Origin of the sequence: Paenibacillus sp. PAMC21692 (assembly GCF_014303795.1) — a bacterium.
Classification (GTDB): Bacteria; Bacillota; Bacilli; order Paenibacillales; family Paenibacillaceae; genus Pristimantibacillus; species Pristimantibacillus agaridevorans.
Map to the genome: position 1 here is coordinate 5,694,932 of NZ_CP060293.1, position 57,671 is coordinate 5,752,602.

51 protein-coding genes and 1 other annotated feature (2 of these 52 running past the window's edge) are annotated in these 57,671 nt (G+C 54.5%); of the genes, 7 read left to right on the plus strand and 44 right to left on the minus strand.

Annotated elements, in window-relative coordinates; translation table 11 throughout:
• The 3 genes in view from addA to H7F31_RS23340 are tightly spaced (at most 33 nt apart) and all read right to left on the minus strand, a layout consistent with a single transcriptional unit that may run on beyond the window.
• On the minus strand, positions 1-2,128 hold the 5' portion of the coding sequence (gene addA, locus H7F31_RS23330; protein WP_187100731.1) for a helicase-exonuclease AddAB subunit AddA. 1,907 nt of this gene lie to the left of the window's left edge; only the first 2,128 of its 4,035 coding nucleotides appear in the window; its start codon is at positions 2,126-2,128; its stop codon lies off the left edge, out of view.
• Between the two features lie 4 nt (positions 2,129-2,132).
• On the minus strand, positions 2,133-5,627 hold the full coding sequence (gene addB, locus H7F31_RS23335; RefSeq protein WP_187100732.1) for a helicase-exonuclease AddAB subunit AddB: 3,495 nt from the start codon (positions 5,625-5,627) through the stop codon (positions 2,133-2,135).
• A gap of 33 nt (positions 5,628-5,660) precedes the next feature.
• The gene (locus H7F31_RS23340) at positions 5,661-7,019 is read right to left on the minus strand and encodes a class I SAM-dependent rRNA methyltransferase (protein ID WP_187100733.1); all 1,359 of its coding nucleotides are present in this window, start codon (positions 7,017-7,019) and stop codon (positions 5,661-5,663) included.
• Positions 7,020-7,330: 311 nt separating this feature from the next.
• Between H7F31_RS23340 and H7F31_RS23345 the strand changes: the two genes are divergently transcribed.
• Positions 7,331-8,311, plus strand: coding sequence for a Na/Pi cotransporter family protein (locus H7F31_RS23345; RefSeq protein ID WP_187100734.1), 981 nt, complete (start codon positions 7,331-7,333; stop codon positions 8,309-8,311).
• Between the two features lie 10 nt (positions 8,312-8,321).
• On the opposite strand, the gene H7F31_RS23350 is transcribed toward H7F31_RS23345, so the two are convergent.
• The 21 genes from H7F31_RS23350 to gpr all read right to left on the minus strand — a co-directional run bounded on the left by H7F31_RS23350 (position 8,322) and on the right by gpr (position 29,595).
• Positions 8,322-8,753: an NUDIX hydrolase gene (locus H7F31_RS23350; RefSeq protein ID WP_087567157.1), complete on the minus strand. Its 432-nt coding sequence runs from the start codon at positions 8,751-8,753 to the stop codon at positions 8,322-8,324.
• A gap of 137 nt (positions 8,754-8,890) precedes the next feature.
• A complete protein-coding gene (mtaB, locus tag H7F31_RS23355) occupies positions 8,891-10,294 on the minus strand; it encodes a tRNA (N(6)-L-threonylcarbamoyladenosine(37)-C(2))-methylthiotransferase MtaB (protein WP_187100735.1) in 1,404 nt (467 codons plus the stop codon).
• 2 nt (positions 10,295-10,296) lie between these two features.
• A complete protein-coding gene (locus tag H7F31_RS23360; protein ID WP_187100736.1) occupies positions 10,297-11,085 on the minus strand; it encodes an RsmE family RNA methyltransferase in 789 nt (262 codons plus the stop codon).
• Between the two features lie 86 nt (positions 11,086-11,171).
• Positions 11,172-11,861, minus strand: coding sequence for a site-2 protease family protein (locus tag H7F31_RS23365; protein WP_187100737.1), 690 nt, complete (start codon positions 11,859-11,861; stop codon positions 11,172-11,174).
• A complete protein-coding gene (gene prmA, locus H7F31_RS23370; RefSeq protein WP_187100738.1) occupies positions 11,861-12,850 on the minus strand; it encodes a 50S ribosomal protein L11 methyltransferase in 990 nt (329 codons plus the stop codon). Before prmA ends, H7F31_RS23365 begins: the two co-directional genes overlap by 1 nt.
• A gap of 133 nt (positions 12,851-12,983) precedes the next feature.
• The gene (locus tag H7F31_RS23375) at positions 12,984-13,196 is read right to left on the minus strand and encodes a hypothetical protein (protein ID WP_187100739.1); all 213 of its coding nucleotides are present in this window, start codon (positions 13,194-13,196) and stop codon (positions 12,984-12,986) included.
• Between the two features lie 3 nt (positions 13,197-13,199).
• Complete coding sequence (locus tag H7F31_RS23380) at positions 13,200-13,385, minus strand: YfhD family protein (RefSeq protein ID WP_187100740.1); 186 nt, start codon at positions 13,383-13,385, stop codon at positions 13,200-13,202.
• A gap of 100 nt (positions 13,386-13,485) precedes the next feature.
• A complete protein-coding gene (gene dnaJ, locus H7F31_RS23385) occupies positions 13,486-14,616 on the minus strand; it encodes a molecular chaperone DnaJ (protein ID WP_087567164.1) in 1,131 nt (376 codons plus the stop codon).
• A gap of 173 nt (positions 14,617-14,789) precedes the next feature.
• Complete coding sequence (dnaK, locus tag H7F31_RS23390) at positions 14,790-16,634, minus strand: molecular chaperone DnaK (RefSeq protein WP_187100741.1); 1,845 nt, start codon at positions 16,632-16,634, stop codon at positions 14,790-14,792.
• A gap of 84 nt (positions 16,635-16,718) precedes the next feature.
• A complete protein-coding gene (gene grpE, locus H7F31_RS23395; RefSeq protein ID WP_187100742.1) occupies positions 16,719-17,294 on the minus strand; it encodes a nucleotide exchange factor GrpE in 576 nt (191 codons plus the stop codon).
• A gap of 59 nt (positions 17,295-17,353) precedes the next feature.
• Positions 17,354-18,379 (minus strand): heat-inducible transcriptional repressor HrcA, encoded by a 1,026-nt coding sequence (hrcA, locus tag H7F31_RS23400; RefSeq protein WP_087567167.1) that lies wholly within the window; start codon positions 18,377-18,379, stop codon positions 17,354-17,356.
• A 116-nt stretch (positions 18,380-18,495) separates the two neighbouring features.
• The gene (locus tag H7F31_RS23405; protein WP_261800108.1) at positions 18,496-19,605 is read right to left on the minus strand and encodes a GerAB/ArcD/ProY family transporter; all 1,110 of its coding nucleotides are present in this window, start codon (positions 19,603-19,605) and stop codon (positions 18,496-18,498) included.
• A 22-nt stretch (positions 19,606-19,627) separates the two neighbouring features.
• Positions 19,628-19,849 (minus strand): hypothetical protein, encoded by a 222-nt coding sequence (locus H7F31_RS23410; protein ID WP_187100744.1) that lies wholly within the window; start codon positions 19,847-19,849, stop codon positions 19,628-19,630.
• Complete coding sequence (locus tag H7F31_RS23415) at positions 19,846-21,063, minus strand: Ger(x)C family spore germination protein (protein WP_187100745.1); 1,218 nt, start codon at positions 21,061-21,063, stop codon at positions 19,846-19,848. Before H7F31_RS23415 ends, H7F31_RS23410 begins: the two co-directional genes overlap by 4 nt.
• A complete protein-coding gene (locus tag H7F31_RS23420; protein WP_187100746.1) occupies positions 21,060-22,577 on the minus strand; it encodes a spore germination protein in 1,518 nt (505 codons plus the stop codon). The genes H7F31_RS23415 and H7F31_RS23420 overlap by 4 nt, the downstream gene beginning before the upstream one ends.
• A 258-nt stretch (positions 22,578-22,835) precedes the next feature.
• Positions 22,836-23,306: an N-acetyltransferase gene (locus H7F31_RS23425; RefSeq protein ID WP_087567171.1), complete on the minus strand. Its 471-nt coding sequence runs from the start codon at positions 23,304-23,306 to the stop codon at positions 22,836-22,838.
• A gap of 146 nt (positions 23,307-23,452) precedes the next feature.
• Positions 23,453-24,628, minus strand: coding sequence for a radical SAM family heme chaperone HemW (hemW, locus tag H7F31_RS23430; RefSeq protein WP_187100747.1), 1,176 nt, complete (start codon positions 24,626-24,628; stop codon positions 23,453-23,455).
• Between the two features lie 148 nt (positions 24,629-24,776).
• A complete protein-coding gene (gene lepA / locus H7F31_RS23435) occupies positions 24,777-26,594 on the minus strand; it encodes a translation elongation factor 4 (RefSeq protein ID WP_087567172.1) in 1,818 nt (605 codons plus the stop codon).
• Between the two features lie 76 nt (positions 26,595-26,670).
• Complete coding sequence (locus tag H7F31_RS23440) at positions 26,671-27,060, minus strand: hypothetical protein (protein ID WP_187100748.1); 390 nt, start codon at positions 27,058-27,060, stop codon at positions 26,671-26,673.
• Positions 27,057-28,325, minus strand: a complete 1,269-nt coding sequence (locus H7F31_RS23445) for a stage II sporulation protein P (protein ID WP_187100749.1) — start codon at positions 28,323-28,325, stop codon at positions 27,057-27,059. The genes H7F31_RS23440 and H7F31_RS23445 overlap by 4 nt, the downstream gene beginning before the upstream one ends.
• Positions 28,326-28,575: 250 nt before the next feature.
• Entirely contained in the window at positions 28,576-29,595 is a 1,020-nt protein-coding gene (gene gpr / locus H7F31_RS23450) for a GPR endopeptidase (RefSeq protein WP_258235314.1), read from the minus strand.
• Positions 29,596-29,793: 198 nt separating this feature from the next.
• Between gpr and rpsT the strand changes: the two genes are divergently transcribed.
• On the plus strand, positions 29,794-30,066 hold the full coding sequence (rpsT, locus tag H7F31_RS23455; RefSeq protein ID WP_087567176.1) for a 30S ribosomal protein S20: 273 nt from the start codon (positions 29,794-29,796) through the stop codon (positions 30,064-30,066).
• 172 nt (positions 30,067-30,238) lie between these two features.
• Here rpsT and holA read toward each other — a convergent pair whose 3' ends face one another.
• From holA to H7F31_RS23490, 7 genes are all read right to left on the minus strand, one after another.
• Entirely contained in the window at positions 30,239-31,273 is a 1,035-nt protein-coding gene (holA, locus tag H7F31_RS23460) for a DNA polymerase III subunit delta (RefSeq protein WP_187100750.1), read from the minus strand.
• A 306-nt stretch (positions 31,274-31,579) separates the two neighbouring features.
• Positions 31,580-32,572 (minus strand): anti-sigma factor family protein, encoded by a 993-nt coding sequence (locus tag H7F31_RS23465; protein WP_187100751.1) that lies wholly within the window; start codon positions 32,570-32,572, stop codon positions 31,580-31,582.
• Positions 32,569-33,117, minus strand: coding sequence for an RNA polymerase sigma factor (locus H7F31_RS23470; RefSeq protein ID WP_087567179.1), 549 nt, complete (start codon positions 33,115-33,117; stop codon positions 32,569-32,571). Before H7F31_RS23470 ends, H7F31_RS23465 begins: the two co-directional genes overlap by 4 nt.
• Positions 33,118-33,304: 187 nt before the next feature.
• Positions 33,305-35,968, minus strand: a complete 2,664-nt coding sequence (locus tag H7F31_RS23475; RefSeq protein ID WP_187100752.1) for a ComEC/Rec2 family competence protein — start codon at positions 35,966-35,968, stop codon at positions 33,305-33,307.
• Between the two features lie 199 nt (positions 35,969-36,167).
• Entirely contained in the window at positions 36,168-36,704 is a 537-nt protein-coding gene (locus H7F31_RS23480; RefSeq protein WP_087567181.1) for a deoxycytidylate deaminase, read from the minus strand.
• A gap of 264 nt (positions 36,705-36,968) precedes the next feature.
• Positions 36,969-38,261 carry a homocysteine synthase gene (locus H7F31_RS23485; RefSeq protein ID WP_087567182.1) on the minus strand — a complete coding sequence of 431 codons (1,293 nt, stop codon included), beginning with the start codon at positions 38,259-38,261 and terminating at the stop codon, positions 36,969-36,971.
• 57 nt (positions 38,262-38,318) lie between these two features.
• Positions 38,319-38,957, minus strand: a complete 639-nt coding sequence (locus H7F31_RS23490; RefSeq protein WP_222622720.1) for a ComEA family DNA-binding protein — start codon at positions 38,955-38,957, stop codon at positions 38,319-38,321.
• Between the two features lie 143 nt (positions 38,958-39,100).
• Here H7F31_RS23490 and comER point away from each other — a divergent pair, with 143 nt between their 5' ends.
• Positions 39,101-39,940, plus strand: a complete 840-nt coding sequence (gene comER / locus H7F31_RS23495) for a late competence protein ComER (protein ID WP_187100753.1) — start codon at positions 39,101-39,103, stop codon at positions 39,938-39,940.
• A 276-nt stretch (positions 39,941-40,216) separates the two neighbouring features.
• Here comER and leuS read toward each other — a convergent pair whose 3' ends face one another.
• The 4 genes from leuS to H7F31_RS23515 form a co-directional block, all read right to left on the minus strand.
• The gene (gene leuS / locus H7F31_RS23500; RefSeq protein WP_187100754.1) at positions 40,217-42,658 is read right to left on the minus strand and encodes a leucine--tRNA ligase; all 2,442 of its coding nucleotides are present in this window, start codon (positions 42,656-42,658) and stop codon (positions 40,217-40,219) included.
• 61 nt (positions 42,659-42,719) lie between these two features.
• Positions 42,720-42,944, minus strand: a binding site (T-box leader).
• Positions 42,945-43,002: 58 nt separating this feature from the next.
• Positions 43,003-43,767, minus strand: coding sequence for a GNAT family N-acetyltransferase (locus H7F31_RS23505; RefSeq protein WP_187100755.1), 765 nt, complete (start codon positions 43,765-43,767; stop codon positions 43,003-43,005).
• Positions 43,755-44,084 carry a hypothetical protein gene (locus tag H7F31_RS23510; protein ID WP_187100756.1) on the minus strand — a complete coding sequence of 110 codons (330 nt, stop codon included), beginning with the start codon at positions 44,082-44,084 and terminating at the stop codon, positions 43,755-43,757. The genes H7F31_RS23505 and H7F31_RS23510 overlap by 13 nt, the downstream gene beginning before the upstream one ends.
• A 31-nt stretch (positions 44,085-44,115) precedes the next feature.
• Positions 44,116-44,316, minus strand: coding sequence for a YwbE family protein (locus tag H7F31_RS23515; RefSeq protein WP_087567187.1), 201 nt, complete (start codon positions 44,314-44,316; stop codon positions 44,116-44,118).
• Positions 44,317-44,629: 313 nt separating this feature from the next.
• On the opposite strand from H7F31_RS23515, the gene H7F31_RS23520 reads away from it, so the two are divergent.
• Together H7F31_RS23520 and H7F31_RS23525 are read left to right on the plus strand one after the other, a co-directional pair.
• Positions 44,630-46,375: a DEAD/DEAH box helicase gene (locus H7F31_RS23520; protein WP_187100757.1), complete on the plus strand. Its 1,746-nt coding sequence runs from the start codon at positions 44,630-44,632 to the stop codon at positions 46,373-46,375.
• A 244-nt stretch (positions 46,376-46,619) separates the two neighbouring features.
• On the plus strand, positions 46,620-46,712 hold the full coding sequence (locus tag H7F31_RS23525) for a sporulation protein YjcZ (RefSeq protein WP_087567189.1): 93 nt from the start codon (positions 46,620-46,622) through the stop codon (positions 46,710-46,712).
• 141 nt (positions 46,713-46,853) lie between these two features.
• On the opposite strand, the gene H7F31_RS23530 is transcribed toward H7F31_RS23525, so the two are convergent.
• The 5 genes from H7F31_RS23530 to H7F31_RS23550 form a co-directional block, all read right to left on the minus strand.
• Positions 46,854-47,660: a Cof-type HAD-IIB family hydrolase gene (locus H7F31_RS23530; protein ID WP_187100758.1), complete on the minus strand. Its 807-nt coding sequence runs from the start codon at positions 47,658-47,660 to the stop codon at positions 46,854-46,856.
• A gap of 35 nt (positions 47,661-47,695) precedes the next feature.
• Positions 47,696-48,487 (minus strand): pseudouridine synthase, encoded by a 792-nt coding sequence (locus H7F31_RS23535; protein ID WP_187100759.1) that lies wholly within the window; start codon positions 48,485-48,487, stop codon positions 47,696-47,698.
• Positions 48,488-50,047 carry an RsmB/NOP family class I SAM-dependent RNA methyltransferase gene (locus H7F31_RS23540; RefSeq protein ID WP_187100760.1) on the minus strand — a complete coding sequence of 520 codons (1,560 nt, stop codon included), beginning with the start codon at positions 50,045-50,047 and terminating at the stop codon, positions 48,488-48,490.
• A 112-nt stretch (positions 50,048-50,159) separates the two neighbouring features.
• Entirely contained in the window at positions 50,160-50,963 is an 804-nt protein-coding gene (locus H7F31_RS23545) for a GTP diphosphokinase (RefSeq protein ID WP_187100761.1), read from the minus strand.
• Between the two features lie 17 nt (positions 50,964-50,980).
• On the minus strand, positions 50,981-52,078 hold the full coding sequence (locus tag H7F31_RS23550; protein ID WP_187100762.1) for a quinone-dependent dihydroorotate dehydrogenase: 1,098 nt from the start codon (positions 52,076-52,078) through the stop codon (positions 50,981-50,983).
• A 364-nt stretch (positions 52,079-52,442) separates the two neighbouring features.
• On the opposite strand from H7F31_RS23550, the gene H7F31_RS23555 reads away from it, so the two are divergent.
• Complete coding sequence (locus tag H7F31_RS23555; protein ID WP_179215439.1) at positions 52,443-52,583, plus strand: hypothetical protein; 141 nt, start codon at positions 52,443-52,445, stop codon at positions 52,581-52,583.
• Positions 52,584-52,599: 16 nt separating this feature from the next.
• Here the strand turns inward: H7F31_RS23555 and H7F31_RS23560 are convergent, their stop codons facing one another.
• The 3 genes from H7F31_RS23560 to H7F31_RS23570 all read right to left on the minus strand — a co-directional run bounded on the left by H7F31_RS23560 (position 52,600) and on the right by H7F31_RS23570 (position 55,740).
• On the minus strand, positions 52,600-54,006 hold the full coding sequence (locus H7F31_RS23560; protein ID WP_187100763.1) for a L,D-transpeptidase: 1,407 nt from the start codon (positions 54,004-54,006) through the stop codon (positions 52,600-52,602).
• Positions 54,007-54,130: 124 nt separating this feature from the next.
• Positions 54,131-54,373: a ferredoxin gene (locus H7F31_RS23565; protein WP_087567195.1), complete on the minus strand. Its 243-nt coding sequence runs from the start codon at positions 54,371-54,373 to the stop codon at positions 54,131-54,133.
• Positions 54,374-54,453: 80 nt separating this feature from the next.
• Entirely contained in the window at positions 54,454-55,740 is a 1,287-nt protein-coding gene (locus H7F31_RS23570) for a DNA polymerase IV (RefSeq protein WP_187100764.1), read from the minus strand.
• A 236-nt stretch (positions 55,741-55,976) separates the two neighbouring features.
• Here H7F31_RS23570 and cimA point away from each other — a divergent pair, with 236 nt between their 5' ends.
• Positions 55,977-57,596, plus strand: a complete 1,620-nt coding sequence (gene cimA, locus H7F31_RS23575) for a citramalate synthase (protein WP_187100765.1) — start codon at positions 55,977-55,979, stop codon at positions 57,594-57,596.
• A gap of 69 nt (positions 57,597-57,665) precedes the next feature.
• On the opposite strand, the gene H7F31_RS23580 is transcribed toward cimA, so the two are convergent.
• Positions 57,666-57,671, minus strand: partial view of a TlpA family protein disulfide reductase gene (locus H7F31_RS23580; RefSeq protein ID WP_261800109.1) — the final stretch only. 552 nt of this gene lie beyond the right edge of the window; 6 of the gene's 558 nt are visible here — the last part of the coding sequence; its start codon lies off the right edge, out of view; its stop codon occupies positions 57,666-57,668.

Genomic DNA, 57,671 nt, shown 5'->3' on the forward strand with positions numbered 1-57,671 from the left:
CCGCATTGAGTCCGAATAAAGGAGACCGCAAAACGGCCGCAAGCGGAATATCCTGATAGGGATTGTCCACGACCCTTAGCAGGGACAGCATGGTCTCGACCTCTGTAGCTTCGAAGTATCCCGTACTCAGTTCCGCATAAGCGGGTACGCCCATGCTCTGAAGCTCTTCGATGATGATCGGAGACCAAGCCTGCGTCGCGCGCAACAAAATGACGACGTCCCTCCACTGCAGACTTCGATACTGCTTGCGCTTGCCGTCGTAGACCTGAAAGCCGCGATCCATCAGCTCTCGCAGCTGGCCGCCGATCCAGCGGGCCTCCAACTGAGCTACCTTCAGCTCAGCCGTATCATCTTGAGCTCGCGGACCTTCGGCTCCATCCGCCCCTTCGTCATCTTCGGCGAGACTGCCGTAAACTTCGCCTTCGTCGGAGTCAGCAACCGCACGATCCAGCACCGCGAACTGCACGCGGCAGCTGCCGGGCTCAAGCGGCTCCGGGTAAGCCGCTCCGCATACCAGCTCCGCCCGGCGGTCGTAATCCATCTCCGCAACGGTTTCGCGCATCATCGCCCGAAAGACCGCGTTGACGCCGTCCACCACCTCGGCACGGCTGCGAAAGTTGCGTGCCAGGTCAATGCGCAGGCCGCCCGAGCCGTCCCCCTCTTCGCCGCTCGGGCCGTTCTCCGAGTTTTGCTCGCCTGCATTTCCGGTGTCATAGGACTTGTATTTGGTCAAAAACAAATTCGGTTCGGCGAGACGAAAGCGATAGATGCTTTGTTTGACATCGCCTACCATAAACAGATTGCCTCGCCCTTCCCTCGCGATCAACGTGACGATCGCTTCCTGCACCATGTTCGTATCCTGGTATTCGTCCAGCAAAATCTCGTCGAACTGTACGCGGTATTCCTCTGCGGCACTTGAAGGCACTAGATGTCCCGGCTCGGAGCTCTCGTCGCGCAAAATGCGAAGGCAATAATGTTCGAGATCCCCGAAATCGAGCAGTCCTTTGTCCCGCTTCGCGGCTTCGTAGCGCTGTCCGAACGACACCGCCAGTTCGGCCAGCGCCCCCATAAGCGGCGCCAGCTCCCGCAGCTCCTCCACGAACTGCTCCGACGTACGGCCGAACAGCTCTTCGGCGATGGAGCCGATCAACTTCTTGACATCCTCCCGCAGCGACTTCGCCTCTTCCTGCAGAGATTTGTCATAGCCGTCGCCGCGAAGCGCCTTGAGCTTGCCGAACGCCGCACTGCGGAACGCATCGCCCAGGCTGCTCCAGGAACCGCTCTCCGCCGCTTGCCGAATATGGCGAACGACGGACAGATCTTCATCGAAGGTCTCTGCATAAGGCGCTGGCCCCCCGGCAAGCCGCGTGATGCCCAGCGCTTCCTCCAATTGCGACTCCGCTCCGCTCAGCGCCAGCAGAACGTCCCGGTGCATGCTCTGTACCCAGGGAGAAGCCTCCAGCTCCCCGGCGTTGCCTATCACGAAGGCAGCTGCCGTTTGACGGAGCCAGTAGGCTGGCCACGGATGGCTTTGGGCGAATTCATGAAGCTGGCCTACAAGCCGATAGAGCGGTTCGTCGCCCCGCTCGCCGCCGTAACGCTCCGCCAGCTCCAGAAATGCCGCGGCGCCCTCGCCTTCTCCGCTGTACATATATTCGAACAGCTCGTCCATGACGTCGAGCTTAAGCAGCTCGCTCTCCGTCTCGTTCGCGATGCGGAAGCCCGGATCGAGACCGATGAGCGGGTAGTGTCTGCGAATGACGTCCATGCAGAAGGAATGCAGCGTCGTAATGGACGCCCTTCCCATCAGCGCCAGCTGCCGCCTTAAGTGATCGGAGTCCGGCTGGGCTTCCAGCTCCTTCTCGAGCGCCAGCGTAATCCTCTCTTTCATCTCCGCCGCCGCCGCTTTGGTAAAGGTGGCGACTAGCAGCTTGTCCACGTCTGTATCGGACGATATTTTGCGAATGATGCGTTCGACGAGGACCGCTGTTTTGCCGGAGCCGGCCGCGGCCGCTACCAGCACGTTTCGCCCTCCCGTCACGACAGCCTTCCATTGATCGTCGGTCCAGGTGCTGTTCTCCGGCTTGGGCGGAAGCGTCGCGACAACCTCATTAAACTCGTTACTCATAGAGCTACACCTCCTCCAGCAAACGCCAGACATCTTCCTTGGACGTCTTCGTCAGCTTGCGATATTCGTTCCCCTCGACAAGCGGGTCGAACTGGCATACCGGCTTGTAATCGCAAAATTGGCACGGCGTCTTGTCTCCGAGTCGATAGGGCTCTATGGAAACATTTCCTTGCTGAATGGAATGGCCGATCCCCGTAATCGTCCGTCTGACCGAACGGCGCAATGTCGACCATTGCTCATTCGTCACGACCGAGGAGCTGCTGTAAAAGCTGCCGTCCTTTTTGAGCGCGACTGGCAGCACCTCCGAATAACCTTGCTCCAGGTCGCCATCCATCAGACGCACCACCTCCGCATCGGCCGTCAGCAGACCCTTCATTTTGTAGCGCTTCAGCAGCATGCCGTCCGCTTCTTCTTCCGATGTCCGGTTGGAGAGCGCCATTACGGGATTGTGAACATGGAAGTAGAGCACGCCGGCCGGAGAAGCCGGCTGACCCAGCCATTCGTTCGCATGCGTGACGAGCACATCGAGATACGTCAGCATTTGGAGCGACAGGCCGTATACGACCTCTTCGAGCCTAAGCGAGGTTGAGCTGGACTTATAGTCCATGACGCGCAGCAGCAAGCCGTCTTCCGTCTCCGCTGCATCGACGCGGTCGATCCGGCCGATCACTTCCATCTGCGCTCCGCTTGGAAGCTGCAGCACCATAGGCGGCAGCTTGCCGCCAGGGCCGAAGTCGATCTCCAATCCGACAGGATGGAAATCCGCTCTCCTGGCGTGCTCGCCAAGCATGACCGCGGCTTGGGCGACGATGGCTTTGAGCTTGCGGGCAACGAAGCCGAACCGGCCGCTGCTGAGCAGAATTTGCGATTGAAGTTTAGGCGCCAGCTCATCCACGGTGCGCGCTGCGGCTTCCTTGATTTCCGCCCGCGGCGCGCTGCCCCAGCCTCCGCCAAGCTTGCCGGCCAGCGCGCTGAGAGCGGCATGGAACAACTGGCCGATATCCGGCGCAGCCAGACGGTAAAGCTTTCGCTCCCGCAGTTTGAGGCCGTGTATGGCAAAGTGCTGGAACGGGCAGGAGACGAATCGTTCCATCCGCGAGACGCTGACCTGCATTCGAGAGCCGTATAGTTCCCTCGCGAGCACCTCCGGCAGATCTTTCTCCATATTGCGGAAGTCCAAGGAGGAAAGAAGCACGCCGAGCCTGTCCTGCCATTCGGGACGAGCGGCGTACCAGTTGTACGCATCCCACCAGAAAGATTCCAATTCCTCTCCCTTTACCCTCGACTGACGCAATGCGCCGATCAAACGGGATAAAGTTCTGCGCGGATGTACGAGAAATTCCTTTTGATGAACCGCCGGCATCGCGAGATTTGGTTCTGCGGCGATTTCCTTTACGGCCAGTCCCGGGAACATGCCTTGCACCTGACGAATCAACTCCGAGGGAAGCAGACTTTTACCCTCCTCGTCCGCCATCGTCCAGCTGATCCAGAGATGACGGCTAGGCGTCGTCAAAGCGTTATATACCATAAACCGCTCGTCAAGAAGACGACGCTTCGCGCTAGGAGCCATGGAGAGCCCTGCTTCTGCCAACAGCTCCCGCTCTGCTTCCGACAGCAGTCCGTCCTCCTTGCCGCGCATGGGAATGACCCCGTCGTTGGCGCCTAACACGTAACTGACGGCGATTCCGCGCGAGCGGGTACGATCCATGCTTCCCACCAGCACCTGATCCAGCGCGGGGGGGACCGCGGCGAGCGTCAGGCTGTCAAGCCCCGACTCTACCATGCCCGCAAACAGCTCCGGCGGCATCTTCTCGTCGCCAGCAAGCTCGACAAGCTGATCCAGCAGCGCCAGGACGCCGTCCCAGAGCTGGCGATGCGATCTTGCCCGCAGGGGCAACCCCGCAGCCATCTCTTCCCCGCTCCAGATCTCCAGCCGATCTGCCGCATCCGTATCCGCGAGCAATTGGTACATGGCCTCCGCCATATCGCGAACGGTGCCGGCGGAGCGCAGCTTCTCGCCGAAGCGGCGAAGCGGCGGCACTATGACCTCGCGCGCCGCCATAACGAGTTCGAATTCCCGCTGGGCGCTGGCGCTCACTGTCGCCATGGCCTCGTCCTCTTCCAGCGATACCGGCGCTTGCGGTCTCCAACTGCCGTTGTCGAGCCACTTCCAGCCGTCGATGCCGGCAGCGAGCACGAAATTTTCAAGACGGTCGAACCATTCGCGTGGCATGCTTCGATCTACAGGGAACAACATCTCCGTCTTGATGCAGCGGAATACGGCGTCGTAACGCCAACCGAACAGGACCGACTCCAGCGAAGAGCGGATAAATTCCACGAGCGGATGATGCAGCGCCTTCTCCTTCCGGTCGACGAAATACGGAATTTCGTAATCGGAGAATACCAGGGAAACGTAATCGGCGTAGTCCTCCGCATTGCGAACCATAATCGCCATATCCCGCCAGCGAAGCCCTTCTTCCCTTGTCCTGCGCAGCATATCGCGGGCTACAGCCTCGACCTCGGCACGTCTGCCTGCCGCAGCTTGAAGCGACAAGCCTCGTTCGCCGTCCGGCAGGGGCATCGGGTTTCTTTTACCGCCATAATTTCGTTCCAGATGCCCCAGCATCGGATTATCCCTGAACCTGGCCGATGCGACGCTGCCATTATTCAAGTTGATGGGAGGTAGCACATCAATGCCCCTCTCTTCGGCAAGACCGAGCAGCGTGGCGTACGTCTCGGCGGTCGGATGAAACAGATCAAGCTCGTGCGGCGCTTCGCCGAGCTCATAGGGCCTGTCCAGCGTAAGAGCAACCGTAATATGAGCCGACGAGGCCATCAGCGCGGCCAATGCCCGATATTCCATTGGCGTGAAGCCGTAGAATCCGTCGATCCATATCCGGGCGCCGTTCATGGCGGAAGCTCCAGGCCACCCTTCTTCCAGTTGACGCAAATAATCCTCGGCATCCATATAGCGGCCTGCAAGCTCCGTCTCCATCCGATCGTAGATCAATCCGACATCATGCAGCTTCCGGTCCAGCATCGCGGAGCGAACGATATCCCCCGAAGCTGCCGCTTCTTCTACTTCCGAGGCAGATATGCCGTATCGCTTCCATTCCGTCAATAGCTCGGCCAGCCGATCGATGAAGCCCGGTTGTCCGGCGCCGCTGCCGAACAACTTTAGCTTTTCGGCTTCGCGGTGCACGATTTTGTAGAGCAGCATATGTTTGCCCGTATCCCCAATAGGGACAAGCGCCGTACCGCCCGTCTCTTGCATGACGCGGAACGCAAGGCGTCTAAAGCTGAGCGCCTGCGCGCGCATCGTGCCTTGAAGCCCGCTGCCTCGCAGCATGGCATATTCCGTCTGGAACGTAGCCTGCTCGGGAACAAGCATAATAAGCGGCGGTCCGTCAGGATTCTCAAGAAGACAATTCCGAATCTGCTCCAGACAATATCCCGTCTTCCCCGAGCCGGAACGGCCGATTACGAATTGCAAAGGCATAATGGCTTCCTCCCCTCTCCCGGAAGCGGCGCGTTATTTGCTCCGCACCTCGAATATGGCGAATTTCAAGTAATGGCCTTCCTTGACGCCGAGCATCTGCGGATGATCCTTGCCCGCCGCCCGCCATTCGATGAGTCTGAGCACTTTTCCGGCATCGACAGCCGCCTCGGCAATCGTCTCCAGGAACAAGTCCGGCGCCATATGGTAAGAGCAGCTTGCCGTAACAAGATAGCCGCCTTCATTGACAAGCTTCAATCCTTGCAGATTGATATCCTTGTAGCCCCTGCAAGCTCCTGCCACAGCGCCCTTCGTCTTGGCGAAAGCCGGCGGATCAAGAATAACGACATCCCAGGTCCGCCCCGCATCGGTCAGCTTCTTAGACGTATCCGCTCCGCCTGACGCTCTCAACTTACGTTCATCCAGCCCCTTCGCCTGCGACCGCAAATAATCGAAGGCATCCGCGACAACGAATTCGACGCGCTCCGAGAAACCGTTGCGCTCCACGTTCCTTCTCGCCGTCTCGATCGCATGGTCGGATACGTCCAGACATGTCACCTTCTTGGCGCCGTACTTGCAGGCATGCAGGGTGAAGCTCCCCGTATGGGCAAAACATTCCAACACCGTGGCGCCGTCCCAATAAGGGAAGGTCACGACCTTCCCGTTGGCATTTAGCGGCACAAGGTCGCCGGAACCGCCTTCGGGATCGGGACCCAACGCAATCCCGGAACGGCCGCCCCAGCCGGTCATGAGCGGCGCAGTGGCAGCGCGATTTTCGCGCTGATCGAAGAAGTAGCCCGTTTTTTGCCCTTCCACGATATCCACTTCCATCTTCAAGCCGTTTTCTTCGATTTCGACGATTCTCGGGCATTGGCCGTATAGCTCTCCCTTGCGCTCCTCCAGTCCTTCCAGCGCTCTTACGCCAACATCGCTCCGCTCATAGATGCCCGCAGGCTGGAACACCCGAACCAGCGCCTTTACGATGCTGTCGCGTCTGGCGTCCATGCCCAGCGTCAACAGCTGAACGACGAGAACGCCGCCGAATCTGTCGACGACGAGTCCAGGCAAGAAGTCCGCTTCCCCGTACACGAGCCTGCAGTCGGAGTCGTTTACAAATCGCGTACGATGTGCTGCACACTCACGGAAGCGCATGACGAAAAAACTTTCGTCCATCTCGATTTCAGGCTTGTAAGAGACGATGCGCACCGTAATTTGAGACTTGGGATTCCAATAACCCGTGCCCAAATATTTTCCTTGCGCCGTCGTCACATTTACGAGATCGCCTCCCGCGGCTTCACCCTCCATCCGGTCGATTTCGCTTGCGAAAACCCAGGGATGTCCTTGTTCCGTTCTTTTCTTGCGCGCCTTTTGCAATATTATCGTCGCCCTGCTCACGTCTCAACTTCCTCTCTCGCACTCTTATTCTTATAGAGGTTGTTCAAAAAGTCCGCTTCCCATTACGAAGTAATCCAAGAAGCATACTCGACGTCGAATATTGAATTCAGCCGAACCTTCCGGTGCTCACGTAGCCTCCACTACGCTCCGCTCCTCAGGTTCTAGCTGCATCCAATCTTCTCGGTACTGATAACCGAACTTTTTGAACTCGCACTTATAGACGGGCTTGTCATGCTTGTCTTCTCGTTCGCATACATATAGCTACGAATAGCTACGTGCTGAAAACCGATCTTTAAGATAAGGAGAAACCCATGATCCAGAACCTTCTATTGCCGGTATTCATCGGATTCAGTGTCTTTCTAAGCGGCATGAAGCTGATGGAGCTTGCCCTCCACCGAATGGCAGGACCCCACTTGACCGCCATGCTGCAGAGATCAACGGCCACTCCGCTTCGCGGAATGGCCGTCGGCGCGGCAACGACCGCCGTACTCCAGAGCAGTACCGCCGTAACCGTCATTTCGATTGGGTTCGTTAATGCCGGCCTGCTGTCGTTCCCTCGCACGCTAGGCATCATACTGGGCACCAACATCGGCACATGCCTGACTACCGAGCTCATAGGTCTAAATATTGGCCAAGCAGCGATTCCAATGCTCGTCTCATCCATTTTGGCATGGCTGCTCACCGCCCTGTTGGGCGAGATTAAGATATGGCCTGGACTGGATCGTCTTCGCTGGCTTATGCCGCTCCGCTCCGCTTCCGTCGCCGTATGCGGCTTCGGTCTCGTGCTTGCCGGCCTAAACATGATGCAGTCTATCGGCCCCTACCTGCAGGAGAGCGGCATGTTCGACTGGTTCCTTGGACATGCCAGCGACTCGTTATGGTGGGGAATGGCTGCCGGCGCCGCCATTACCGCCGCCGTTCATAGCGGCGCGGCGGTCATCGGCATGGTCATGGGATTTGTCGCGATGAACGGCATGCCGGCCGAGATCGGGGTTGCCATTGTCGTCGGCGCCAACGTAGGCACTTGCGTAACCGCGCTCTTAGCCTCGCTCGGCGGTTCGCGAGGAGGCAAGTTCGTTGCGCTCTCCCATATCGTCTTGAATGTGGGCGGGGCTCTCCTCTTTCAGCCGTTTATCGGCGAATTAACGGCTGTGTCCGGCGCGATTGCGCATTCTCCATCCTCCCAGATCGCGCATGCGCAGACCATCTTCAACATCGTTTGCTCGCTGATCGCCCTTCCTATCTGCTACGCCAAGTTCTGGCGGAGGCTGGACAATCGCGAGTCGAGTTGATTGAGTTTGGCTAATTCACGTTAAGTCCAAGCAATTGCAAAGCTCCGGCGACGATACGATGATTGTTGTCGTAGCCGGACTGCTTCTGCTTCCGCCATGCCTCCCGGGGCTCAAACCAGTCAACGCCGCGGATCTCCTCGACCTGCGCTTGATGCGTGCCGCCGATCGCCCTCACAAGATAATAGTGCACTTCCTTATTGACCGTGCCATGTTTGGCATGCTCATACTGGTATTTGATCTGGGCGATGGGCGCCACGATCTCTCCGCTCAGTCCCGTCTCCTCGCGAATTTCCCGTAGCGCCGTCTGCTCGACCGTCTCTCCAGGCTCCATCTTCCCCTTTGGCAGAGAAACCTTACCGTAGCGGTCCTGAATAAGCTGAACTTGAAGCTGTCCGGATTCGTTATGGCGGAATACGACCCCGCCGGCAGAGATTTCCAACATGATCCTTCCCCCTTGCACCCTTTACCCATTATTATATGCAGCAAAGGATTCCTTCATCTTCTCCGCCTTCTGACGCGAGATAGAATCGGAATCCTGAATTAGGCTTGTCACAACGAAGCCGCCGCCCTTGCAAGCACTTAGGCTCTTAGCGCTTCCGGACGATCATAACGGAATTCGCGATCCTCGTCCTCGGCGGAAGCTTCAACGGCATCTCCCTGACGCGGCTCCAGGACCCTGACGAGCTGTCCACGGCATTCGTTGACGCCGGCTTCCGTTATCTTTACGCGGCATAGCTGACCGATCAGATCTTCCGATCCTTCGAATACGACCTGGATATAATTGTCCGTATATCCCATTACAGAACCCGTTCCCGGAGCTCCCTTGTAATCTCGTTCCGGAATAACGTCCAACACGGCTCCGACATGCTGCTCCGCATACTTCAGCTGCATTTTCTCGGATAAATCGATCAGCTTGTGAACGCGTTCGTTTTTCAGCTCTTCGTCGACCTGATCCTCCATGCGCGCTGCAGGCGTACCCGTACGTTTGGAATAAGGGAATACGTGCATTTCGGCGAAACCCATCTCCTCCATGAAGCGGTATCCGCTCTCGAACATCTCATCCGTCTCGCCCGGGAAACCAACGATCACATCCGTCGTAATGGCCACGCCAGGCATAGCTTCGTGCAGCCGCTTGATTTTCGCGGCGAATTGCTCCGTCGTATATTTGCGGCGCATCCGTTTAAGCACGGAATCCTCGCCCGCCTGCAACGGGATGTGGAGATGGCGGCACATTTTGCTGGAACGGTTCAGGACATCGATCATGGCGTCGTCAATTTGGCTCGCCTCGATGGAGCTGATGCGAATACGCTCCAGACCTTCCACTTTATCGAGATCCCACAGCAAGCTTGTCAGATTGTAATTTTCCATATCGTCGCCGTAGCCGCCGGTATGGATGCCCGTCAAGACGATCTCCTTGTACCCGGAAGCGACGAGCGCTTTCGCTTGCTCAATGACGCTTTCCGACTCGCGGCTTCGGGACAGCCCCCGCGACCATGGGATGATGCAAAACGTACAGAAGTTGTTGCAGCCCTCTTGAATCTTGAGGAAGGCACGCGTGCGCTCTGTAAAGTCAGGTACGTCCAACTCCTCGAAGGAACGGGTTTTCATAATGTTGCGAACAGCGTTGACCGGCTTGCGATCGGCTTGGATCTGACCTACGAACGACATGATTTTTTCGCGATCCTGCGTGCCGATAACAAGGTCGACGCCTTCGATCGCCATAATTTCCGCGGGGGAAGTCTGCGCATAGCAGCCCGTAACGGCGATAATGGCGTCGGGATTGCGTCGTACGGCGCGGCGAATAATTTGGCGGCTTTTTTTGTCCCCCGTATTTGTTACCGTACAAGTGTTCACGAGATAGACGTCAGCCGTCGATTCGAAATCGACCTGCTCGTATCCCTCGTTTTTAAATAACTGCCAGATCGCTTCCGTATCGTAGAAGTTCACTTTGCAGCCCAGCGTGTAAAAGGCGACCGTTGGCATGGTCATTCTCCTCCCATTTCTCCAGCTTCGTATAATAGGCAGGTTAATCCGACGATTCCCGCCGTCTCCGTTCTCAATATTCGCTTTCCGAGTCCTGCTATGACCGCGCCGGCTCCTTCGGCCTCCGCCGCTTCCCGCTCCGAGAACCCGCCTTCCGGTCCGACGATGAGCAAGACGGTCGGCTGCTCGCCTTCCGCCACCGCCCCCAGCTTGGTGCTCCGGAATTGCTCCGTAACCGTGCGGATGCCAACGCCGTGCGCGGCATGCCCTTCGCGTTCAAAGCAGAAGATGGCGAGATCAAACCTGGGAATAAGCGCCAGAAGCTCCTTCCAGCTCCTCACGGCAGCGATCGGCGGTATCCGATGCCGGTGGCTCTGCTCCGCGGCTTCCTTGGCAATCTTTCCCCACCGCTCGAGCCGCTTGGCTTCTTTTTTCGTATCGTATTGCACGACGTTGCGCTCCGATTGGAAGGGCAGAAAGGCTGCTGCGCCGATTTCCGTCCCCTTCTGAATGACAAGCTCCAGCTTGTCGCCCTTCGGCAAGCTCTGTGCAATCGTAACGAGCCAGGCAGGCTCGCTGTCCTGCGGCAAGAAGTTCTTAATATCAGCTCTCACTACCTGAGCTTCCATCTCGGAAATTGCCGCCAGCACCGTCCTGGACGCTCCGTCGCTGACGATGATCTCATCGCCCGGCTTCATGCGCATGACGCGAACGGCATGATGGGCATCTTCGCCCGTTATCGTAACGACACCGTCGTTAAATTGCTCCGGCGCCACAAAGTATCGTTGCATGTAGAACTAACCACCTTACTTATTATCCAACCTTCATATTAGCACGTTTGACCGGACAAAATCCATTTGAATCTAGTACCAACCGCCTACCTCGGCAACCAAATCCTAAATCCGAAGATGGACTGCATCAAATCGTTTAACCCGTTGAACAACGGATACTGCAAGGATAGAATCGGATCCAGCGTCACGGCCCTGAGCGGCGGAATGAAAACGAAAAGCAAAAATAGAATCATCGCCCAATGGATGTTTTGCTCGATTTTGTATCTAAGCCGAAGCGGTAGAAATTCCGAAACGATACGGTATCCGTCGAGCGGCGGCAACGGGATCAGGTTAAAGACGAACAACAAAATATTGATCATAATAAAATAAGAAAAAAACACGATGAGCGCATCTTGAACGCCTGTCGACGCTACATGCACGACACCTGATGCGACCAATCCGTAAATAATAAACATCCCTACGACGGCCATCAATAAATTGCTCAGAGGGCCGACGGCCGACACGATGATACTCATGACTCTGCGATGCTTGAAGCGGCTGGCGTTGACGGGAACCGGCTTCGCCCATCCGAAACCCGCGATAAGCAACAGGATGCTGCCCATCAAGTCAAGATGGACCATGGGATTGAGAGTCACTCGGCCTTCCTTGTAAGCCGTGTCGTCCCCGAACTTGTAGGCGCTGTACGCGTGAGCAAACTCGTGCACCGTAAATACAATCATAATAACGAGAACAATAAACGGCAGATGCTCAAGCGGATACCATAGGAAACGTTCCATTAGCCCTCCTGCGGCTTACGCGCCACAAACGCGATCCAGTCTTCGTCGCGCCGTTTCTCCACGATTTCGAACCCGGAGGCCTTAAGTCCTTTTTCCACGTCGTCTTCCTTGTTTTTGTACACGCCCGAAGCGATATAGATGCCTCCCGGCTTAAGCGCCTCGTAGACGTCGTCGATAAACAACAAAATGATCTCGGCCAATATATTGGCAACGACAAGATCAACGGGAACCGTTACTTGCAGCGAGGACGCAGAACCCGAGTCAGCTCCTCCTTCGCGAAGAACGCCTAACAAGTCGCTTAGACGAACCTCGATCTTCTCCGACAATCCGTTAAGACTCACATTTTCCGTCGCGCTGGAGACCGCAATGGGGTCCAGATCAAGCGCGAGAATACTCTTTGCCCCGAGCCTGCACGCGCCAATGGCCAAAATTCCGGAGCCCGTGCCGACATCGATCATCTCCTCCCCGCCGCGAACGACGGACTCAAGCGTCTGCAAACACAGTGCTGTAGTTGGATGCGTGCCCGTTCCGAATGCCATACCGGGATCAAGCTCGATAATCCGTTCGCCTTCTGCAGGAGTGTAATCCTCCCATGTCGGCTTGATTGTTAATGTATCGGAGACGCGAATCGGCTTAAAATATTGTTTCCAAGCCGTTGCCCAATCCTCGTCATCTACTTCCTGCCAAGCATACTCAACCTCTCCCGGATCGATATCGAAGGTTCGCAGCTCCTCGACGCGGGGCTTCAGCTCTTCCAACAAACCTTCCAGATCCGTGCCTTCCGCGAAATAACCTTTAATAACGGCCTGCCCTTCCGGAATATCGTTAAGCGGCAGCTCGTACCATTGTCCCAGCGACGTGTCGCGTGGCTTGTTAAGCGTACCGGATTCTTCAATAGAAACACCGCCGGCTCCCAGCTCGTGCAGGAAGTTGCTGATCATCTCTGTCGCTTCTTCTGTTGTGGAGATCGTAATTTCATGCCATTTCATATGTATTGCCTCCCAATTATCATGCGTGTTCAACAACCTCTTATCGTCAAAACCTACACTCTATTGTACAACAGACTGCCTGCTGTGTACAAAAAAACAGCGTGAAGCCTTCTCGGCTAACACGCTGCTCTCCTTAAATCATAGAAGTGTCCGAATCGATCTTGCCGCCTATCTGGCGGATCAAATGAATGGCGCGGTCCGCCACGGCTTCGTCAACAGACGCGGTCACCATTCCGCCTTCGCTATAGCCGCCAATTTCGGCGGCACGCAAGGCTTGCAGCTTGCGTGCCGCTTCCTTCGCTTCGCTCGCGTTCCCGAACGATGCTTGAATTTCGATCACGCTCATCGCTTACTCACCGTTTTTCATGCGGCGATCAGCCTCTGCAGCCCTCTTTTGTGCTTTTAGGTCCGCCTCGTCCGCAAGCTCCTGAGAAAACTCCACGTCCTCGTTTTGGCCGATTGGCAAATCTCCGAAGTTCACCTTCTCCAGACTATTACCCAATCCATTGACATTTTTGTCGAGATGTTCAGTCATATTTAAATCCTCCTCGTATGCAACGATTGTCGTTCGCGTATAGGAACAGCAATAGCGTGCGCCTCGTTGGACTGAAATATGCAAAAAAGCACACCGCGGATTACTCTCCGCGGAATGCTTTTTTCATACGTTCGAATATGGATTCGTGATGCTCGCTTTGCTCGGCCGGGGGCTCCCCGTTCGATCCGCCGAACTGGCGAAGCAGATCCTTTTGTTCGTCGGACAGCTTGGTCGGCGTCACGACCGTCACCTTGACGTGCTGATCTCCCGTGCCGTAACCCCGCAGCTTCGGTACGCCCTTGCCCTTAAGGCGGAAATACGTGCCCGTCTGCGTGCCGGCTGGGATCTTAAGCTTAACCTTCTCCGTCAGCGTTGGAATTTCGATCTCGTCGCCCAGCGCTGCCTGCACGAACGTTAGCGGCACCTCGCAATAGATATCATCGTTCTCGCGCTCAAAGAAGTCATGCGGCTTCACCCGAATCACGATATAGAGATCTCCGGACGGACCTCCCCGCGTACCGCCTTCGCCCTCGCCGGTCATCCGAATTTGAGCTCCATCGTCCACGCCGGCCGGAATATTGATCTTGATCCGGCGTTGCTTCTTCACTTTGCCGGCGCCATGGCAGGTTCCGCATTTGTCGCGAATGATCTTGCCCGTGCCGCTGCAGTTCGTACATGCACGTCGGTTAACCATACGGCCAAATGGCGTATTCTGCACGACCTCCTGTTGTCCGGTCCCTCGGCATGTCGAACAGGTTTCCGGTTTCGTGCCTGGTTTGGCTCCCGATCCGTAACATGTATCGCAGGATTCAGTGCGCGGAATCGTAATTTCCGTTTCCTTGCCGAACACCGCTTCCTTGAACTCAACCGTCATCGTATATTGCAGATCGTTTCCGCGTTGGGGCGCGTTAGGATCTCTCCTGCCTCCGCCGCCTCCGCCGAAGAACATATCGAAGATGTCGCCGAAGCCTCCGAAGTCGGCGCCGCCCGCGCCGCCCATTCCCTGATTCGGATCTACATGTCCATACTGGTCGTAAGTCGATCGTTTCCCGTCGTCGCTGAGGACGTCGTACGCTTCTTTCACTTCCTTGAACTTGTTTTCCGCGTCCGCTTCCTTGTTGACATCGGGATGATATTGCCTGGCCAGCTTCCGATAAGATTTCTTGATATCTTCCGCGGAGGCATCCTTGCCGACGCCAAGCACCTCGTAATAATCCCGTTTGTTTGCCATCCGATTCTCACCTCCGCAATGAAATCACAACATCCTCTATCTTAACACGAGAAGAAACGGTGCCGTCAATGAACATTTGACGATACCGTTTCCGATCCCGCGTGACTTCCTTATGAACCGTGAAAGAGGGTCAAAGAAGGGCGAGCCCGTTCTTTGACCCCTGTCCCGCGTTATTACTTCTTATCGTCATTTACAACTTCATAGTCGGCATCTACGACGTTGTCCCTGGCTCTCGAGCCGCCAGCATCCCCTTCCGGTCCTGCATCCGCGCCTTCGGCACCTTGAGCGGCTTGCTCGTACAGCTTAACGGAAAGTTGTTGCACGATCTCCGTCAGTTCATCCGTAGCCGCTTTGATCTGCTCCAGATCTTCGGTAGCGAGCGCCGCTGTCACTTTTTCTTTGGCCGCGTTCGCTTTTTCGATCTCGGATGGATCTACTTTGTCGCCAAGATCTTTAATCGTCTTCTCCGTGGAGTACACAAGCTGGTCTGCCGCGTTCTTCGCTTCGACAAGCTCGCGACGCTTGCGGTCTTCGTCCGCGTGCAGCTCGGCGTCCTTCATCATTTGGTCGATATCAGCCTCGCTCAGGCCGCCGGAAGAAGTGATCGTGATCTTCTGGCTCTTGCCAGTGCCCTTGTCAAGTGCGGATACGTTAACGATACCGTTGGCATCGATGTCGAACGTAACTTCGATTTGCGGTACGCCGCGCGGAGCAGGCGGAATATCGCTCAGCGTAAAGCGGCCCAGCGTCTTGTTGCCGTTCGCCATGGAGCGCTCGCCCTGCAGGACGTGGATCTCTACGCCCGGCTGATTGTCCGCATAAGTGGAGAACACTTGCGACTTGCTTGTCGGGATTGTCGTGTTGCGGTCGATCATTTTCGTAAACACGCCGCCCGCCGTCTCGATGCCAAGAGACAATGGCGTAACGTCGAGCAATACGACGTCTTTTACGTCGCCTGTCAGAACGCCCGCTTGCACGGCTGCTCCGAGAGCTACGACTTCGTCCGGGTTAACGCCTTTGTGCGGCTCTTTGCCGGTCAGCTTCTTAACGGCTTCCTGGACTGCAGGAATACGAGTCGAACCGCCGACAAGAACGATTTTGTCGATCTGGTTTGCTGATAAACCGGAATCGCTCAGCGCTTGACGAGTAGGTCCAAGCGTACGCTCAACAAGCGCTGCGGAGAGCTCTTCGAATTTCGCGCGTGTCAGGTTCATCTCCAAGTGCTGCGGAACGCCGTCGACCATTGTGATAAACGGAAGGGAGATCGTCGAAGTCAGAACGCCGGAGAGCTCCTTTTTCGCTTTCTCCGCTGCGTCCTTCAGTCGTTGCACGGCCGCTTTGTCCTTGGACAGGTCAATGCCTTGCTCTTTCTTGAATTCCGCTACGAGGTGATCAATGATGACTTGGTCGAAATCGTCGCCGCCCAGTTTGTTGTCGCCGCTCGTTGCTTTTACCTCGAAGAATCCATCGCCTAGCTCCAGAATGGAAACGTCGAATGTGCCGCCGCCAAGGTCATAAACCAAAATAGTTTGGTCTTCGGACTTTTCCATGCCGTAAGCAAGTGCGGCTGCTGTTGGCTCGTTGACGATCCGCAGCACTTCCAGCCCTGCGATTTTGCCCGCATCCTTAGTCGCTTGACGCTGGCTGTCGTTGAAATAAGCCGGAACGGTAATAACTGCTTGAGTTACTGTCTGGCCAAGGTAAGCTTCCGCATCGGATTTCAATTTTTGCAAAATAATAGCGGAAATTTCTTGCGGCGTAAATTCTTTATCGTCGATTTTTTCTTTGTGGTTCGTGCCCATATGGCGCTTGATGGAAATGATCGTGCGATCCGGATTCGTAATCGCCTGGCGTTTAGCCGTCTCGCCGACGACGCGCTCTCCGTCCTTTTTGAAGCCAACGACGGAAGGCGTCGTGCGGCTGCCCTCCGGATTCGGAATGACGACGGCTTCGCCGCCTTCCATTACGGCAACGCAAGAGTTTGTGGTGCCAAGGTCAATACCGATAACTTTGCTCATTTGTAAATGGCCTCCTCAAAAGGTTGAATTATTCTCGTAAACCTGTATAACCATCATTCTGTTATTATCAATCATTCCGCATCGTTAACCGCTTACCTTCACCATCGCGGGACGAAGGACCTTCTCCTTCAGCATGTAGCCCTTCTGAACCTCCTCAACGACAATGCCTTCCTCGTATTCATCCGACTCCACCGTCATAATGGCTTGATGGAACTCCGGATTAAATGGTTGGCCTACTGCTTCGATCGCCTTGAGCCCTTCGGCTTCCAGCGTTTGAAACAGCTGACGGAAGATCATGTCGACTCCCTTAGCCAAGGAATCGTAATCGCTGTTGGATGAAGCGGCTGCCAGCGCACGTTCGAAGTTGTCGACGATCGGAACCAGTTGATCGATCAGCTTCATGGAAGCGTATTGCGCCAGCTCTTCTTTTTCCTTCATTGTGCGGCGGCGGAAGTTGTCGAAATCCGCTTGCGCGCGTAAGTATCGCTGTTGATTCTCCTCCGCTTGCTTCGTGAGCTCGGCGTACCTTGCATCCTCCCCGGCGTTCTCGCCAGCCTCGTTCTGATCGGCGAATTCCGATTCCGTTTGTTCGGCTGTCTGTTCCAGAGTTTCCTCGGCTGCTGTATCTGTTGTTTCATTATGTTGTTCTTTGGTACTCACCCTATCACCTCCTTCGTATAATGAACGCGGGCAGCCTGTGACTGCCTTTTGCCTTTTGCTCACTTATACCATCTGCCTAACAGCGTCCCCATATCCTTTGAAATCAGATTGAGCAAGCTGATCACTTTGCCATAATCCATTCGTGTAGGTCCGAGAATACCGATCGTCCCGAGCGCTTCTCCGTTTATGGAATAAGTGGCCGTAATAAGACTGCAATCGCTGATGGCCTTATGGTCATTTTCCGTGCCGATACGAACCCCGATACCCGACGGGAGAGAAGAAAACATCTTCATGATTGTAGGGGTCTCGTCAAGAAGATCAAGAATCGTCTTAACCTTGTCGACATCCTTGAATTCCGGCTGTGTCAACATATTCGTCGTTCCGCTCATAAAGACGCGCTGCTCCTCGTCGTTTTGAAGCGCGCTTTCGAGCACCGACAACAGCTCTTCGTAATGATCGATATGGCGCTCGAGCTCCTGTCCGACTTCCGAATGGAGCTTGGCTTTAAGGCGGATCAACGGCACGCCTACCAGCTTCGTATTCAGAATATTGACGACCTTCTGCATATCGTCCATATCCAGATTCGGCGGTATCGATATTGTGCGGTTCTCCACATGTCCCGTATTCGTTACGATGATCGCGACTGCCGACTCGGCATTTAGCGGCACCAGTCCAAAGTGCTTAAGCGACGTATGGAACAATTCTGGACCGAGCAATATCGACGTATAATTCGTCAAATTCGACAAAATCATGGCCGTTTGCTGAATAACCTGCTCCATCTGATTAAGCTTATCCGCAACGAATGATTTCATTAATCCCAGCTCATTGACGTTCACCTCGCCAAGCTTGACCAGATGATCGACATAATAACGATAACCTTTAGTGGAAGGTACGCGTCCGGCGGACGTATGGGGCTGCTCCAGAAATCCGAGCTCCTCCAGATCTGCCATCTCGTTGCGAATCGTGGCCGGGCTGAATCCGACATCTCCGCGCTTTGAGATGCTGCGCGAGCCTACAGGTTCTGCCGAACGGATATAGTCGTCTACAATGGCGTTTAATATCATGCGCTGTCGTTCCGTCAACATATCCAAACCCTCCTCCGATTCTCTTCGCGGGAAGGAGCGTTTCCCTTCCTCGTTAGCACTCAACTCCAATGAGTGCTAATCACTATTACAAAAATACCAAACAGCTCTGACGATTGTCAAGTCGGTTCGGCATTTTCGGATAATATTTTCATGCGGCGGCGCAGCAGCCCGGAAGCTCCCATCAAGAACGGAATGGCGACGAGATGGATCATGGCATAGCCGCCCCATACCTTTTGGATGACCTCGCCGATATAGACGCTATTCACGTATGTGTTCCATGCGACGAGCAGCAAGACGACGGCGATCGGATAGACGGCATAGCTGGCGCTCTTTAGTCCCAGTATCGTCTTCATTCCTTGCATCATTGAGAAAAACAACATCATCGTCTTCAGGAAAAACGTCATGATCCATAAAGCGATGAGAATGCCTTCTATCCGCTGCAGGAAGTTGCCCAAGCTGATCGTCTTCGCTAAAGCATAGGCCGGGAAGGTACTGTTGGCGGATTGTTCGATGCCCAGAATCAGGACGCTGAACAGCACGACGGACACCAGCAGCAAATGGCCGAAGGTCATGCCTCCCAGAAACGCCCCCTTCCAATTTCGAAGGCTTGCAAGCTGCGGCACGAATACGACCATGACGATAAGTTCCTGGAACATGGACGCATGAAAGCCTGCCTTCAATACGGGATCAAGTCCCCCCTCCAGCATCGGAGCGATGTATTCCCACTCGATCTGGGGAAGAAGCGCCAGAATGAGCACCATAAAAAAAAATAAAATCCACGGAAACATCAATTCTCCCAGCCTCGCCAGAACGACGATGCCCGTCTTGGCGCACATGACGCAAGCGGCCAGGAACAGAATTTGCACGATATCGATTGGGGTATCGGGCAGCACCTCGCTTGTCACAAAGAAACCGAGATTGCCGAGCAGCGTGCCCGCAAGGATCAGAAAATAAAAAAGATAGAGGAGGGACACCGCTTTCCCCGCCCACTTGCCGAACGCCTTCTCGAACATGCCGAACAAATTCTGTTCAGGGAACAGCTTGACCAGGCCGATATACATGGCTGCCATGCCGATGTTTATCAAGTAGCCCGCCAAACCTCCCAGCCACGCGTCTTCCCTGGCCGTCGCCGCAAGGCCGGAAGGCGTAACCAATATGGATGTGCCGACCGTCAGCCCGAATGTCAATATAAAAAACTGTCTGCTGCCCAATCCGGATTTGCCCACCTTCTCACCTCTCGATCTCGCCTTATGGCAGCATGGCATTGATTGGCGCGCAGATCACCCTGATGATTTCCATTGGCCTCGGCAGCTGCACCCCTGCCCATTCCGCGCTCATTGCGGCCGTCGCGACCAGCCAGACGGCGACAAAACAAGCTTTGTCCCGCTTGGACTTCAAAGCTTTAAGCTGAGGCCATTCCAGCAAAAGCACGAGAGGCATTAGCAGCGTAAGCGTCATGCTCCAGTTCATTGGCCCTCCATATCCTTCTTCAAAGGCTGAAGAATAGAGCCGACTTTGCGCAAGGCCACTTCCACGTTGACGTCGATTTTCGCCGTTTTGAAGTAGCTGTCCCATTCGCTTTTGTATTTGGCCCACTCCTTGGGCATTTGCCTGTGAAGCGCTTCGCCGAAACCATAGATGTCCGATGCGAACTTGCGCTGGACTTCGTGGATGTTGGAGGCCGTATTGCCGCGCGCCAGATCCTCCAGCTCCTTCTCGATCAAAGTAATGGAGCCCGGATCCGACAGATCCAGCTCGCACTGCACGTTATCCACGTTCGCTTCGAGGACATGCCTGACTTTGAAGGCTGGCTTGCCGTCTTCTCCCCTTACCGCTTTGATGGATGTTTTGGACTGCACAATGCTTACGCCGATACTCCCCTTGCCTCTTCCGGGACACGGAACGAACCCCGTCGTGCCGGATACGTTGTTAATCATGTAATTGACGGTTTTGCTGTCATCCTCGCCAAGCCAGCCTACGAGCTTGTCATTGCGGAACACGGCCAAACCTTCATGCTTGAGCATCGTCTCCGGACGAATCTCGCGCAGGAAGTCGTTGTTTCTCCCCTTCTTTTTGTCGCCTTCGACCCTCACGCCGGACAAGACGGGATTGGAGCCGCCGCGGTCCAGGACCGTGATGAAGTGCTGCAGCTTAATTCGGCCCGTCGCCGCCCATTTTTTGTTAGACACCATGATCGAAGAGAAAAGCGATTCAGCGGGTATCTTTTCGAAGGGAGTCACGACGCTGAGCACGTCTCTAGCCTTCGAGCCCTTGGCCACCAACATGTAGAAGTCGTTGCGGAGATCGTGTTCGCGGGCTACGTAATCCAAAACGTCGATCAGTCCTTTCCTGGCAAGCGATTCGCCGAATACCATCACTCTCAAATGGGACAGGTACAGCTGCCTTGGCACCTTGCCCAGCATGCGCTGAAGAGCGTCCGGAATGGATACTCCCTTCTCCGTGTAAGTAACGACCGACGCGGAGCCGGACGAACTCCGCTGCGAGCTGACCTCGTTGGGATTCACGACCTGCGCGGTCACCAGATAACCCGTTTCTTCCAGGTCCACGCCTAACGCGACGACGACGGCTAGATCGTTCAGCTCGCGCCTGTTCCAGCAGCCGGTCAACAGCGACGCGTGCAGAAGCAATCCCGCGAGCATGAGGCCCCGCAGCCGCTCTTTCATGACGAACCCTCGGAAGGTCTTGCGGGATCTGGCTGCTTCTTAAGGCTGCCGAAGTATTTGCGGGCGAAAGGCCTCATCAAACGGACCAGCGCATCCTTTTGGTCCGACAGCCTGAACGGGGCGAACGACGTCATATAAGGCACGCCCATGGATTCCAGTTTGCACAGATGGAGACCCAGCATAATGAGGAGAACGATTATGCCGTATAGGCCGAACAAAGCAGACAACACCATGAACGGGAATCGAAGGAGCCGCGCCGATATGCCGACGTTGAACGCCGGCAAAGCGAAATTGGAGATAGCCGTAATCGACACGACGATGACCATGGCGGCCGATATTAACCCCGCTTCGACGGCAGCTTGCCCGATGACGAGCGTGCCCACTATGGAGACGGATTGTCCGATCGACTTCGGCAATCGGATGCCCGCTTCCCGCAATATTTCGAACGTGATCTCCATGATCAAGGCTTCGATGAACGCCGGGAACGGAATGCCCTCCCGCTGTCCGATAAGGCTAAGAAGCAGATTGGGCGGGATCATCTCCTGATGGTACGTGGTAATCGCAATATAGAAGGACGGCGTAAGCAATGCGATCGCAAAACAAAAATAACGCAGCAGCCGCACAAGGCTCGCGAAATCGCCGCGTTGATAATAGTCCTCGCTGGACTGGAAGAAATGCATGAACAAGGCCGGTACAACCAGGACGAACGGACTGCCGTCAACCAGAATTGCTATGCGTCCCTCCAGCAATGCAGAGGAGATAACGTCGGGGCGCTCCGAGTTATAAACCGTCGGAAAAGGACTATACCGCTTATCCTGAATCATCTCTTCGATGTAATTGCTCTCGAGAATGCTGGGCAGATCCGCCTTCTCCAGCTTATCGTAGAGCTCCCGCAGGATGTTCGGATCAGTCTTGCCGTTCATATACATGACCACGACGGAAGTTCGCGTCTCCTCGCCCATGCGGAAGTACCGCATGCGGAGCGACGGATTCTGAATCCGTCTACGTATGAGCGCGGTGTTGTCGGAGATCGACTCCGTAAACCCTTCCCTCGGACCTCGCACGACCGATTGCGAAGTCGCTTCCTGCACGGCGCGCTGTTTCAAATTTTGCGTTCCCGCTGCGAGCGCTTTGGAGAGGCCGTCCAAATAGACCACGGTTCCTCCTGCCAGCAAACAAACGGTGGCGGCGCCGAGAGAATCGATCTCCATGATACGTCCTTCGGACAAAGTGTTGATCTTGAGTTCCCGAAGAGCCTGACCAGGCGAGACGCCGTCCTGTCCCTCCTGAGTCCGTTCGTCGTTTTTCGCTTCCAGCAAGGAATCAAGAATGCCGCTGGGATCGGCCAATCCTTCGACATAAACGACCAATCCGGCAATTCCCGCGAACTGCACCTCTCTGTATACGATGTCCGAGCTGTCGCCCATCAGTTCGATGATGGCATCCTGAAATTCGTTCAATGATTCGGGCAGTCGAAGATCGGGATCGTCTTCCCTCGACTCGTACGCGTTCATGACGTTCACCTCTTGTTGGATTGGTCGCGTTGCAGGAGCCACGTCTTCATAACATTTCCTATACGATGGAAAATATGACAACCTTGGGCGAATCGTCTCGCATATGCATCATGAGTTAAAAGTGGCGATTACCTGAAGTTCGGATGAACGAAACAAACCTTTTCACTTCATTCGGCCTGCCATCCCCCCCGCGCACGCAAAAAAAGCCCCTCGACCGGCTGCTTATCCGGTCGCGAAGCTTATGATTCAATCATTGCATTAGTCCAGTTCCCTCAGCACGGCGATCTCGTCGCACGCATTTTGCTTGGGGCAATTGACGCAATCCGTCCATACCTTCTCGGGAAAAATCTCCTTCTCCACGATCGTAAAGCCATTGCGCTCAAAAAATTTATCCGCATAGGTCAGCGCCATGACCTTGGTAATGCCTTGCGCTTTCGCTTGCTCCAGAAGTTTCTCCACAAGCTTGCTTCCAATACCGAGGCTCTTGTATCCATCCGTAATGCCAAGTGACCGGATCTCGACAAGATTGTCTCCCAGCTTCGTCAGCGCGCCGCAGCCGACCACTTCACTGCCGATCTCCGCCACGACGAACGTATCTATTATTCGAGTCAGGGCTTCGCGTGTACGCGGCAGCATAATGCCTTGTTCGGCGTAGCCTTGAATCAATTCATACAGCTTCTCTACATCTTCCGTCGTTGCTTTCCTGCAAAATACTTCCACTGCTTGCATATCTGCCTGCACCTCCACGAATCCCCGAATAAACTACATTTGGAATATGAATAAATATACATCAAAACGAATTAATTCTCAATAGCTATTTTCACTGGCAGAGTCGCCTATTTAAGCCAGTATATTCTGAAACGGGCTCGTTTCGTCTATGTCGTGATAAATGCGCCGAATACTTCGTTGCCAAGCAGAATGCCTCGATCCGTCAGACGGTAAATGGTATCTCCATTCTCCTCAATCCGCTCCATCAAACCGTTCGCAAGCTGCTTCTCCAGCGTCTCGCCGAACACGAGCTCCATCCGTTGTCCGGAAAACTGTTCCTGAAAGCGCGAGACCGGAACGCCTTCAAGCAGACGCAGTCCCACCATCATAAAGTCCTCCATCGCTTCACGTTCCGAAACCTCGAACGTCTCCAGCCTGGGGAGCTTGGCTGCAGCAGCGTCGATATAAGGCTGTACGCCCTTCAGATTGATATGCCGCGTACGATTGCTGTACCCGTGAGCCCCGGCGCCAAGACCATAATACGGTTCATTGCGCCAGTAGGTGGAGTTATGCCTGCTCTCAAAACCAGGTTTGGCAAAATTGCTGATCTCGTAGTGGCGATAACCGCCCTCTTGCAGCTTCTTCATTAATAGAAGAAACATCTCGTACTCCTCTTCTTCGGGAGGAAGCGGCAATTCATTGCGCTCGTACAGCTTGTGAAACAGCGTATTTTCCTCCACCTTAAGGCTGTACAGCGAATAATGCGGCAGCTTTAGTGCCATTGCCCTGTCGACGCTGTCCGACAAATGCTCCAGCGTCTGACCTGGCAAGCCGAACATCAGGTCGATCGACAAATTATCGAAGCCCACCTGACGCGCATTTTCCAGACTCCGATAGACATCGTCTACATTATGAATACGCCCGATACGCTCCAACAAGCTATTATCGAACGATTGAACGCCGAAGCTGATCCGGTTCACGCCGCCTGCCCGCATGGCGCCAAGCTTGTCTATATCGGTTGTGCCGGGATTCGCCTCCATGGAGAACTCCACGTTATCCGCAAGCGGGAAGTGCGTCGATACTGCTTTCAGGAATCTCTCCATCTGAGGCGGCGTCAATACTGTGGGCGTCCCTCCGCCAACAAATACAGTGTCTATCACCTCGGGACGCAGCGTCTCGACGGTTGTAATCATCTCTTGCTCCAGCGCGTCGAGATATTGATCGACGGGCTGTCCCCTTAGCACATACGACGTGAAGTCGCAGTAGTGGCATTTGTTCGTGCAGAACGGGATGTGTATATAGAGCGAGCGCGGCGACCGCGCTGTCGCGAGTTGCATCGTCATTACGTTTTCCCTCCCTATCACCATTTCCAACAACGGATCGAAGTTCTGTATATCTTGAAAAATTGAACAGAGGAGAGCAAATGCTCTCCTCCGTCTTACTTCAGTCATTCGAAGAACGGTTCGATCATCCATTCGACCGGAATGCAGCCTAATCCTCGTCAATCTTGAGGACCGCCATGAACGCTTCTTGCGGTACCTCAACGTTGCCGACCTGCTTCATCCGTTTCTTGCCTTCCTTCTGTTTCTCGAGCAGCTTGCGTTTCCGGCTGATGTCGCCGCCATAACACTTGGCAAGGACGTTTTTGCGCATCGCCTTAACCGTCTCGCGCGCGATAACCTTCGTGCCGATGGATGCCTGGACCGGCACTTCGAACATCTGCCGCGGAATCAGTTCCTTAAGCTTCTCGCAGATGACCCGGCCGCGATTGTATGCACGATCGCGATGGACGATAACGGACAGCGCATCGACCTGCTCGCCGTTTAGCATGATGTCCATCTTTACGAGATTCGACTTCCGATAGCCGGACAATTCGTAATCGAAGGAAGCATAACCCTTCGTGCTGGACTTCAATTGATCAAAGAAATCGTAGACAATTTCCGATAACGGCAATTCATAGGTCAACGTCACGCGGTTCGAATCCAGGTATTCCATGTTCACGAATTCGCCGCGTTTACCCTGGCAAAGCTCCATAATAGCTCCGACATAATCGTTTGGCACGATAACGTCGGCTTTGACGTATGGCTCTTCTACAAAGTCCAGCTTGCCCGATTCGGGATAATTGGACGGGTTATCAATATTAAGCTGCTCGCCGTTCGTCAGCGTAACCTTGTAGATAACGCTTGGCGCCGTCGTGATGAGCGGAATATTGAATTCGCGTTCGATACGCTCCTGAATGATCTCCATGTGAAGCAGGCCGAGGAATCCGCAGCGGAACCCGAAACCCAGCGCTGTCGAGGATTCCGCCTCGTAGCGAAGCGAAGCGTCGTTAAGCTCCAGCTTCTCGAGCGCCTCGCGCAGGTCGTTGTAATCCTGGGTCTCGATCGGGTACAGACCGCAGTAAACCATCGGATTGATACGGCGATAACCTGGCAACGGTTCTGGCGCGGGACGCTTTGCTTCCGTTATGGTATCGCCGACGCGAGTGTCCTTCACATTTTTAATACCGGCGACTACAAACCCGACGTCGCCTACCGCGAGCTCGTCCACAATGGTCATTCTCGGCTTGAACACGCCGACCTCGATAACTTCGAATTCAGCGCCTGTTGCCATGAAGCGAATTTTTTTGCCCGCCTTGATGCTGCCGTCGACGACGCGAACATTGACGATAACGCCCTTGTAGGCATCATAATGCGAGTCGAAAATAAGCGCCTTCAGCGGCCCGTCCGGATCGCCGTTCGGCGCCGGTACTTTGTGCACGATCTGCTCCAGAATCTCCTTGATGCCGATTCCGGCCTTGGCGGAAGCATGTACCGCTTCGCTGGCGTCGAGACCGATAACATCCTCGATCTCCTGCTTTACCCGATCGGGCTCCGCGCTCGGCAGATCGATCTTATTAATAACGGGCAGCACCTCGAGGTTATTGTCCAGCGCCAGGTAGACGTTGGCAAGCGTCTGCGCTTCGATGCCTTGCGCGGCATCGACGACCAGCAGGGCGCCCTCGCAGGCAGCCATGCTGCGAGATACCTCGTATGTAAAGTCGACATGCCCGGGTGTATCGATTAAATTAAGGTAATATTCTTCGCCATCGTCCGCGCGATAACTGAGACACACGGCTTTCAACTTAATGGTAATGCCTCGCTCGCGCTCCAGATCCATGTTGTCCAGCACTTGGGCCTGCATCTCGCGGTTGGTCAACGCGCCGGTTGATTCCAGAATCCGGTCCGCCAGCGTCGACTTGCCGTGGTCAATATGCGCGATAATAGAAAAATTTCTTATTTTCTTCTGTCGTTCAAGAACATCAGACATCCTTCAAGCCCCCACACTCCAATAATCCAATCATTCTTCCTATTATATCAGCAACAGGGGGACACATCAATGAAAGTTAGTTGAGCAATCCGTCGAACAGCGAAGCGAAGAAACGGATGCCTTTGCTCGATGCCGTCTGAAGGATGCCGGATGTGGAATCCGCGATTCGATTGACGGCTGCCGGATCATCCTCGACAGGCATGCCGGGAAGACGGTTATTCTCCCTGCCGTAAGCGTCCCCGTAAGCGATTCTGCGAACGTCGTCCAGCTCTTTTTCGAGCTCCGCGATCCTACGGTCGGTCTCGTTGGCATAATAAACCCGATCTCCGCCGTTTGCGTACGGCTCCGAGTCGTCCATCGGTCCGTAGATCCGCTCGATACCTGTAGTAGACATCTCGATCCCGAATAATACGATAAACGTCAGCGCTCCGCCCAGCAGAAGCAGCTTCCAAGTTTTCCGTTTCATTGCTTCACCTCCTTGCCCGATGCTTCCTCCGCTTGTCGTTCCTTCCAATGTATCGACGCAATAACTTCTGCAAGCGCGTCTGCAGTCCTGTAGGATTCCTCCAAAGTATTGTCCACGCCGCCAACCTCGATCAATACGCTCTCGGAGGCAAGCGACTGGTTATATTCGGCATTGCCTGTAGCAGCAGTCTTCCCCCATATCCCCCGCGAGATACCCGGATACTCCTTCTCAAGCGCGTCATGGATCTTTGTGGCAAACGCTTCATTTTCCTTCCAGTTCGGGTTGCGATGCCCGATTATAAAATAAACCTGCGCGTAGCTCTTTCCGCCGATATCGACCGTCGTATATTTGCGTTTCTGGGAATCGCGATGAAGATCGAAAAAATAGGTCAGATCATTGCTTCCCGCCAGCGCCTCCTTGACCGTCTTCATGGAGTACTTATAGCTGAGCTCCCAGCGGTAATCCTGTATTGCCGTCGGGTAATCCGTATCGGACAACACAGATCCGATGCCATGCTCTTCGAGCTTCGAGGCAAGCCGCTTGCCGACCAATGTTATATTCGTCGTGCTGGAGCTAGGATCTTTTGTGCCTGGTTCAAGTTCGGGATACCAGGATTCCCGGTTGTGGGAATGATAGATGAAGGCCAGCTTCTTCCCTTCCGGTTGTCCTCCGCCAGGTTTCGGATCCGTCGAGCCTGCGTCTTCACCCCCGTTTCCGTCAGGCTGATCCGTTTCACTGGCGCTGCCATCGTCTTCGCCGTTGGAGTCTGACGGCGTTTTCGGTTCCGGCGCCGGCTCGAAGATCGGCGAATGATCCTGCGGACCGACAGCCGTATCCGTGCCGATGCCCTTGCGAATCAGAAATGCATCGCTTTGCGGCATTCCCGGCAACTCGCTGGCCAACAGACTGCCGGGATTGGCGGGGTTAATATCAGTCAGCGACCTCATCAGGAACACGCTGATTTCTTTGCCCGTCAGCGAATCCGAAGGCAGGTTGCTCGCGAACGCCGGCATCTCCATCTCCAGCATGTTACCGAACAAGCCGCTGGACACAGACGCCGCGAAACCTCTCATGGACACAGACGGCACGGCAGACGAATGCTGGTAAAGCATCGCAGCAAGTCCTAGCAATATCATAAATATGGCGGAGCTGAGCGCCATGGCTGCAAAGGCTCTGCCCGTCACAAGCAATTCGCGGACGGGACTCGTCTCCCCGCGTGCTGCGGAGTAACGTAATCCTGACAACATTTTGCGTAGACCATACATGATTTACACCCTCCCAAGGCGAAACGGATGTCGCATTCAATCGTAGGCGCAGCGCGTTTAGCAAAGTCTAGACTCTTATCAAGCCTTGTACATTACTCTATGAACCTGGGAGAGTTGATAGAACCATAACTACTAGAAAATCGGCCATAATAATAGATTGCTAGAAACTAGGAAGAATGACAGTATGCAAAAACAGCCTTGCAGACCGGATTCGGACCGCAAGGCTTTTGCGCCTGGCTTCTTTGCTGCATCAATGGGTATAAGCGGCAACGTTATCGGTATCCACAGCTTCGTGCAAGGCGGCATTTAAGCCGCTCGCAATGATATTAGCTATATCCTCGACGAATTGGTCGACTTCCTTTGGCGTAACGAGCAGGTCATGACCGACGGGACCCAATACTTCTTTAACGAGCTGCAATCGCTCATTTTCCGGGATGCTGTTCATTAGGCCGAATATTTGATTCGTATCGCCCTTCTGCTCTTCCAGATGATTCTTCATCATCTCGAATGCGTTGTTTACGATTGTGGATGCATAGACGACCGTCGGAACTCCGATTGCGATGACGGGAACGCCCAAAATCTCTTTTGTAAGTCCTTTACGTTTGTTGCCGATGCCGGAGCCCGGATGAATGCCGGTATCCGCGATCTGAATCGTGGTATTTACCCGCTCCAGCGCCTTGGAAGCTAGGGCATCGATCGCGATGATGAGATCCGGCTTGGATTGCTCGGCGATGCCGCGCACGATTTCGCTGGATTCGATGCCTGTAATGCCCAGCACGCCAGGCGCTACCGCACTGACCGGGCGGTATCCCGGCGCAACCTGATCCGGCATCAACTCGAAGAAGTGCCGCGTCACCATCACGTTTTCGACTACGATCGGGCCAAGCGCATCCGGCGTCACGTTCCAGTTGCCCAGACCGACGATCAGCACCTTTGCCATTTTATTAATTTGGAGACGCTCCAGGAACGACTCAAAATGTTTGGCGAATTGAGTAGCCACTCGATCCTGAAGCGTCGTATCGCCATTTCTTAACTCTGGTACTTCGATCGTCACGTATTGCCCTACAATTTTGCCAATCGCCTGCGAGCCTTGCTCGTTCTGGACATGAAGGACCGTAATGGTAATGCCGTCATCCTCCGTCACCTCCGAATGAATACCGGGAATGGGTCCTCCGTCGGGCTTGGCCAGCTCCCTTGCCTCAAGGGCAAGGTCTGTCCGTATATTGAATTGCTGCAGATCGAGCTCTTCGCGCGCTTGTTCCTTCATCATTATGCCGCTCCTTTCGCACCATGTACTTTCGTTATTGTTTGCAAAGTCGGTTATTTCATACGATTGCTTCCGCTTTTGGCCATCAAATGGGACGTGCTTCGACATAAATGGTTACTATTGCTTTTTGGGCAGTCGCATGATAATATATTTTAAGTTGTGTTACGTGCGATGCACAGAATTACGTAGGAGGTGAATTCCATGCCAAACATTAAATCCGCGATTAAACGCGTTAAGACTAACGAGAAACGCCGTGCTCTAAACGCTTCCCAAAAATCCGCACTTCGTTCGGCCGTTAAATCTGCTGACCAAGCTATCGCTGGAACGGACGTAGATGCAGCTAAAGCTGCTCTGCTCGTTGCAACGAAAAAATTGGACAAAGCAGTAACAAAAGGCCTGATTCATAAAAATGCGGCTGCCCGCAAAAAATCCCGTCTTGCGAAACGTCTAAACTCCCTGTCCGCTCAAGCGTAAGCTGCTGCGACAAGAAGATGGATGATCCATTAGCTCGACGATGCGATTCCGATAAGCTTTGCTGACCTACTAAGGCCGGTGAAGCTTATTTGTTTGTGGAGGGGGCTTTTGTGCTCGGTTTTTCATAGACGGCAGCGTAAATGCAATGATTAAAATAAAAAAGCCAGCAGAGCTACGCGCCCTTGCTGACTCCCAGTGATAACAAGTATAGTTCTAATCCGAGCGCCTTGTCGATTAAACCGCTCTTCATATTGTAATCCAGCTCGGCAAGTGACGCTAACAGCGCTCCTAGTCTTGCTGTCGCGAATTTCTTCGCCTTCTCGGCAGCCAGCTTCACTGCATAAGGATGCAAACCCAGATGTCCTGCCATCTGCTGAGGCGAATAGTGATGCCCCTCCAACTCCTTAATCTGCAGCATAATACGAAGCTGCCTTGCGATCAACGCTGCGATCTTGATGGGCTCCTCCCGGCGGACAAGCAGTTGGTGGTACATGCCTAGAGCTTTGTCGATACGAAGCTCAGCGATCGCATCGATCAAGGCAAATACGTCCTCTTCGACGGTAGCCGCAGTCAATAATGCGGTTTGTTCGGCATCTATGACTCCTCCTTCACCTGCATGAAGGCATAACTTGTCTACTTCCTGGGACAGCTGACCCGTCCCCACACCCACTCGCGTTATAAGCAGCTCTGCCGCAGCTGCCGTCAGGGTACGCTTCTGTTCGGCCGCCCGCTTCACGAGCCATTGCTTCAGCTCCTGAATCTCCATCTCCGGGAATGCGACAATAGAACCGCGATCCTTTAGCGCCTTAACCAGCTTGCGTCGTTCGTCAAGCTTGTCCGCATGAACGGCAAAGACGATAACAGACGATGGAAGCGGGTTATCCAAATATCGCAGCAGCGTTTCCGGACGGTGCTCCAGCTTCGTGTTCTCTTTGCCGCCAGCTGCCATTACGCTAACATCTCTTATAAGAACCAGCTTCCGTTCGATGAAGAAAGGCGGCGTCTCTGCCTCCAATACGGCCTCGTCAAGCGCGGATTCCGCCGTATCGAACTTAACGATCCCCATCTCGCGTTCTTCCTGCGCAAACATAAAGCTGGTCAGTGCATCAATGAATTGTCCCATTCGGTAACGATCTTTTCCGTATAAAACATATACCGGACGGAATTTACCGGCTTTGATTTCTTTAAATGCTTCGCGAATATCCAACTTGCCACTCCCCTTGCGATCCATGCTCCCTTTAACATTACCAGCAGACGGCGCTGGAAGCAACAAAGGGATGCTTGCCCCATACAGGGCGGCATCCCTTTGTCTTTATATTAACATTCACAGGCGGCTCCATGGCGCCGCCGTACATGAATGGTCTTACGACGTTCAGCTCCACGTCGTAGACGAATCTCATGCTTTATCATACTCAGGGGCATCGGCATATGTGCATATTTCCCCTCGAAAAAATGGGTTGCACCATTCCGTTACTCCAAAGCGTGCTGCGACTGGGAGTGCATTCGCCAAAAATCAGTCTGCCTTCCGTTCCTCAAAAGACGGGATAGCAATTTCATACTTCTGTGCCGCGCCGTGGTCCAAGCTTACTTCATAAGTAAGCGAAGCGCTGTCCTGCGCCCAGACCAGATTAACGTGCAGGCCGTTCTTTCTTTCCGTTTGGAACAACGTCGAACTGTCACTGGCAGACAGGATGACAATAGAAAACCCATCCACATTCGCCATATATTGTCCGTCGGGCGATGGCAGCATCGCATGTCCCGTAACGCCCATGTCAGGCTCATGCTTTGACGCGCTTTCAAAACCAGAACTCGTCTCTTCCTCAACGGGCTTTGTAAGCTCGCTATTGCGCTGTGCCGAATTAGGGAGCGCCCCTGACCCGCTGGCGTTGAAGCCGCTTTCCGGCTCCATGAGATTGCCGTTCGGGTCCGTTAAGCCATACGGCCCTTTGAGATTTTCCGTTCCATCCGTTGGCGCATCGGCGGAGGCATCTCCGCCTGGATCCTTCATGGCGCTGAGTGGCGAGACATCCATTACCGAGGTGTCGTCCTTCATCTCCATCTCGGCGGCTGATTGGCCAATAGAGGAAGCCTTGTCTTGATCGTTTAAACTTGATTGCGGCGGATACGTCACCAGGAATATCCCTGCCACAATTCCCGCAGCAACAACGCCGCTGATCGACTTCCAGGATGGCCAGCGCCGCGTACGTTGCGTTCTTCGCGTCAACGATCCCTGATCATACGTTGTTGCAGGAACGGCCAATGTTTCCGCATGCTTCGTTTCGTTATCGATCCGGATCAACTCTGGCATAATGGCATCGACCAGGCTGTAGGCAGGCGTTACCTTGGGCAGATTATTAAGCTCGGCGGATAATCTGGTAAGTCGTTCGAACATGGCGGCACAGTCCGGACAATGTCTGGTATGATTCATTAAGACTTCCATCTCGCTCTCGCGCAGATCGTCGTCTAGCTGTCGCTGCATAAGCTCCGTCACCTCTTGACAATTCACCCCCGGACACCACCTTTCTGATAATCTTGAAGTAAACTCTGTAGTTGCTGTCTGGCTCTGAACAGATAGGATTTAACCGTGTTGAGAGGCAAATCAAGCGATTCGGCAATTTCGTTGTACGAAAAATCTTGCAGGTATCGCAGCACAACGACCGTCCGGTGGTTCTCCGGAAGCTGTTCGATCGCGCTTCGAATATCCTGCAGGGCGTAAGCGGACAACACTTCCTCTTCGACGTTCTGCTTCTCCCTAAATACAAGCTCATGCTCGTCGATGGAAATCGTCGGCTTGTTGCGCCTGAACTTGTCAATGCAAATATTCGTTACAATCCGTTGAATCCATGTCTTGAACTGCGCCTTCTCTTCGTAGGAACCAATCTTGGTGTAAATTCGGATCAACGCCTCCTGGGAGGCATCCATGGCATCCTGTTCATTGTTTAATATATAATAGGCTGTCCGATAAACATGGGTTTCAATCTCTCGCAATAGAGTAATTAACGCATCGCGATCTCCCGATTGAGCGGCTTTGATCAGGCCGGGCTCCACCACGAAGGATCCTCCTCTCTTGCAACCTTACAGACGGATCGGTTGCATTAAAAGTTGCATGCAACTTTTATCATTTATATTTTTATTAGAATGAAAGATCATGATTATGTTTCAATGGGTCTCTGGTATGATTACGTCGGATAACCCCACACTATAGAATATCATGTTCGTTCGATTCCGTATAGGGAGATTATCTTGACCAATAAGAGAGAACTTGCGGCGTTAATCGGAACATGGATTCGCCGTCCGTATCCGTACGCCACAGTATGGCGCCTGTACGCTGAACACGCCCCAGCACATCGGGATGGGGGTGGCCATAGGTATTAGACGCGCCAACCGATGCGACCGCGCCGCGAGGCGCCCAATAGGCAAGCCATGCTTCTCCCGTGGAATGGCGGCTGCCATGGTGATTTAGTTTTATGATGTCGACTGGTGCCGTATGGTTCTTACGGCCGCTTTCTCCATTTGCATCTTCCGCCCTAGTGTGTAACGCGATTATTGCACGTTCCGTTTCCATGCCGATGTCTCCCGCGAACAGAAACCGATGACCATAGATTTCGAGCGTCATGACCAGACTGCTTTCGTTCTGCTCGCTTGCGGATTGGATACCCGTCTGATCGGACTCCGGCGGCCATAAAATTTGGATTTTCGTCTCACCATCAATCTTGGCGTTATCGCCGGATCGAGGCGCATATAGCGGAATTCCTGCCTCCACAATTAGAGACATGAGTTCCTCGACATCTTCCGATGCCTTCATCGTGCCGTTCCACCAAACAGCACGAACCGGAATTCCCTGAACTACGGCCTTCAGACCTCGAATATGATCGCTGTCCAGATGGGAGATGACCAGCACGTCCAATTCCTTCACGCCTCGTTTCATGAGCAGCGGCACGACGACCTTTTTCCCCACCTCGAACGGATCGCTCCTCTCCCGCCACTCCTCTTCCGGCTTCCGGTACGTCATTGTACCTCCCCCGTCGATCAGAATATGTTTGCCGCCTGGTGTGCGGATCAAAGCGGAATCTCCTTGTCCGACATCAAGAAAGCTGACGACCGCGGAGCGATCCAGGAGATTGGGGAAATAGGCATAGAAAATCAACGCAATCAGACCTGTCGTTAGTCCAAGCAACGCGCGATGACCGGGCAGCCATTTCAAGTTAACCTTCATTAATGAGAGGATTGACTTCCTAGCGCCAGCCGGCTGGATGCCATTAGAATGTTTAGGGAGAGGTTCCGTGATCTCGAAGCCGCCGGGATCCGTATTCTCCTTAGAGAGTTGTTCGCCATGCAAGGGGGCTAGCTGTCTCAAATAGCGGAAGAGCAGGAACAATAAGAGCATGTAACTCGCAACCCACCATAACGACGGAGTCTCCCAAATGAGCCTCATAGAGCTTACATCTGCCATCATATTGACGATCCAAAAAGTCCAATCATTCAACGTAACGGACAATCCCGCCAACATCTTAGCGCCTCCCATCCAAACGGGTGACAAGAGCAGCGCGATCGTCCCGATCGGCATGATAACGAAGCTGATGAAAGGAACCAGCACGAAGTTGGCGGCAAGCGACAATAGATGGAAGCCGTTAAAATAATAAATGGTTAATGGAAAGGATACCATCTGCGCCGCAATCGTCACTGCCGCGAGATCGCAAAGCCAGCCCGCCACTCCTTGTCGCCGGGGCATCAAACGTCTTAGCGGAGGCACGCCGCATATTAACCCAAGCGTGACGACGAACGACAGCTGGAAGCTGACGGAATCCAAATAATAGGGATCATAGGCAAGTATAGCTACGGCAGCTGCCGCCAGAAGGTGCAAGCCGTCTTTCAACTTGCCCAATCTGGCCGCGATCAGCCCCAGAATCGCCATTATTCCGGCACGAAGCACGGAAGGCGAAGCTCCCGTCAACAAAACATAGAGCGGGATCGTAATCATTAGCGACAGCTGGATTCGTTCGCGGCTCATCCGGCATATTCGCAAGAGGCCGCCCATCATGACCATATAGACGGCTACGTGAAGGCCCGATATGGCAAGAATATGCGTGAGCCCCAGCTTCGCGAACCGATCGAACTGCTCGGGGTCGAGACTCGTGCGCAGACCCAGAATAAGCCCTTGCATATACCCGGACTGATGGGACGGGTATAGCTCCCCGAAGCGCGCGCCGAGAAGTTGGCGCGCAGCGTCGACGCGGCCCAGCAGCGCGGCCGCGTTCGGCCCCGCCGCCGGAGTAGCCGTTACGGCGGCGGCGCCCTTGGCTTTGAGCAGCCAGTGGATTCGCTGGCTGCCCAGGTAGCGGCGATAGTCGAATCCGCCGCTATTGGTCGCCGTGGCGGGCCGCGCCAGCTCGCCCGCTACAGCGACCCTGTCGCCGCGCTGCCACGCCGCGGCGATGTCCTGCTCCGGCTGCGTCGCAAGCCGCAGCTGCACGAGCAGCAGCTCGCCGCCGCCCTTCAGCGGCTGCGCTGCCCCTCCCGCATGGACGGCGTCCGCCTTCATGCGGAACATCGCGCGGTCGCCGTCGACCTCGACCGCGCTAACGATCGTGCCGCTCGCCTCGGCGCCGAACGCGGCTCCCGGCCCGGACGCCTCGGCTGCGGCAAGCAGCGGCACCAGCGACGTCGCATTGCGCTCGTCCGCCCATAGCCGCTGTCCCGCCGCCAGGCAGAACGCCAGCAGGCAAAGCGCGGCGAGCGTTGCCGTCGCCAGCCTGCCGGCGAGGGAAGCCGCGGCGAGCAGCAAGGCCGCTCCGGCTGCAAGCAGCGCGCCGCGGAGTCCGAGTCCTGCAGCCGCGGCGCTGCCGGCAACCCATGAGGCCGCGAACCAGACTAGCGGCCTTCGATTCATCATTCTCAACATCTACGCCTCATCCCCATTCCTTCCCTTGTTTAAAGCGCCAGACTCTGTAGCTTTATCTCCGCTGCTTCCTTAGTCCACCATGCTCCCATACCGCCGAACGAACCATAATTGCCCTTCCCCTTCCCGCAAACGCAAAAAAACCTCCAGCCACATGCATCACGCATGTAACTGGAGGTTCTTCCTCCGGGTATTAAACTATTTAAGAGGTTACGGTCATCTCTGCCTGTTCCGGTGCGGAATAAGGACCGATTTGTCTAAATACAATCCCCTTCTGCTCCATCAACTCGTACACCTTGTCGCTATCCTTTGGATAACCGCGATGATAGACGACTTCCACTACGCCGCTGTTCGCCAGCATATTGGCGCAGGTCCAGCAAGGCTGGTCCGTTACATAGACGGTGGAGCCTTCCCGATTCGCCCGGTCGGTGAACAGCAGCAGATTTTGTTCGGCATGAATCGTGCGGATACATCTCTGTTTCCGAAAGACTTGCTCGACTCCATCCACCGTTTTCACTTCAATTTCTTCGGCAATCATACAGCCGGCCTCGAGACAGTCGTGCACGCCCATCGGCGCACCGTTATAGGCCGTGCCAAGCAACTTCTTGCCTTGTACGAGAACCGCGCCAACATGCCTTCTTGGACAACGCGACCTCGTCGAAACCATATAAGCTATATCCATGAAATAGGTGTCCCAATCCTTCCGGATCGCGTCCTTGGAGGAAGCCGGATTACTCATGTCGTTACTCTCCTTCTCTTTCGTTGCTGCATCCTGGGCATTCCGCCAAGTCTTTTCTCAGGTTGACATGGAAAGCGCCTTATTACGAATATTTCCTGATAATACGCTAATGTACGGATAACCATCTTTTTGATCACGCACTTAAAATAAAACATAAACTTGCGAAAATTTCAAGATAGATCGGTTGGCGCTTCTTCAAAAAAAAACCGGCTCACATTCGTGAGCCGGCCCTTTTTTGCTGCCTCTCTGGTGAAAGGCCTATCTTTAAGCCTGACTCGCCTCGATGGCTTGCTTCAGGTCGGCGAGAATATCTGCGATGCCTTCCGTACCGATCGACAGGCGGATCATGCCCGGAGCGACGCCCGCTCCAGCTTGCTCCTCCGGCGACAGCTGTTGATGCGTCGTGCTGGCAGGGTGGATAATAAGCGACTTGGAGTCGCCGACATTCGCCAGATGCGAGAACAGCTTGACGGAGTTGATGATCTTCTTGCCTGCATCAATACCGCCCTTGATGCCGAAAGTAAGAATAGCGCCTTGACCGTTAGGCAAATATTTCTGCGCCAGGTCGTAGGATGGATGGCTCGGCAAGCCCGGATAGTTCACCCATTCGATTGCTTCGTGACCTTCGAGGAATTCCGCAACCGCCTGAGCGTTGGAGCTGTGACGTTCCATCCGCAAATGCAGCGTCTCGAGTCCTTGCAGCAGCAGGAAGGAGTTGAAAGGCGACAAAGCCGCGCCCATATCGCGGAGCAACTGAACGCGTGCCTTGATAATGAAAGCGATAGGACCAACCGCATCCGTGTATACTACTCCATGGTAGCTAGGATCAGGTTCCGTCAGACCCGGGAAGCGTCCGCTGCCCTTCCAGTCGAACTTGCCGCCGTCTACGATAACGCCGCCGATCGACGTGCCGTGTCCACCGATGAATTTGGTCGCGGAGTGTACGACGATGTCTGCTCCATATTCGATTGGACGGCACAGGTATGGACTCGGGAACGTATTGTCCACGATGAGCGGCAGTCCGTTCTCATGCGAGATGGCAGCTACCGCCTCCAAATCGATAATGTCGCCTTTGGGGTTGCCGATGGTTTCGACGAATACGGCTTTTGTGCGTTCCGTAATTGCCGCTCTGAAATTTTCCGGATTCGAGGGGTCGACGAACTTCACCGTCACGCCCAGCTTGGGGAGCGTCGTGGAGAACAAATTGTATGTACCCCCGTACAAGCTGGTCGCGGATACGATTTCATCGCCCGCCCCTGCGATATTAAGAATCGAATACGTAATGGCGGCTTGACCGGATGCAACTGCAAGCGCGGCTGCTCCTCCCTCAAGCTCTGCCACCCGCTTTTCGAATACATCCGATGTCGGGTTCATGATTCGAGTATAGATGTTGCCAAATTCTTGCAACGAGAACAGGTTCGCCGCATGGTCGGTATCCCGGAATCCGTATGAAGTTGTTTGATAGATAGGTACGGCGCGGGACATCGTTGTCGGATCAATGGCTTGTCCCCCGTGTACGGCAATCGTGTCTAGCGAAAGCTGGTTTTCCTTAGACATTCCTTACTCCTCCTTGTTGACATGTAAATGCAGGATATCCTATCCATTCTCTCATATTCACGGTAATGCGACAACGCTTTCTTTGATAGAAGCCAAAAGTTTCTCGCCGATGCCTTTCACGCGGAGCAAGTCGTCAACACTGCGGAACGGACCGTTCTGTTCCCGATCATCCACGATCGCCTGAGCTTTGGAAGGTCCAATCCCTTGTAACCCGTCCAGTTGCCCGGCATCCGCCCTGTTAATATCGAGTCTGCCATCGGATGCAAATGCCGATTGTCCGAGCGTACCAGCATTGGTTCCTCCGCTCTCGCCGCTCTTTGCTTCTCCCGTAGACTCCTTTGAAGAGGAATTGCCTGTGTCGGCTGCTCCTGCAGCTTCGCTAACAGAATCTCCGTTATTATCGTTTCCTTTCTTTTCAGCTCCTGGAGCTCCTGCAACTCCATCTGAACCGCCCGATACCGCATCGCCATCCGCGCTGCCTTGTTCGGCCGGATTCTTTTCGGTATCGGCGGTCACTCCCGCTCCATGCTCGTCGCCCATTCCCGAGAGCGCCGCTTCCATCATTTCGTTCATGGGTATCCACTTCTCTTCCGCTCGCGAAGACTCGCCGAGCAGTGCCGCCGCTGACAGCAAGCCGGCTCCCAACAAGCATGCCGCAACGAAAATCGTCCTTCCGTTTCGCAAAAATCCAGTCAATCGGGATTGCACCTCCGCCTTTTTTAATAAATCATCCAACCGGCATTTAGAATTCAATTTATCTTATTGACATAACAAACAAGTCTCTCTGAATACATTGTAAGAGCATGATATTTGGAATCGCCGGTATAGGAGGGCTAAGCATGAACGTTGGATTTATCGGTACGGGCTCCATGGGCAGCTTGCTGATCGAATCTTTCCTTTCGTCAGGCGCTTTGGCGCCGAACGATATTACCGTCAGCAATCGCACCTACGCGAAAGCGAAAGCGCTGGCCGAACGATATCCCGGCATGAGAGCCGTCAACACTAACGCCGATGCTGCTTGTGGATCCGATTATGTCTTTTTGTGCGTGAAGCCGCATGAGTTCATTTATGTCGTGGAGGATATTAAGCCAGTACTGCTGCCGCATCAGACCGTTATCTCGATTACAAGCCCCGTCCTCGTCTCTCATCTGGAAGGAGAGCTGGACTGCAAAATAGCAAAAATCATCCCCAGCATAACCAATCTCGTCTGGAGCGGAGCATCGCTCTGTATCTATGGAAGCCGAATGGAGGAACAGGACCGAAAACGATTGGAGACTCTATTCGCGCATATCAGCGAGCCGCTTCGCATCGATGAGCAATATACGCGGATCGTCTCGGACCTGTCGAGCTGCGGACCCGCATTTATCGCTTTTCTCCTGCAGCAATTCGTGGATGCGGCCGTAGAAGAGACGGGCATCCCCCGCTCCGCCGCGCAGCAGGTAGCCGCCAACATGCTGCTTGGCACCGGACTTTTGTTGACGGAAAGCGGCCTGACGATGGAAGACGTCCAGCAGCGGGTCGCCGTGCCGGGCGGCATAACGGCACAGGCGCTCAAGCTGCTCCAACGGGAAACGGACGGCATCTTTAATCAAGTCATTCGAACGACTCATAACAAGTACCAGGAAGATCTGGTGCGAGTATCCTCCCTGTTCTACGGCGAAGAGGTGAACGGACAATAGCTGTTCTTCAGCTAATGCCCGCTCACCTCTTCGGCTTTGCGTTATAGAGGTTGTTCAAAAAGTCCGCTTCCCATTACGAAGTCATCCAAGTAGCATACTCGACGTCGAATATTGAATGCAGCCGAACCTTCCGGTGCTCACGTAGCTTCCACTACGCTCCGCTCCTCAGGTCCTAGCTTCATCCAATCTTCTCGGTACTGAGAACCGAACTTTTTGAACTCGCACTTATACAGTTAAGTCCGGATTATCATTCTTCACTCCGACCCTTGTTCGCGGTTAGTTCGCCACGATGTTAACCAGCTTGCCCTTGACGGCGATTACTTTGCGCACCGTCTTGCCGGCGATCAGCTCCTGAACCTTGTCTTGCCCCTTCGCCAGCGCCTCCATATCGGCTTCGTTCATATCCGCCGCGATGAAGATGCGATCGGCAATTTTGCCGTTAACCTGTACGACGATCTCAACCTCTTGGTCGACTGTCCAAGCTTCGTCATGCTCCGGCCATGCCGCGTACGTAATCGATTCGCTGCGGCCAATGAGCGCCCACAGCTCTTCCGCGATATGCGGCGCGATCGGGGACAACATCTGCAGGAATTGCTCCATTGCCGCCTTCGGAAGCGATTCTGTCTTGTAAGCTTCGTTGACGAAGATCATCAATTGGCTGATTACCGTATTGAAGCGGAGATTCTCGTAGTCCTCCGTGATCTTCTTGATGGAGCGATGCCATGTCCGCTTGAACGCGTCGCTTGTCTCGTCGTTATCCGTCAGCTTCGCGTTCAGCTTGCCGTCTTCGTTAACGAACAGGCGCCATACGCGCGACAGGAAGCGGTAAGTCCCCTCCACGCCGTTTGTATTCCATGGTTTCGTCGCTTCCAGCGGACCCATAAACATTTCGTACATACGCAGCGTATCTGCTCCAAATTCGCCTACGATATCGTCGGGGTTGATGACGTTGCCGCGCGACTTGGACATCTTCTCGTTGTTGGTGCCCAGGATCATGCCTTGGTTCACCAGCTTGTAGAACGGCTCTTTCGTATGAACAACTCCAAGGTCGTACAGCACCTTATGCCAGAAGCGCGCGTACAGCAAATGAAGCACCGCATGCTCGGCTCCGCCGATGTACAGATCGACCGGCAGCCATTCTTTCTGCTTCTCCGGCGAACAGATTTCCTTGTCGTTTTTCGGATCGATAAAGCGCAGATAGTACCAGCAGCTGCCCGCCCATTGCGGCATCGTGTTCGTCTCGCGGCGAGCCTTCATCCCCGTCTCCGGATCGATGGTGTTCACCCAGTCCGTCACGTTCGCCAGCGGCGATTCGCCTGTGCCCGACGGTTTGATCGCGTCGACATCCGGCAGCAGCAGCGGCAATTGATCTACCGGCACCGTCTTCATCGTGCCGTCTTCCAGATGGAGAATCGGAATAGGCTCGCCCCAGTAACGCTGGCGGCTGAACAGCCAGTCGCGCAAACGGTATGTCACTTTGCCCTGACCTTTGCCGGTCTCAGACAAATGTTTAATCATCGTGCTAATAGCGTCTTCGTTATTCAAACCGTTCAGGAAGTCGGAGTTGACGTGCGGCCCCTCGCCCGTATACGCTTCTTTCTCCACGTCCCCGCCGGATACAACCTCGATGATCGGCAAGCCGAATTGCTTCGCGAATTCCCAGTCGCGCGTATCGTGGCCCGGAACAGCCATGATTGCTCCCGTGCCGTAGCCTGCAAGCACGTAATCGGCAATCCAGATCGGGGTTTTCTCGCCGTTTGCCGGATTAGTCGCATAAGCGCCAGTGAATACGCCCGTTTTCTCCTTCGCCAGGTCGGTACGCTCCAGATCGCTCTTGCGGGCTGCAGCTTCCTGATACGCCTTAACCGCTTGCATCTGCTCGTCTGTCGTAATCCCGGCGACAAGTTCGTGCTCCGGCGCAAGCACGCAATACGTCGCGCCGAACAGCGTGTCGGGACGCGTCGTAAAGACAACCAGCGCAGAGTCGTGCCCCTCGATGTCGAACGTTACTTCGGCGCCTGTAGACTTGCCGATCCAGTTCCGCTGCATGTCCTTGATGCTCTCCGACCAGTCGAGCTCCTCCAGATCCTCCAGCAGTCGCTCCGCGTATTCGGTAATTCTCAGAATCCACTGACGCATCGGCTTGCGGATAACGGGATGGCCCCCGCGTTCGCTTTTGCCGTCGATGACTTCCTCGTTCGCCAGCACGGTTCCGAGAGCCGGACACCAGTTGACCGGAACTTCGGCCACGTAAGCCAGTCCCTTGTTATACAACTGGATGAAAATCCATTGCGTCCATTTGTAGTAGTCGGGATCCGTCGTGCTGAATTCGCGGTCCCAGTCGTAAGAGAAACCAAGCGATTTGATCTGGCGGCGGAAGTTGTCGATGTTTTTGAACGTGATATCTCTTGGATGCTGCCCGGTATCGAGCGCGTGCTGCTCCGCCGGCAGGCCGAACGCGTCCCAGCCCATCGGATGCAGGACGTTGTAGCCCTTCATCCGCTTGTAGCGGGATACGATATCCGTCGCCGTATAACCTTCCGGATGGCCGACGTGCAAGCCCGCCCCGGACGGGTAAGGGAACATATCCAGCGCGTAGAACTTCGGCTTGCCGCTGTCTTCCTTCGTGTGAAAAGTTTTGTTGCCGTCCCAATATTGCTGCCACTTCGGCTCGATCTCCAATGGATTGTAGCCATGGCGCTGCTGCTCTTGACTCATGTAACTTCCTCCTAATCAGGTCTGAAAACTAAATAAAACCTCCCGCCCCCAGCGGATTAACGCTAGGGACGAGAGGTCATTCTCCCGTGGTACCACCCTAGTTAGCGAAGGCATTCTTTGCCGTTCGCTCACTTGATGTCCTTAACGCGGACATTACGGCGGGCTTCGCGATTAACGATCCCGCAGCTCCAAGGCGAGCTTCCCCGCGCGCATGGGTCCGGCTTCCACCAACCGCCGGCTCTCTAGGCCCCGCTACGCAAGTACTGTTCCTCTTCAACGCTGTTTGAACTCTCATATAAGGCAAATCAATTAAATCAAATTATATAAGGTACGCCTTGGCAGTGTCAAGCTTTACCGTTCGTGCCGACTCTGTACCAATACTCGTACGCCGTCTCGAAGCCGAGTTTGTCGTACAGCCCATTCGCCGCGGCATTGTCCCGCACGACGAGCAAATACCCCATCTTCGCCCCTAGCATATGCGCGTAGCGGAATAAAGCCCGCGTTATCGCTTCTCCGAAACCTCGTCCCCTTGCTTCTGGCGCCGTCACGATATCGTACAGTCCCGCCCAGCCATCCTCTATGACGGCTAGGCCGCAGGCGACTGGCCTCCCGTTCTCCTCCAGCATGGCGAAGCCTTGCCTCAGAGGACGGTTCGCGAACATGCGGCGCGTCGTCTCCCGTTGGCTCGGGGTCAGGTTTTGAAGCTCCGTAACGGCGTCCAGCCATGCCTCGTTTATCTCCTCGGTCAAGGTCAAGCCCTCGCGCGAAGGAGCCTCGATACCGGCCAAGGGCGCCGTCTTGACCAGCGTATGGTCGATCTTCCCGTACCCTCTGCTCTGCAGCCTGTCGTCCAGATCCCCGGGATGCGCGAAAGGCGTCACCTTGAATACCGGCGCCAACCCTCTCGCGCGATACAACGCTTCGCAAATCCGGATTTTCTCGTCCGCCTCCGGAAAACCGTCATAGATGGCGCTGACGGAGTTGGACCGTTTCGTGTAGCCGTCCGCGAAGCGGACCAGCCAGCCGCCAAGCAGCACGGTCTGGAGCGCCGGCCAGCCATTAAGGCTGATCTCCTCGAGCCGCTTGTATTCCGCCGCTATCGCTTCCATTCCTTCGCCTCCCCCTCCGTCAGCCGGAACCGTTCAAGCTGATCGTATAATTTCTCTTTGGTTAGGATCTCGACCTGTTTGCCTCCGATGAGGTCGAAGTGGGGATAGTCGTCGCGGGCATGGATATGCTGCGGCGGAAGACCGTTCTCCACGCACCAGCGGGACAGCTTGTCCAAGTCGGAACAGCCGACCTTCGTGACCGTTGTCATCCATGGAAATTTGGGGTCCAGCCAATAGTGGGTCAAGAAGGCGATTTCGCCTCGTGCGACGGCCGCCTTCCATTGCTTCATCTCGTCTCTTTTAATGCCGAACGCCAACCGCCGCGCCTCCCCGATCTGAAATTTGAAATTACGGATTCGTCAATATTTCCTTCACTCGGCCAACCTGCCCGTCCGTCAACCGGACCTTGATGCCATGAGGATGGTTCGGCGAATTCGTTAGCAGCTCTTTGACAACGCCCTTCGTCAGCTTGCCCGTTCTCTGGTCTTGTTTTAGCACGATATTGACTTCAAGGCCCGGCTTGACGTTGGCCCGGATCGTTCCATTCATGATGCGTATTCCTCGCTTCCTTTATCTTCGCCTCATTTTATCATAGCAAGTTACAAGATGCACTCGACCCTCCGAACTGTTATACTAGCTAAAGGTTGTTCAAAAAGTCCGCTTCCCATTACGAAGTAATTCCTGAAGCTTGTTCGACTTCGAATATGGAATGCAGCCGAACCTTCCGTTTCTCACGTAGCTCTGCTACGCTCCGATACTCAGTTTCTAGCTGCCTCCCATCTTCTCGGTACTGAGAACCAAACTTTTTGAACTCGACTATAACAGGCATCATACGAATAGATGAAATGAGGAATTATGGAATATGTCCACAACATTCAGCTCTCTTGGCATTACGCCGGAGCTTACCGCATTATTGAAGGAACAGGGAATTGCGGCTCCTACGCCGGTACAGCGTCAAACGATCCCCATGCTGCTCCAGGATAAAGACGTTATTGCCCAGGCTCAGACGGGCACCGGCAAGACATTGGCGTTCGCTCTTCCAATGCTCCAGCGCGTTAACGTTGAGAAGGAGCAGGTACAAGCTCTTATTCTGACACCGACGCGCGAGCTGGCCATCCAGATTACGGCAGAGATCAAAAAGCTTGCCCCTGTCGTCGGCGCAAGGGTGCTTGCCGCTTATGGCGGCCAGGACGTCGACGCCCAGATTCGCAAGCTGCAGCGCTCTCCCCATATCGTCGTCGCCACGCCCGGCCGTCTCATCGACCATATGACGCGCGGCACGATTAATCTCGGCAAGCTGTCCATGCTGGTCCTAGACGAAGCGGATCAGATGCTTCACATGGGCTTCCTGCCGGAGGTCGAAAGCATCATTACGCAAACGCCGCGGGCGCGTCAGACGATGCTGTTTTCCGCCACGATGCCGGATGCCATCCGCAAATTGGCGGCGGAATATATGAACGCGCCGGAGGATGTACAGATTCGCAGCGCGAACGTGACGCTCGACAACATACGCCAGCTTGTCATCGAGACGACGGACCGCGGCAAGCAGCAAGCGCTGATCCATCTGCTCGAGCAGCACCGCCCCTATCTCGCCGTTATCTTCTGCAGAACGAAGGTGCGGGCCAAGAAGCTGAACAAAGAGCTTCAGGATGCAGGCTTCGAAAGCGACGAGCTGCATGGCGATCTGACTCAGGCGAAGCGTGAGCAAGTGATGAAACGGTTCCGCGATGCGAAGCTGCAGATGCTGGTCGCTACCGACGTCGCGGCGCGAGGTCTCGATGTCGAGGGCGTTACGCATGTCTACAATTACGATGTGCCGCAAGACTCCGAAATTTATATCCACCGAATCGGAAGAACGGGCCGCGCGGGCCACAAGGGTATGGCGATTACGTTGGCAACCCCATACGACGGCTCCAAGCTGGTCCTCATCGAAAAAGGCATTCAAGCGCGACTTGAGCATAGGGCTATCGATCGCGAAGGTTCTGTGACCGAGAGCAGCCGCGCTCGATCTGGCGGCGAACGCGGCGAAGCGGCAGGTCGCAAATCCTCCGAGCGCAGCGGAGGACGCAGCGTACGCGGCGGACGTGATGGAGGAAGCGGCGTCGACTCGGGCGGACGCGGCGGGCGCGGACGCGGAGCCGAACAAGGCTCCGGGCGCGGATCGGCAGCCGGCAAGACGCGCGGCACAGGCGGCGGGCGCGAACGTGACGCGGAAGCGCGGAGAGGAACCTCCGGACGCGGCGAAGACCGTCGCTCGGGAAGCGGGCGGGCGGCTGTTGCGGGTTCGACTGACGAATTCAGCTCCAACCCTTGGGAAGCAGGACGAGACAGCAATGAGAAGCGCGTATCGGGCAGAGGCGGCAACAATGAGCGCGGCGGTCGCAAAGACAGCGGCAGAAATGCCGGCGGACGGGGCAAGGCTGGCGGAGAGCGCGGCGGCAAACGCAATACCGCTTTGTCAGCCAGGAGCGGACAAGGAACGGATTCGTCCAGACGCGGTGTAGGCCGCCCATCCGGCGGTACAGGCGGACGCGGTGGATCGCGCGGAGTAAAGTCACCTGGGGGCCCGGGCGGCCGCTCCGGCAAATCTGGAGGGCGAGGCAGATAATTGCGTTTCCGCGCTTGTAGCCCATTTTCGAACCGACTAGACTGGCGTCCAATCCTTTTTAGGGGTAATTCATACAATACAGTAAGCCGAATGTTGGAGATTCCCACCTCTCAAGATGAAATGGCTGCATCGTCCTCTGGCGAGCGGCAAGTTTCATTCCGAGAAATAGAGGAGTATGCGATACTCTCCTCTATTTGAACAAACTCGTCCTTCTTCGGTAATCCCTTTTTTAGGAGGCAACAAAATGTCTGGTGTGCATGGAGGCTACTCGTCGGTAGGTACAATCCTTGTTCTGTTCATCCTTCTGGTCATCATATCGAAGGTATTCTGGTATTAAGAAGCACTTGCATCTATAACGCTTAAAGCTCCGTTCTAACGGACGGAGTTCTTGATGCCTGATATGAGCAAAAAAACGGCGGAGTTCGGGACTTTAATCCCGCTCCGCCGTTTCTTATAAGCGATTCTTGATTCTAACCCGTTAATGCTGAGGATTGATTACATATTCTCTAAGCGCACTTGCCACGCTGCCGTCATTATTAGTCCCAACGACAACATCGGCTGCCTCCTTGACGCCTTCCGGGGAATTATCCATAGCAATCCCCAGTCCCGCGAAAGTCAGCATCGAAATATCGTTAAAATAATTGCCAATCGCTAGAATCCGTTCCGAAGGGATATTTTTTTGCTCTGCCAGCCTGCGCAAAGCGCTGCCTTTGCTAGCCTCGGGATGCTGGATGTCGATAAACAGATCGCCGCTGCGGATAAGCTGAAGTCCGGGTTCATCCCGCTCCCAATCCCCTTGCACCATGTCGATCTCTTCCTTCGACCCGAATACGGACAGCTTCACCAGCCCTTCCGGAAGTTCGCCTCCAGCCGGAAGCACCGTCGGAACAGTCTTATGCTGCAAATACATCGCCTCCGCAGCCTCAGAAACGCTCTCTACTAACATGTCATAAGCCGTATTCAAATCAAAATGAATCCCTTTTTCCCGGCAATAAACCAAATAAGGCTCCAGCAGCTCCCCGTCAATGTCGAACTGGAAAGTAATGGACCGATCCTCGAACTCCACGATTGCGGCCCCGTTATGCGTAATTAAAGTGCCGTTAAGACCAAGTTCCTCCAGCACGGGGAATGCGCCCATTGGCCCTCTGCCCGTACAAAGCACAATCTCCGCGCCATGCCGGGCGCATTCTCTTACCGCTTCCTTCACCCTCTCAGGCAAAAGATGTTCGTCCGTAAGCAGCGTACCGTCAACGTCGAGCGCGATCAAATCAAATTTGCGTTGCATGTCCCCACCATCCTGTCTCTCTCGATTGTCGAACTCTATAGCTGAGACGTGCGTTCGCTTCCGCGATGCGCCTTCAACCCTTCTACTTCTTCGTCCGTGAGCTCTCTATAAGCGCCCTCTGGCAGCGATTCGTCAAGCGTGAGAGGCCCCATGGAGAGTCTCTTAAGCGTCAGAACGGTTTTGCCTACGGCTTGGAACATTCTTTTAACCTGATGGAATTTCCCTTCGCGAATCGTCAATGTAATAAGCGATCGGAACTCCGAACCATCTGACCGTCCTTCCCCGTCTTCCCCTGTCTCGTAGACGCTTGCGATGACAAGCTCGGCAGGCATCGTCTCGTATCCATCATCTAACGTTACGCCGGAGGCAAAGCGATTGACATCGTCTTCGTCCACTTTACCGGCTACCAGCGCTTCGTACGTCTTGTCGACATGCTTGCGGGGCGACAGCAGCTCATGCGCGAGCACTCCGTCGTTTGTCAGCAGCAGCAGACCTACCGTATCCTTGTCCAACCGGCCGACCGGGAAAGGAGCAAGACGCGTATCCTCCGGACGGAGCAGGTCGACGACCGTCTTGTCCCGTTTGTCTTCCGTCGCCGAGACGACGCCGGCCGGCTTGTTCAGCATGAGATAGATAACGCTGCGATACTCGACGCGCTCCCCTTCGCAAGTCACTTCCTGTAACGATACGTCGACGATAAGGCCGCTGTCCTTTGCTATGACGCCGTCCACGGCCACCTTGCCTGCCTTGACCGCCTTCTTGATCTCGCTCCGCGAACCGTATCCCATGTTGGAGAGGAGCTTGTCCAGTCTCAGCTTATCTCCCATTTATGTTCGCCTCCATCCCGGCGACAGCTCATTTTTGAGCACGCCGTTCTCATATTTGCCCCAACCGATCGGTCTACCTACCAGGCATACCAGTACGAAACCTTTTATCTTCTTATCGCCTATCCCTTTAATGATGCGGTCTTCTGCCACGAATAACGTCTCGCCTCGCAAGTAACGGATAACTTCATCACTGTCTGGGCCATCCAATTCCAATACCAGAGACGCTTCATCCCTGCGAAGCCCCATCGCCAGCGCCTGAGACGGCACAAAGCGGTTCCATTTGACCTCTCCAACGTACCAGCCTGCACGGACAACCTTAAGCCCGTCCAGAGAAGGCACGCCCGTCGGCTGCATATAGAGACGCTCTCCGTAGGAGAAGGGAACGCTGCCCCAATCCCCCTCCCGGAGTATGAGCTGCTGCTTGCTAAACGCCTCCCACAGCTCGACCGGAGTTTGATCGGAAGCCGAGCTTCCCGATTTTGCTCCTTTGCCCTTCCCGTCTTTACGTAGGCGCTGCTCTTTCATCATGCCGGTAAGGGCAGGAGTCGCAGCTGCAATCGCGGTCGTCGGGACCCATGGACGCTCTAATTCGATCTCCGTCGTCCCGCTCCCCGACTTTTTGCGGAGCAACGCGGCATAATGCCCTTCGCCTTCGATCACATGCGGCCATAACCGCGCGGTCCCGCTCAAGGAGCTTACGATAGATGGCCCCGCACTTGCTGCAGTCGCTTCATCGACCCAATCCGGACGGCCGGCGCGTAGTCCGCATTCATGCTTAATCGGCTCCACAACGAAGTCGGGATGCTCCTCCAGAAAGGAAGCAATCTGCGACTCGTTCTCTTCCGGCGAGAAAGTGCAGGTCGAATACAATAGCAAGCCGCCTGGCGCCAGCATCTTCGCGGCGTGGTTCATAATATCGCGCTGCATGGCGCTGCACTTCTGCACGGAATGTTTCTCCCAATCGCCGACCATAGAATCAGCCTTGCGGAACATCCCTTCGCCGGAGCAAGGCGCATCCACCAATATGCGATGAAACCATTCCGGAAACGATTTGGCGATGGCTGCCGGTTCTTCGTTTAGAACGATTGCGTTTCTGATGCCTGCGAGCTCGATATTTTTGGCCAGCGCCTTCGTTCTCTCGCTTGCGTTGTCATTCGCTACCAAAATGCCGCTCCCTTTGAGCATCCCGGCAATCTGGGTCGACTTGCCTCCCGGAGCAGCGCACAAATCGAGCACCCGATGTCCCGGCTTCACGTCCAACAGCTCGGCGGGAAGCATCGCGCTCGGCTCTTGAATATAATACAACCCCGCATGGTAAAAAGGATGTTTGCCGGGTCGCTCCTCTTCCTTGTAATAGAAGCCGTTCTCCGTCCAAGGAATACGACGATCCGGATTTTGTAGATAATTAAGCTCCCGCCATTCCTCTTTCGTTACTTTGAGTGGATTTAGACGCAGGCCGAACGCTCTCGGCGCTTCGTACGAAGCCATGAACTCATCGAATTCCTCGCCTAACAATTGCTTCATTCTGTCGATAAACCGTGTCGGCAAATCCACCTTCATTAATGTTTCCTCCCGCTGCTTTAAGGCTGCCGCTTCCCGGATAGAATAACCTCCGAGCAACGCCATGCCGGCGACGCTGGAGGTTATTCGCTCGGCGGAGTAGCTCCGCCGCTTAAGATTGATTGTTTTTTTTAGCCTTCGCGATGGCCGCTCCTATATCGATCGACAGGGTATGCAGAGCATGATAGTCCTGCTGTTCAAATAATTCGTTGAACTTGATCTGGAACTGTGCCGCTTCTCTTACGCGATGGTAGAAATACAAATCCTGTATTCCGTTCAGCACGCGGGATACCGCATTGGACTGCTCTTCGAACTCCGTCTGCGCGTCAAGAATCTCCTCGCGGATGCTTGTCATCTCGGTGTCCAGCAAGAAGGCGGCTTCGGCCGCTTTCTTGAGCCGGTTCCGCACATCCTCGGGCAGACTTTCCTTAAATTTATAATTAAGCGAATGCTCGATCGTAGCCCAGAAATTCATCGCAAGCGTGCGGATTTGAATCTCCGCTAATACGTGTTTGAAGCCCAGTGCGGTCTGCACAGGGTACTTGACGATAATATGGTAGCTTCGGTACCCGCTGTCCTTGTAGTTCGTAATGTAATCTTTTTCGTATACAAGCTCCAGATCCTTGCGAGTCCGGATCAGCGCCGCCACCCGATGGATGTCGTCCACGAACTGGCACATTATCCGAATGCCCGCGATGTCCTCGATCCCATCCTCCAGCCGATCCGGCGCTACGCCAAGCCGCCGAGCCTTCTCCAGAATGCTGGAGATCCTTTTTACTCTTCCTGTTACGAATTCTATAGGCGCGTAGGCCTCTCTTATTTTGAGCTCTACGCGCATCGTCTTGAATTTAACCTTTAATTCCTCAACCGCTTGTTCATAAGGCTGTAGAAAAAGACTCCAGTCTCTACCGTCCATCCGGCCGCCTCCTGTTTCTAACGATGATCTGCGCCTACTGCTTCGGCAATGTTGCGGTAGCCATCCTTGCGCAAGCATTCGACAAGCCCGCTTGTCAGCTCGCGCTGCAATCCTGGTCCTTTATATATTAATGCCGTATAGATCTCTACAAGCGAAGCTCCCGCGCGAATTTTATCGTATGCGTCTTGCGCCGTAAAGATTCCGCCGGAACCGATAATTGGCAATCTTCCGCCAGTCTGTCGATATACGGCCGCGATAACCTCGGTGGAGCGCCGTGTAAGCGGCCTTCCGCTCAATCCGCCAGTTTCTCCCGCATGGGCGTGAGACAAGCCATCGCGCGACAATGTCGTATTCGTGGCGATGATGCCCGATACCCGGCTGTCCATTATTGTCGCCACCGTATGGGAGAGCTGATCGTCCGACATATCCGGCGCAATCTTGACCAGCACTTTCTTCGTTTCCTTGCCGCGTTTCCTCGCCTGCGTTTCCATCTCCGTCATAACGGCGTCCAAGAGCTTCTTTAGCTCATCGCCATGCTGCAGATCCCTCAAGCCCTGCGTGTTCGGCGAGCTGATATTTACGACGAAGAAGTCGCCAAAATCGTACAGCGTCCGAATGCAGGCTTGATAATCCTCATGGGCCAGCTCGTTCGGCGTATCCTTGTTCTTGCCGATATTGACCGCGATCGGAATTCGGTTAATCTTGCGGCGCGCGAGCGATGCCGCCATTGCGTCCGCTCCGTGATTGTTGAAGCCCATCCGATTGATCAGCGCTTCGTCTGGAGGCAACCGGAACAGCCTTGGCTGGGGATTACCCGCCTGCCCCTTAGGCGTTACCGTACCCACCTCGGCGAAGCCGAGACCGATGCTGGAGAAGCCGTCCGCGGCGACTCCGTTCTTGTCCAGCCCGGCGGCCAGCCCCACGGGATGAGGGAAGGAAATGCCGAGTACCTTCGTACGCAGCTCCGGAATGTCAGGTACGCCGTACATGGCGTTCATAAGCGCTCCGAGACCGGGTACTTTGCCGCAAGCGGCCATGCCGTCGATGACCAGGTGATGCGCCTTCTCCGGGTCCATTTTAAAGAAAATCGGTTTAAGAAGAGATGAATAAAGCAAGAAGTTCACTCCGTTCCGCAGTATGTGCTCTATCAGACAGTTTATCCGTTTTGAATCAAAAAGAAAAGAGCCTTGCACCATGTGCCCGAGGCTCCGTCCATCTCCTTGTATTGCGGCATCCGCGGAAAACGATTACAATACAAGCATATAAGTGCTTGTTCAAAAAGTTCGGTTTTCAGCACCGAGAAGATTGAATGAAGGTAGGAAGTGAGTAGCGGAGCGTAGTGGAAGCTACGTGAGCAACGGAACTTTCGCCTGAATTCAATATTCGATGTCGAGTATGCTTCTTGGTCTACTTCGTGATCAAAAGCGGACTTTTTGAATTACATCTATAAGTGATTATTATCAGAAAGGTTGTTGATTCATGAGCGCACCTAAACGCAAACCGGCTACAATGAAGGTTAAACCTAAGGAAGAAGTGAACAAGAAGGCGCTGGTCTGGATCGGCTCCATCGTCGGCTTCGTAATCGTAGCCGTATCCGTCCTTCTTATCGTCTTCTCCTAAGCTGCTGACGACTACGTTATGTCAGCCATCGATATACCTTCGCGGGATTGCTTTCGTCCTGCTTGGGCGCAAGCCGGAATCGTTCCTGCGGCGCCTTGGCATCGGGTGGAAGCGTCCCGTTTTTAATTTGCACCGGCGTACCTAGCGGCACCATGTCGAACAACTCCTCGACGTCGGCTTCTCCCAGTCGGATGCAGCCAAGCGACTCGTCCTTGCCGATGCTGTCCTTGTCGTTCGTGCCATGAATGGCGTACAGCGTGTTGGACAAAGTCATGCCTCTCGAGCCAAAAATCCCGTCTCCGCCGTTGGGATCCCTCACCTTCTCGCTGATAAAGAAGCTGCCCTCAGGCGTCTTCGAACCGCCCAGTCCTACCCTGTAGCTGCGGACGATCAAGCCGTTATGCACGACGGCAAGCGTATGGTTCGACACATCGATTACGATCTCCAGCGGCTTGCTCCAATCCGGTTGGAACAAGCCGTTGGAGCCGATAGACGTTGCGCCTGCAATCTGAGCAGCGGCATCCTTAGTGCCTTGTCCGCCGGTTTGAGGTTTCGCATTTTCCGCTTGCGATGCCGATAACTTCAGCTTGGCGAGCAGCTCGGGGAACATCGCAGCCATCCCCTCTCCTTCTCCGGACAATACGTTGTGCGGGTAGGGACGTACAAGCGCATCCAAATTTTCCGGCCACTTCTTATACAAATTTCGGTATTGCACAATAGCGCTGGATAACGTCCAATGCTGCTCCTGCTCTATTTTCCATTCGGCAAATCGGCTTGCTGCCGGCTTGGCATCGGCGGGATCGCATGCACAGACGTTACGGTCCAGCATGCTCACCTCGAATTGCGCCTGTCCGCTGCCACGTTCCATCTCCATCAATAGCCTTGCATTGCCGTTCCATTGCTTCCAGCCCCCCTTCTCCTCGAGATGGGCAGCTATGACTTTCGGCGGCGATTCGCCGCCGGCCTTCATCACTTCGCCGAATGCATACCCGGCGGGTGTCTTTTCCTTGCGCGGAACCAGCACGACGCCAAGCCCCGGACTCCCGTCGGCGACAGCCGGAACGGCATCATCGCCGGGTATTTGCTTTTGATTTCCGATGGAAGGGATCAGCAGCGCAAGCAGCAACAGCGGTACCGCTATGACCGTTACGTTGCGAACAAGACGTTTGCGCTTCTTCCGCTTCTCCCATGCCTTGAGCTCTTCCAATTGGTTCGTCGATACGGCTAACGGATGACTGGATTGTTCGAAGGCGTCATAAATATCTCCGGCCTGTATAAAGCAATAATTCGCTTTTCCTTCCTTCCCTGCGTCGCGGTAATGTTTGCCAAGCAAGTACCATCCCATCTTATTGTCGGGATGTTTTTTGACGAATTGCTTCAAATATATAATATCTTCGGGTTTATCGAATTTTGATTGTTCCATCATCCATGCCTCCTGGTCGATTACGACGATTTCCACTCTTCTTTTGGAATATATCGGCATAACCTCGCATAAAAAAAAGCCCACCGCACCATAATGGTCGAAGAGCTTTTGAAATGGGATCTGATTAGCCCTCGGCGTTGAAGGGCTCGTCGGCGATTTTGATAGAATCCGTCGGACATCCGTCGCAAGCGTCCTGCAGATCGTCGTACATGTCATCCGGAATTTCGGTTATGCCTCTATTAGAGTCGCCTTGGAAAATAACCTCGGCCAAACCTTCGTCGTCGTAATCATAAATGTCGGGAGCCGTCGCTCCGCAAGCACCGCAAGCGATGCATGTGTCTTTCTCTACCCATGTAAACTTAGCCATGGTTTTCTCCTCCTTTATAATCTACGGATAAATCCGTTCCAATTATATATTATCCAAATATGCCGGTACGGCTCGTTCCTTCACTCATCAATATATAACAAAGTATCGTCTTTTTGCAAGGATGTACCTCGAATTCGTTTGTTTCTGATTAAGGAAGATGGATCGTCGCCAAGCATGCCAGCGGTCAGAACGGCGTCCTCTCCGAATTTGTCCCGAAGCGCGTCCATCACCTTCGTTAGCGATTCCTTGCGCGGCTGCTCCTCAAAGCTGAATAGATCCAACTGAAGAGCGGATTCGGAGATGGGGGTTAAATTCTGCAGCGTAACTCCCAGAAGGCGAATCGGCTCCCCTTCGCTCCAATGCTTTAGATAGAGCGCCCGCGCTTCTTTCGTGATTTCCTCCGTCGTCTGGATCGGCGCCGGAACGGTATGGGATCTCGTAATGGTCGTCATGTCAGGCCTTCGGATCGTGATCTGAACCGTTGAAGCGACAAGCTTCTGCCTGCGTAGCCTGCGCCCCGTCTGATCGGCCAGATTGAGCAGCACACGAAATATATCGTCCCGCTTCGTCAAGTCCTGCGGCAGCGTCGTCGTATGGCCGATAGACTTATTCTGATCCCGGTGCGGATTAACCTGAGAATGATCGATGCCGTGCGCGGCCGACTTCATCCAGGCGCCAACGGTTCCGAATTGCTTGATCAGCATGCTCTCATCGGCCGCCGCCAGCTCTCCGATCGTATGGATATTCAGCTTTGCAAGCTTGGAGGCCGTCTTGCCTCCAACGCCGAATAATAGATTGCAGGGCTTATCCCACAGCACTTGAGGCACGTCGCGAATGCGGAGGACGGTCAAGCCATTGGGCTTTTTCATATCCGAAGCCATTTTGGCGAGCAGCTTGTTAGGGGCAAGGCCGATGGAGCATGGAAGCGCCAACTCCGTCAATATGCGTCGCTGCAGCGATTCCGCGATCTGCAACGGGGTTCCCATCAGCTTGGAGCCCGTAATATCCATATAACATTCGTCGATGGAGACGGATTCCACCATCGGCGTATAAGCGCGAGCGATCGACAAAAATCCTCTGGAGTACTTCCGGTACAGATGGAAGTCCGGCTTGATCAAGATGATATCCGGACACATCTTGACGGCTTGACGCACCGGCATCCCTGTCTTGACGCCCTTCGCACGGGCTGCGTACGAGCAGGTGACAATGATGCCTTTGCGCTGCTCGATGCTGCCGGAGACCGCCGTTGCTTTATTCTTATATACGTCAGGCTCTTCTGCTTCGTGCACGGAGCAATAGAACGCATTCATATCGAGATGGATGATTACTCTGCCTTTGGCAGGATAATGCTCTTCTACGCCGCTCATGGACAAGTTCACCGCCAATTGCAGAATGTTGGGTTGTACCGCTTGTTTCCTCAGCATATAATTAGGCAAGGTTCAAGTCAATGCCGAACAACAAACATTTGTTCGCCAAGATACCGCTTTCCTTATATAGATAGTAGGCCGGAATTGCAACTTCCCTCTCTACTTTAGGAAGATAAAGTGGTATAATCATGTATTATGATTCCATCAGAGGCTCTGTGAAGGAGGCACATTTAGAAATGTCCGCACAAATATTCATCTTTGACACGACGCTGCGCGATGGCACGCAAGGCGAGGGGATCAGCTTATCGGCAGATGACAAGCTGAAGATTGCACAAAAGCTTGACGCTTTGGGCGTTCATTATATTGAAGGCGGCAATCCCGGAAGCAACAACAAGGATATCGAATTTTTCAAGCGCGTAAAGACGATGAAGCTCAATGCCAAGATTACCGCGTTCGGAAGCACGCGCCGCAAGAACAGCGTCGCCGAGCAAGACGCCAGCCTGCTCCGGATTATCGAATCCGGCGTACCGGCGGCAACGCTGGTCGGCAAGGCTTGGGATTTCCATGTCCATACGGCGCTCCAGACGACGCTGGAAGAAAATCTGGCGATGATCTTCGACTCCTTCGCGCTACTTAAACACCACGGCATGGAAGCGATGTACGACGCCGAGCACTTTTTCGACGGCTACAAAAACAACCCGGAATATGCCCTTGCAGCGCTTCGCAAAGCACAGGAAGGCGGAGCGGACTGGCTCGTGCTCTGCGATACGAACGGCGGCACTATGCCCAACGAAATCCATGAGATCGTCTCCCGCGTCAAGGAAGAACTGAATACGCCTATCGGCATTCACACTCATAACGACTGCGAGCTTGCCGTCGCGAATTCGCTGGCTGCCGTCCAGGCTGGCGCGCGCCAGGTGCAAGGCACGATGAACGGTTACGGCGAGCGTTGCGGCAACGCAAATCTGTGTTCCATCATTCCGAACCTGCAGCTCAAGCTGGCTTACTCCTGCCTTGAAGACGACCGTATTCGCCTGCTGACAGGAACGGCCCGTTACGTTAGCGAGATCGCCAATGTTCATATGCCGGTCGGTCAAGCTTTCGTCGGCAACGCGGCATTCGCCCATAAGGGCGGCATCCATGTCTCCGCGATCATGAAGGATGCCAAGACTTATGAGCATATCGAGCCCGAGCTTGTGGGGAACAAGCAGAGAATTCTCGTGTCGGAGCTTGCCGGTCAAAGCAATATTATTTCCAAAGCGACCGAGCTTGGACTCGACATCACCTCGAACAACGAGAAGACGAAACAAATTATGGAGCAGATCAAGGATCTGGAGCATCAAGGCTATCAATTCGAAGGCGCCGACGCCTCGCTTGAGCTTCTTTTGCGCGACGCTTTTACCGACGCGGTCCAAATCTTCAAGGTAGAATCGTTTAAGATCCATATGGAGAAGTCGAACGCCAGCATGATCTGCGAAGCCATCGTCAAGATCAACGTGGGAGGTCAGATCGTGCTGACGGCCGCGGAGGGCAACGGCCCCGTCAACGCTCTCGACAACGCAATGCGCAAAGCGCTCGTGCAATTTTTCCCGCGCATCGAACAGATTCACTTGTCCGACTACAAGGTCCGCGTCATCGACGAGAAAGACGCCACGGCCGCCAAAGTACGGGTGCTTGTGGAATCCACCGGACTCGACAATACCTGGAGTACGGTCGGCGTATCCAGCAACGTAATAGAAGCCAGCTGGGAAGCGCTTCTCGACAGCATCCGTTATGCGCTGCTTCATATGTCCAAGACAACTGGAGACGGTCCAGAATCGGAGTTTGTGGAGAGACTGGGGCTCGTCAATCATTAACGGCTTAGGATGAAACAATAAAAGCAGTTAGCGTTCAAGGCTTTGCGCCTTCCGCTAACTGCTTTTTTGTTATGC

Coding starts and splice junctions, on each gene's coding strand:
- addB (WP_187100732.1), bottom strand. CDS start 5,627: ATGCCTTTGCAATTCGTAATCGGCCGTTCCGGCTCGGGGAAGACGGGA.
- H7F31_RS23345 (WP_187100734.1), top strand. CDS start 7,331: ATGATCCAGAACCTTCTATTGCCGGTATTCATCGGATTCAGTGTCTTT.
- H7F31_RS23350 (WP_087567157.1), bottom strand. CDS start 8,753: ATGTTGGAAATCTCTGCCGGCGGGGTCGTATTCCGCCATAACGAATCC.
- mtaB (WP_187100735.1), bottom strand. CDS start 10,294: ATGCCAACGGTCGCCTTTTACACGCTGGGCTGCAAAGTGAACTTCTAC.
- H7F31_RS23360 (WP_187100736.1), bottom strand. CDS start 11,085: ATGCAACGATACTTTGTGGCGCCGGAGCAATTTAACGACGGTGTCGTT.
- H7F31_RS23365 (WP_187100737.1), bottom strand. CDS start 11,861: ATGGAACGTTTCCTATGGTATCCGCTTGAGCATCTGCCGTTTATTGTT.
- prmA (WP_187100738.1), bottom strand. CDS start 12,850: ATGAAATGGCATGAAATTACGATCTCCACAACAGAAGAAGCGACAGAG.
- H7F31_RS23375 (WP_187100739.1), bottom strand. CDS start 13,196: ATGAGCGTGATCGAAATTCAAGCATCGTTCGGGAACGCGAGCGAAGCG.
- H7F31_RS23380 (WP_187100740.1), bottom strand. CDS start 13,385: ATGACTGAACATCTCGACAAAAATGTCAATGGATTGGGTAATAGTCTG.
- dnaJ (WP_087567164.1), bottom strand. CDS start 14,616: ATGGCAAACAAACGGGATTATTACGAGGTGCTTGGCGTCGGCAAGGAT.
- dnaK (WP_187100741.1), bottom strand. CDS start 16,634: ATGAGCAAAGTTATCGGTATTGACCTTGGCACCACAAACTCTTGCGTT.
- hrcA (WP_087567167.1), bottom strand. CDS start 18,379: ATGTTGACGGAACGACAGCGCATGATATTAAACGCCATTGTAGACGAC.
- H7F31_RS23410 (WP_187100744.1), bottom strand. CDS start 19,849: ATGAACTGGAGCATGACGCTTACGCTGCTAATGCCTCTCGTGCTTTTG.
- H7F31_RS23415 (WP_187100745.1), bottom strand. CDS start 21,063: ATGAAAGAGCGGCTGCGGGGCCTCATGCTCGCGGGATTGCTTCTGCAC.
- H7F31_RS23420 (WP_187100746.1), bottom strand. CDS start 22,577: ATGAACGCGTACGAGTCGAGGGAAGACGATCCCGATCTTCGACTGCCC.
- H7F31_RS23425 (WP_087567171.1), bottom strand. CDS start 23,306: ATGCAAGCAGTGGAAGTATTTTGCAGGAAAGCAACGACGGAAGATGTA.
- hemW (WP_187100747.1), bottom strand. CDS start 24,628: ATGACGATGCAACTCGCGACAGCGCGGTCGCCGCGCTCGCTCTATATA.
- lepA (WP_087567172.1), bottom strand. CDS start 26,594: ATGTCTGATGTTCTTGAACGACAGAAGAAAATAAGAAATTTTTCTATT.
- H7F31_RS23440 (WP_187100748.1), bottom strand. CDS start 27,060: ATGAAACGGAAAACTTGGAAGCTGCTTCTGCTGGGCGGAGCGCTGACG.
- H7F31_RS23445 (WP_187100749.1), bottom strand. CDS start 28,325: ATGTATGGTCTACGCAAAATGTTGTCAGGATTACGTTACTCCGCAGCA.
- gpr (WP_258235314.1), bottom strand. CDS start 29,595: ATGATGAAGGAACAAGCGCGCGAAGAGCTCGATCTGCAGCAATTCAAT.
- rpsT (WP_087567176.1), top strand. CDS start 29,794: ATGCCAAACATTAAATCCGCGATTAAACGCGTTAAGACTAACGAGAAA.
- H7F31_RS23475 (WP_187100752.1), bottom strand. CDS start 35,968: ATGTTGAGAATGATGAATCGAAGGCCGCTAGTCTGGTTCGCGGCCTCA.
- H7F31_RS23480 (WP_087567181.1), bottom strand. CDS start 36,704: ATGAGTAATCCGGCTTCCTCCAAGGACGCGATCCGGAAGGATTGGGAC.
- H7F31_RS23485 (WP_087567182.1), bottom strand. CDS start 38,261: ATGTCTAAGGAAAACCAGCTTTCGCTAGACACGATTGCCGTACACGGG.
- comER (WP_187100753.1), top strand. CDS start 39,101: ATGAACGTTGGATTTATCGGTACGGGCTCCATGGGCAGCTTGCTGATC.
- leuS (WP_187100754.1), bottom strand. CDS start 42,658: ATGAGTCAAGAGCAGCAGCGCCATGGCTACAATCCATTGGAGATCGAG.
- H7F31_RS23505 (WP_187100755.1), bottom strand. CDS start 43,767: ATGGAAGCGATAGCGGCGGAATACAAGCGGCTCGAGGAGATCAGCCTT.
- H7F31_RS23515 (WP_087567187.1), bottom strand. CDS start 44,316: ATGAATGGAACGATCCGGGCCAACGTCAAGCCGGGCCTTGAAGTCAAT.
- H7F31_RS23520 (WP_187100757.1), top strand. CDS start 44,630: ATGTCCACAACATTCAGCTCTCTTGGCATTACGCCGGAGCTTACCGCA.
- H7F31_RS23525 (WP_087567189.1), top strand. CDS start 46,620: ATGTCTGGTGTGCATGGAGGCTACTCGTCGGTAGGTACAATCCTTGTT.
- H7F31_RS23530 (WP_187100758.1), bottom strand. CDS start 47,660: ATGCAACGCAAATTTGATTTGATCGCGCTCGACGTTGACGGTACGCTG.
- H7F31_RS23535 (WP_187100759.1), bottom strand. CDS start 48,487: ATGGGAGATAAGCTGAGACTGGACAAGCTCCTCTCCAACATGGGATAC.
- H7F31_RS23540 (WP_187100760.1), bottom strand. CDS start 50,047: ATGAAGGTGGATTTGCCGACACGGTTTATCGACAGAATGAAGCAATTG.
- H7F31_RS23545 (WP_187100761.1), bottom strand. CDS start 50,963: ATGGACGGTAGAGACTGGAGTCTTTTTCTACAGCCTTATGAACAAGCG.
- H7F31_RS23555 (WP_179215439.1), top strand. CDS start 52,443: ATGAGCGCACCTAAACGCAAACCGGCTACAATGAAGGTTAAACCTAAG.
- H7F31_RS23560 (WP_187100763.1), bottom strand. CDS start 54,006: ATGGAACAATCAAAATTCGATAAACCCGAAGATATTATATATTTGAAG.
- H7F31_RS23565 (WP_087567195.1), bottom strand. CDS start 54,373: ATGGCTAAGTTTACATGGGTAGAGAAAGACACATGCATCGCTTGCGGT.
- H7F31_RS23570 (WP_187100764.1), bottom strand. CDS start 55,740: ATGAGCGGCGTAGAAGAGCATTATCCTGCCAAAGGCAGAGTAATCATC.
- cimA (WP_187100765.1), top strand. CDS start 55,977: ATGTCCGCACAAATATTCATCTTTGACACGACGCTGCGCGATGGCACG.